Consider the following 57671-nt stretch of genomic DNA (forward strand, 5'->3'; position numbering starts at 1 on the left):
CGCAGTTCATCACCGAGATCGACGGGCAGGACATCCACTTCCTGCACGTGCGGTCGCCCCATGAGGACGCCCTTCCGCTGATCCTCACCCACGGCTGGCCGGGCTCGATCGCCGAGTACCTCAAGGTCGTCGAACCGCTGACGAACCCCGAGGACCCGGCCCGGGCGTTCCACCTGGTGATCCCGTCGCTGCCCGGCTTCGGCTTCTCCGGCCCGACGCGGGAGCGGGGCTGGAACCGGTTCCGTACGGCCCGGGCGTGGGCGGAGCTCATGCGCAGGCTCGGCTACGACCGGTACGGCGCGGTGGGCAACGACGGCGGCTCGTTCGTCTCGCCCGAGGTGGGCCGGGTGGACCCCGAGCACGTCGTCGGCGTCCACGTCACGCAGATCTACTCCTTCCCCTCCGGCGACCCGGCGGAGATGGCGAACCTCACCGACGAGGAGCGGAAGGGACTGGAGGTGCTGCAGTGGTTCTACGAGAACAAGATGTCGTTCAACATGGTCCACTCGCAGCAGCCGCAGACGTTGTCGTACGGGATCTTCGACTCGCCGGCCGGGCTGCTGGGCTGGAACGCGCAGTTGTTCGGTGAGGACGTGGACGACGACTTCATCCTGACCAACATGATGCTCTACTGGGTGACCGGCACCGCCACGTCGGCCACGCGGTTCTACTACGAGGACGCCCGCGCCGAGCACCCCAAGGAGCCGACGACGGTCCCGCTCGGCCTGGCGATGTTCGAGGGCGACTTCGTGTCGATGCGCACCTTCGCCGAGCGCGATCACAAGAACATCGTCCACTGGCGGTCGTATGACGCGGGCGGCCACTACGCCGCCCACCTGCGGCCGGACGTGCTCGCCGCCGACCTGCGCGACTTCTACGCCGCTCTGCGGTGACGGATCGCCCGCAGACCCGCTCCTGACCGATTCCGGGACGACCGGGGGCATGCCGCCCGCCGCACGCAGGGCGGGCATCGGGAATGATGGCCGCATGGGGAGCGCAACGGGGCGGACGCGGACGAGCAGGATTCCGCGGGCCGCCCTGGCTCTCCTCGCGGTCGCGGTCGCGGGTACCGTGCTTCCGACAGCGACGGCGACGGCGACGGCGACGGCGACGGCAGCGGCGGACGCGGCGGACGCGGAGACGGCGGACGCGCAGACGGCTGAGACGGCGCGGACGGCGGCGCGGGCGGACGACCGGGAGCGGCTGCTGTTCCGGATCCGGGACGAGCGCGTCGGCGAGTCGAGCGGCCTCGCCGTCTCGCCCACCCACAAGGGCATCGTCTACACGCACAACGACAGCGGCAACGGACCGCAGATCTACGCGATCGGCCAGGACGGCCGCACGCGGGCGACCTTCACGATCGGCAACGCCGAGGCCAGGGACTGGGAGGGCATCGCGGCCTCCACCGATCGCGCGACCGGGCGCGGCGTGCTGTGGATCGCCGACACCGGGGACAACCTCGCGGACGGCGGGGGAGGCGGCTGGCCGGACGTGTCCGTCTACAAGGTCGCCGAGCCCGGGACGATGAAGGACGCGACGCTGCGGGCCGTGCGGTATCGCCTCCGCTACGCCGACGGCCCCCGCAACGCCGAGGGGGTGATGGTCGACCCCCGCACGGGCCGGCTGTACATCGTCAGCAAGGAGTTCTCCGGGGGCGTCTACGCCGCCCCCGCGAAGCTGCGCACCGACAAGGTGAACGTCCTGCGCCGGGTGGGCTCCGCGCCCCTCATGGCCACCGACGCGTCGTACGCCCCCGACGGGTCGAGCTTCGTGATCCGCACGTACTTCTCGGCGTCCGTCTACCGCTCGCCCGGCAAACTGATCGCGCATGTCACGATGCCGCCCCTCCGGCAGGCCGAGTCGATCGCGTACACGCAGGACGGCGCGGCCCTGCTCACCGGGAGCGAGGGGAAGGACAGCCCGGTCTACCAGGTGCCGCTGCCCGCCGCCGCCCGGCCGGCTCCGTCGCCCCGTCCGGCGCGGACCTCCGCCCGGCCGAGGGCGGTCAGTGCGACGAGCGGAGCGGACCCGGGGGACGGCGAGCTCGGCGTGCCGATGCCGGTGTTATGGCTGGCGGTCGCTCTCGGGGCGATCGGGATCATCGGGTTCATCGCCCACCGCGCGGGCCGCTGAAGGCTCTCGGGGGACCTCGGGCGACCTCGGGCGACCTCGGGCGACCTCGGGCGACCTCGGGCGGACTCGGGGCGGACGGGGAGATCCAGGCAGGCGGAGGGCCGACCAGTGGGAGGTCCGGCCAGTGGGAGGTCCGGGCAGAGAGGGGTTCAGGCGGGCGGAGGGCCAGGCAGGCGGAGGGCCGGGCCGCCGTTCCCGGCGACACCCGGCCCGAAGATCGCCGCGAGAGTCAGCCCCGCGCGTAGACTTGGTGGACGAACTCCGCGAGCTTGCTGTCGGGCAGCTCCTTGGCCAGGTCGGCCTCGGTGATCATCCCGACGATCCGGTGGTTGTCGATCACCGGCATGCGCTTGATCTGGTGCTCCTCCATCTTCGCCAGGGCGTCCTCGACGCCGGCGTTCGCGTCGACCCAGACCAGGCCGCGGGCCAGTTCGCTCGTCGTGGTCTGGTCGAGGTCCTTGCCTTCGGCGACGCACTTGATCACGATGTCGCGGTCGGTGATGATGCCCTTGAGCCGGTCGTCCTCCCCGCAGATGGGAAGGGCGCCGACGCTCATGTCCCGCATCATCTCCGCGGCCCTGCGCAGGCTCTCGTGCTCGCCGACGCATTGCGCGCCCTCGTGCATGACCTGGCCGGCGGTCTTGTTCACTCCCTCAGTGGTCATGGCTAACCCCCGATTCCGTCTTTTGGGGTGTTATGCCCCATTTGTCCGGAAGTAAGAGCGGTTCACAGGCGAGGCAGGAAGTGCTCCCCGCGCAGGGCCCGCTCCACGAGCGCGACCGACTCGGCCAGCCGCACGAGCCGGGGGCCCTCCTGCCGGTAGGCGTCGAGGACCGCCTCGATCGCGTGCGGGGGCAGATGCTCCTTCAGGTCCACCGCTGCCCCCCGGTATCCCTCCCTGGCCGCCTGGATCGAGGCTGCCACCTGCTGGCGGGCCATCCGGGCGAGCGCGAGCGGGTGACGGCGCAGCACGCCGTACGCGCGGTAGTCCGGGGGCACCGCGTCGAGCAGCCACGACACGGCCGAGACCTTCCAGTCGGGGCTGCCGGGAGGGCGCACCTCCGCTGGCCAGCCGGGTGGGACGTACACGCCGTCATCGTACCGAACACAGGTTCGATCACCGTGGAGCGACTCCGGCTGCGACAATGTCCGACATGCTGTCGAGAGCCGTACAGACATGAGGATCGGGATCGTCGGCGCCGGAATCCTCGGTCTGGCCGTGGCCCGGCAGATGGCGCGGGCGGGCGCCGAGGTGACCGTGCTGGAGAAGGAGCCCCGGATCGCCGCCCACCAGACCGGGCACAACAGCGGGGTCGTGCACGCCGGGATCTACTACCAGCCCGGCTCGCTCAAGGCGACCCTCTGCCGGGAGGGCGCCGCCATGCTGCGCGAATACTGCGCCGAGCACGGCCTGCCGTACGACGAGGCGGGCAAGCTCGTCGTGGCCTCCACCCGGGCCGAGCTGTCCGGGCTGCGCCGCATCGCCGAGCGGGCCAGGGAGAACGGCGTGCCCGGCATCGCCGAACTCGACGCGATCGGCCTGCGGGAGGTGGAACCGCGCGCGGTCGGAGTCGCCGCCGTCCACTCGCCGCACACCGCGATCACCGACTTCCCCGCGGTCGCCCGCCGCCTCGCCGCCGACGTGACCGAGGCCGGCGGGTTCGTACGGCTCTCGCGTCCCGTACGCGCGATCAGGCAGACCACCGACGGCGTGGCGGTGGCGGCCGGGCCGGAGAGGCTCACCTTCGACCGGCTGATCTCCTGCGCCGGCCTCGGCACCGACGGCGTGGCGGACCTGGCGAGAGCGAGCGGCGACGTGCGGATCGTCCCGTTCCGGGGTGAGTACTACCGGCTCGCGGGCCCGGCGCGCGGCCTGGTGAAGGGGCTCATCTATCCCGTGCCCGACCCCCGCTACCCCTTCCTCGGCGTTCACCTGACCCGCAGGATCGACGGAGAGGTCCTCGTCGGGCCCAACGCCGTGCCCGCGCTCGCCCTGGAGGGCTACTCCTGGCGGTCGGCGTCGCTGCGCGACCTGCGGCGGATCGTCGCCTGGCCAGGGGCCCGGCGCATGGCGGCCGAGCACTGGCGCACCGGCCTGCGCGAGGTGTACGGCTCGCTGGCCAAGCGGGCCTTCGTGGCCGCCGCCCGGAGATACGTGCCCGAGCTGGCCCCGGCCGACCTCGTACGCGCCGGAGGCGGCGTGCGGGCCCAGGCCGTGGCGCGGGACGGCAGGCTGCTCGACGACTTCGTCATCGACGTGCGCGGGCGGATCGTACTGGTGCGAAACGCGCCCTCACCTGCCGCGACGAGCAGCCTGGCGATCGCGCGGCACATCGCTTTAACGGTTCCCTTAACTTTCTAGGTCTAGAGTGCTGCCGCAATGGTCGCTGAATCTTCCGAAGCCCGGCTGCTGGTCGTCGAGGACGAGCCGAACATCCTCGAACTGCTCGCGGCGAGCCTCCGGTACGCCGGATTCGAGGTCCACACCGCATCCAACGGCGGTGAGGCGGTCCTGGCGGCGCAACGACACCGGCCGGACCTGATCGTCCTCGACGTCATGCTGCCCGACATGGACGGGTTCGACATCGTGCGCCGGCTGCGCGGCGGCGGAACCCACACCGCCGTGGTCTTCCTCACCGCGCGGGACGCCACCGAGGACAAGATCCGGGGCCTGACGCTCGGCGGCGACGACTACGTGACCAAGCCCTTCAGCCTTGAGGAGGTCATCGCCCGGATCCGGGCCGTGCTGCGCCGCACCGCCGGAGACCCGATGATCACCCCGCCACGGCTGACCTTCGCCGACATCGAACTGGACGAGGAGTCCCACGAGGTCTGGCGCGGCGGCCGGGCGGTGCCCCTGTCGCCGACCGAGTTCAAGCTGCTGCGTTACTTCATGTGCAACGCCGGCCGGGTGCTGTCCAAGGCCCAGATCCTCGATCACGTGTGGGACTACGACTTCCGCGGTGACGCCGGCATCGTCGAGTCGTACGTGTCGGTGCTGCGCCGCAAGCTCGACACCGCCCATTCCCGGAGCCACCCCCGGCTCATCCACACGCTGCGCGGCGTCGGCTACGTCATGCGGACACCGCCCAGCGGCGCCTGAGCCGTGTCGGGGCGCACGCCGCTGCGGATCCGGCTCAGCGCGGCCATGCTCGCGCTGGTCGCGGTCGCCCTCGCGGTCATCGGCGTGGGCAGCGTCTCGGTGCTGCGCGACTACCTGGTCGGCCGGGTCGACCGGAAGGTCGCCCTACTGGCGCACGAGGCCGAAAAACGGCTCGACCGGGGTCCGGCGGTGTTCGCACGGCTCAGGCTGCCGCCCGAGGGCCGGGTGGAGATCCGCGACGCCGCAGGCAGGACGCTGCTCGCGCAGGCGGCCCTGGGGGCGGAGACCCTGCCGGGCCCCGGCGTCGTGACCTCCCGGAACCCCACAACGGTGCCCGCGGTGTCGGGTGACGGCCAGTGGCGGGCCCGGGTGGTGCCCGTGGAGGGCTTCGGCACGGTCGTCGTCGCGGTGGACATGGCCTCGGTCGGGCAGATCACCGGCCGGCTCGCCCTCATCGAGGCGCTGGTCGGCGGCGCCCTGATGGTCCTGCTGGCCGTCGTCGGCGTCGTGATCGTACGGCGCAGCCTGCGGCCGCTGGCGGAGATCGAGGCGACCGCCGAGGCAATCGCCCGGGGGAACCTCGGCAGCCGGATCCCCGACCGCGACCCGCGCACCGAGGTCGGGCGGCTCGCCCGCGCGCTGAACGGCATGCTCGCCCAGATCGAGGCGGCGTTCCAGGCCCGGGCGGCCTCCGAGACCGCGGCCAGGGAGTCGGAGGCGCGCATGCGCCGCTTCGTGGCCGACGCCTCGCACGAACTGCGTACGCCGCTCACCTCGATCAGGGGCTTCGCCGAGTTCCACCGGCAGGCGCCGGACGCCGACACCACGCGGCTGATGTCGCGCATCGAGAGCGAGGCCGCCCGCATGGGCCTGCTCGTGGACGACCTCCTGCTGCTCGCCCGGCTCGACCAGCAGCGCCCGCTGCGCACGCAGCCCGTGGACCTGCTGGCCCTGGCGGCGGACGCGGTCCACGACGCGAGGACCCTCAGCCCCGGCCGCGACGTGTCGCTGGTGGTCGAGGGAGACGCGGCGCTGATCGTCTCGGGGGACGAGGTGCGGCTGAGGCAGGTCGTGGGCAACCTGATGAGCAACGCCACGACCCACACGCCCGAGGGAACGCCGATCACCGTACGCGTCGGCAGCCTGGACGGCACGGCGTTCGTCGAGGTGGCCGACAAGGGGCCCGGCCTCACACCCGAGCAGGCCGGCCGGGTCTTCGAGCGCTTCTACCGCGCCGACCCCTCCCGCAGGCGGCCGTCCGGCGGCAGCGGCCTCGGGCTGGCGATCGTGGAGTCCCTCGTCCGGGCCCACGGCGGTGAGGTGGGCGTGGAGACGGCCCCCGGCGCCGGCGCCGCCTTCCGCGTCACCCTCCCCCTCGCCCCCGAGGCCCGCACCTGATCCTGCAGGAATTGGTCAGGAGCTCTACGACCTGGAGAAACGGCCACTCCGGACAAAGGTGAATTAGGATAACGATTACCTAGGACCAGCTTCGTCACCTCGCATCGCGAGAGGCTGTGTGCGAATATCGCACTATGAAAGAGCCTGAGGAGTGGGCGGATATCGGCGAGCGCGTACGCGAATGTCGTTTGGCTGCGGACATGTCGCAGGAGCAGTTGGCGGCGGCGCTGAGGCTCGACCGGACGATGATCGCCAAGATCGAACGGGGAGTGCGTCGGGTGGACGCGCTCGAACTCGCCAAGCTGTCCTCGGTGCTCAAGGTGCCCCTGACCTATTTCCTCAGCTCGTCGCCGCAAGTCGTGTCCCGTCGTACGGAACTGGCCGACGACACGGTTACCGACGCGGCGCGGCAGTCCTACCATCTGGAAGTCGCTCTTACCACCTGGCTGGCCGATATCCGGCAGCTCATCGGCATGGGGAAGTTTCACCTGCAGAGAATCGAGCGATATCCGGATGCGATTCAGGACGCACCGAGCGCTCGACGTGCGGCTCTCTGGGTCAGGGAGCACCTCGGCCTCGGGCCCGGGCCCATCGACTCGCTCATGAGCGTGTGCGAACGGTTGGGGCAGCTCGTCGCGGTGGTCGAAGTGCCCGGTGAGGGCGCTTCACTGATCGACGGCGACCTCGCCGTGGCGGTCGTGAGCAGGAGAGGCGATCCCGGGCGCCGCCGCGCGACCGCGGCCCACGAGCTGGGGCATCTCATCGTCGGCGACGAGTACTCCACCGACATAGGCGTTCACGTATCGCGCGACGACAGAGAGGCGATGATCGACGCCTTCGCCGCGGAGCTTCTTCTGCCGGCCGAAGCATTCCGCGCAACCAGTCGTCCGGGCGGAAGGATGAGGCGAGAGGACCTGGTGATTCTCGCCGCGCGTTTCCGGACCTCGTGGTCGTTGACCGTCCGGCAGGCCGTAGAGGCCGGAGCCGTCGACGGCAGCGCCGCGAAAGAGATGCGCAGGAAGAATCCGACCCGAGCGGAGCTGATGGAGGCGGTCGGCTGGGCACCGCAACCCGATCTCGAAACGATCCGGGTGCCTCCCGGCTATGCCCACGCGGTGGTGGAGTGCTACAAGAAGTCGCTCATCACGGCGTCCCGCGCCGTCGAACTCATGCGAGGTCAGATCGTGGCAGCGGATCTCCCGCAGCGAGACGATGCGGACCTCGACCTTTGAGCAGCGCTGAGTCGGCCTGCGTCTTCGTGTTCGACGCCATGTGCCTCAACCATTTCGCCCGTGCGGAACGTCTCGACGTGCTACGCGACCTTCTGGCGGACGACACCTCCGTGACCACTCATGTGGTCAGGGATGAGCTGCGCGCCGGAGTGCAGGAGCACCCCCTGCTGAGGACGGTGCTGGACACAGATTGGCTTGGCCTGGCGCGACTCGATTCGTTCGACGAGATCAGGTGCTTCGCGAAATGGACGCAGCGCATCGGCTGCTCGGAACGCGACTGGGGAGAGGCCAGTGTGTTCGCGGCGGCCGACCTGTTTCACGGGGTCGCCATCACCGACGACCGCGAAGCCGTCGCGGTGGGCAGGGCTCATGGGCTGGAGGTCCACGGCACTGTCTGGCTCCTGGCCCGTGCGTGCTTCAAAGGCAAGCTCAACGACGTGGCCGCCGGCAACATCGTGGATGCCCTGAGAGCCACGGGAATGCGCTTACCGTGTTCCGGCTCCACGTTCGGATCCTTTGTTCGTCGCAATATCGGCTCATGCCGCTGCGTACCGATGTGGAAGACAACACCGTGACCAGGGGGCCAAGCTCGAGTCTTCACTCTCAGCGGGCGGCGGGGAAGCCTTCGTCGGGGAAGGCGGTGGAGGCGCCGGGCAGGACGACCTGGTCGCCTTCCGAGAGGCCGCCCGTGATCTCCACGTAGCTGTCGCCGCGTACGCCGACCTTGACCGTGCGGGGCAAATGCGTTCCGCCGTCGGCCACGGTGACCACGGCCGTGCCGTCGCCCTGGGCGCGTACGGCCTGCGAGGGGAGGTAGAGCGCGTCGGCCGCCTCGCCGGTCGTCACCCGTACGGTGGCGCTCTGGCCCAGCAGCAGCCGGGCGGGGCGGCTGTTCAGGACGATCGTCACGCCGTAACGGACCAGGCGGTCGCTGGTGGTCGCGGTTGGGTCGATGTGGGCGACTGTTCCCGGATACTCCTGCCCCGGTCGCGTGGCCAGCGTCACGGTGGCCGCCTGACCGACCTTGAGGAAGCGGATGTCCGACTCGGTGAACATCGCCTGCACCTGCAGGTCGTCGAGGTCGCCGAGGGTGATGAAGGTCCCCGAGGCATAGCGGGAGCCGACGGTCCCCGCGACGGACATGACCGTGCCGTCCGCCGGAGCCTTGATCCTTACGCCGGCGAGCGCCTCCTTGGCCTCGGCCAGTTCGCTCGTCGCCTGGCTGACCTGTGCCTCGGCCTGTGCCTCGGTGAGCCGGGCGCCGCCGCCCTGGCCACGCTGTCCACCCTGGCCGCCCTGGCCGCCCTGCCCTGCCTGAGCGCCCTGTCCGCTCTGCCCTGCCTGAGCGCCCTGTCCGCTCTGCCCTGCCTGAGCGCCCTGTCCGCTCTGCCCTGCCTGGCCGCCGCCGAAGCCCGCGCGCCGGTGCGCGCCGCCGCCCTGCCCCTGCGAGCCCTGCCCCTGACCGCCCTGTCCTTGTCCGCCCTGGCTTTGACCACCCTGTCCCTGCGAGCCCTGTCCCTGGCCGCCCTGGCCTTGACCGCCCTGCCCGGGGGCGCAGGCGGAGGAGGAACCGCCGGAGGGGCTCGGCGTGGCGGACGGCTGCCGCGACGGCGCCGTAGGCAGGATCGAGACGCTCACCTCGGGGTTCGGCGCGCTCGCGCCGTGGGGGCGGGCCGGACGGTGCGGCCCGGACGGTTTCGGGTGCGGATGCGGGCGTGGCGTGGCCGTGGGCGCCGGACCGGGCTGGGGATCGGCGCCGCCGTGGTCACCACCCCGGTACGCCACCAGGCCGATGCTCGCCGCGCTCGCGCCCTTGTTCGCCGCGCTCGCGCCCTTGTTCGCCGCGCTCGCGCCCGTGTTCGCCGCCGCCGCCGCAGCGGCGGCGGCAGGCCGGCTCGAAGGCCGGGCGGTCGCGGAAGACCGTGACCCGAGCGGCGAGGAGGGGCGTGTGGTCACCTGCCCGGAAGGCCGGACGGAAGGGGTCGGACACGCGACCGGGCCACCACCGCCGGTGGACGTACCGGACCCGTAGCCGCCCGCGTTCCCCGCTCCCGCTCCCGCTCCGCCCGTGTTTCCCGATCCGGAGCCGCCCGCGTTCCCCGATCCGGGCCCGGAGCCGCCCGTGTTTCCCGCTCCGGCTCCGCCACCCGTTCCGCCGCCGGGGGGCCTGGCCCCGCCCGCGCCTCCCGAGCCGGTTCCGCCGCCGAACGCACCGGTCCCGGAGCCACCCGCGCCACCCGCGCCACCCGCACCCGGCGCGGCGGCTCCGCCCGTGGTGGCCGTGCCGTTCTCGACGTCGTCGAGGGTCTCCTGCGCGGCGGCGAGGGCGGCCTTGGCGGCCTCGTAGTTCTCCTTGGCGATGGTGTCGTCGATCTGGGCGAGGACCTTGCCGCGCCGGACCTTCTGGCCCACCTTGACGTAGACCTTCTCGACGGTGCCCTCCGCACCGAACGCGAGATCGCGTACGCCGGTGTCGATCGTGTTACCGGCGGCCGAGACGTACGACGCGACCGTGCCCCGCTTGACCGAGGCGAGCGCTATCCGGTCGGCCACGGAGGTGTCGCCGCCGGTGGCGGAGATCACGGCGACGCTCGCGATGACGATCCCCGCCAGCGCGAGCCCTCCGACGCTGAGTGGAGTGCTCGATCTCATGCGGACATCCTGCTGACGTCACGTGACCGGTGGCTTGGCCGTACCTGAGAGTTGTCTGTGGATGCGCCTCCTGATGCGGACTGTCAGCAAACCCTCAGCATCGGCCTAGGTTGCCCGAAGCGGGGTTTGCCATGGTTCGACGTCGTGAAGCTGTCGACGAAGCGCAGGACGCTGATCATCAACGGTGTCCTGGTGGTACTGCTGCTGGGCGGGATCGCGGCGGCCTGGGCGTCCGTGGGAGGCGACTCCTCCGGAGACGGCGCCGCGCCGCTGACGACCCGGGTGACCCGCGGGACCGTGCTCGCCTCGGTCTCGGCCTCCGGCTCCGTCGAGAGCGCCAGGACGCGCGCCCTCGACTTCAGTACGGCCGGCACCGTCGAGTCCGTCCTGGTCGAGAGCGGTGACAAGGTCAAGAAGGGTCAGGTGCTCGCGCGCATCGACGACACGGCCGCCCGGGAGAGCCTGGAGGCGGCCAAGGCGAGCCTCGACGCCGCCGAGGAGGCCGACACCTCGACCGCCTCGGGCTACTCGCAGTACATCAGCGCGAGGAACGCTTACCGATCGGCCGAACGGGCGGTGGCGGGCACGGTGATCAAGGCGCCCTTCGCCGGGGTCGTCACGGCGGTCAACGGAGCCGTGGGCGGCTCCTCGGGCGCGTCCGGCGGATCCGGAGGGTCCTCCAAGGGCGGCCAGGCGCAGTCGCAGAGCGGGTCCGGTTCGAGTGGCACCGGCGGGGCCGGCGGTTTCATCGAGATCGCGGACCCCGCCCACCTGCGGATCGTGGGGAACTTCACCGAGGCGGACGTCAGCCGGATCAAGGTCGGTCAGGCGGCGACCGTGTCCTTCGACGCGCTCACCGGAGTCACCGCCGCCGGCAAGGTGACGGTGGTCGACCCGCAGCCGCAGACGAACAACAACGTCGTCCAGTACGCCGCGACGATCTCGCTGACCGGCGTGCCGTCCACCGTACGGCTCGGCCAGACGGCCACGGTCCAGGTGACCGTGGGCAAGGCCGACGACGTGCTCACGGTGGCGTCCTCGGCGGTCACCACGGCGGGCGGCCAGACCACGGTGACGGTGCTGGAGAACGGCAGGCAGGTCGTGAAGCGGGTGGAGGTCGGCCTGAAGGGCGACATCACCACCGAGATCAAGTCGGGACTCCAGGAGGGCGACCAGGTGGTGCGGCCCCAGGCGTCGACGACCGGCGGAGGCGGCATCCAGTTCCCCGGCGGCGGAGGCGGCTTCGGCCGCGGCTTCGGCGGAGGCGGCGGCGGCCGTGGAGGCAACCGATGAGGGCCGGCCCGCCGCCGGTGCTCGGCCCCCCCGTGCTCGATCTGAGCCACGTCACCAAGGTGTACGGCGAGGGCGAGACCGCGGTGCACGCGCTGCGCGGAGTGTCGCTCAGGGTGGAGCGCGGCGACTACGTGGCGATCATGGGCGCCTCCGGCTCCGGCAAGTCCACGCTGATGAACATCGTCGGCTGCCTCGACATCCCGTCCGGGGGGACCTACCACCTCGACGGCACCGACGTCGGCGGGCTCGACGAACGGCGGCTCGCGATCGTCCGCAACCGCAAGCTCGGCTTCATCTTCCAGTCCTTCAACCTCATCCCCAGGATGAGCGCGGTCGCCAACGTCGAGCTTCCCCTGGCGTACGGCGGGGTCAAGGCCGCGGAGCGGCGCCGCAGGGCGCTGGCCGCGCTCGACCGGGTCGGGCTCGCCGACCGCGTCCACCACCAGCCCAACGAGCTGTCCGGCGGCCAGCAGCAGCGGGTGGCGGTGGCCCGCGCGCTCGTCACCGCGCCGACCCTGCTGCTCGCCGACGAGCCCACGGGCGCTCTCGACAGCAAGTCCAGCGAGGACGTCATGAACATCTTCGACCGCCTCAGCGCGAGCGGCCGCACCCTGGTCGTCATCACGCACGAGGAGGAGGTCGCCGCACACGCCAAACGGGTCGTCCGCCTCATGGACGGCCGGATCGTGGAGGACGCGCGCACCACGCCGGTCGGCGGACTGCCCCCGCGGCTCGCGGAGGTGGCCTCGTGAACGCCGCGGAGGTCCTGCGCTTCGCCCTGCGCGGCCTGGCCGCCAACAAGATGCGCAGCGCGCTCACCATGCTCGGCATCCTGATCGGCGTCGCCGCGGTGATCCTGCTGGTCGCGATCGGCGAGGGAGCCTCCCAGCAGATCCAGCAGAACATCCAGCGGCTCGGCGCCAACTCGCTGACCATCACGCCGTCCACGTCGGGCGGCGGAGGCGGGCCGGGCGGCGGGTTCGCCCGCGCCGCCGGCGGCAGGGGAGGCGGCGGCCAGGCCGGGCGGCAGAACAGCGGCCCCCGCATCCAGGCCAAGAACCTCACCGTCGACGACGCGCGGGCGCTGGCAGACCCGGCGAACGCCCCCTCGGTCAAGAGCGTCTCGCCGGTCGTGACGGCGCAGTCCCAGACCGCGACGTACGAAGGGGCCAGCTACTCGATCAGCCAGCTCGTGGGCACCTACCCCAGCTATTTCGAGGCGTCCAACAAGCCGGTGGCCAAGGGCGCCTACTTCTACAACGACGACGTGCTCGCCGCGCGCAAGGTGGTGGTGATCGGTCAGACGGTGGCCGAGAACCTGTTCGGCACGGTCGATCCCCTCGGCAAGCAGATCACCGTGTCGGGCGTGCCGTTCACCGTCGTGGGGGTGCTCAAGGAGGCCGGCTCGTCCGGGTTCCAGGACGCCGACGACGTGGCCATCGCCCCGCTGCCCGCCGTGCAGCAGAGCCTGACCGGATTCGGCCCGCTGGGACAGATCCTCGTCCAGGCCAAGAGCGCAGAGGCGGTGGACGCCGCGCAGACCGAGGTCACCGAGGTGCTCGACCAGCGGCACGGCATCACCAACGCGGCGGGCGCCGACTACCGCATCCTCAACCAGGCGACCCTGCAGGAGACGGTCAGCGCGGCGACGGGGACGTTCACGGTCCTGCTCGGCGCGGTGGCCGCGATCAGCCTGCTCGTCGGCGGCATCGGCATCACCAACATCATGCTCGTCACGGTCACCGAGCGGACCAGGGAGATCGGCATCCGCAAGGCGATCGGCGCGCCCAAGGGCGCGATCCTCGGCCAGTTCCTCGCCGAGGCGACGATGCTCAGCCTCGTCGGCGGCCTGATCGGCGTGCTGATCGCCGTGATCGGCGCCCAGTTCACGATCGCGGGCGTGCAGCCGGTGATCGTCCCCACGTCGATCGCGCTGGCGCTCGGCGTCTCGATCGCGATCGGCCTGTTCTTCGGCAGCTACCCCGCCAACCGCGCCGCCGGGCTGCGGCCGATCGAAGCCCTGCGCTTCGAGTGATGGCCGGGCCCATGGAAGGGAGACGAATGTGAGCAGGCACGACACCGAGGAGCTTCTGGAGACCTCGCCGTTCGACGACGACCTCCAGGAGGTGCTGGCGGCGCGTCCCGCTCGGCTGGGCGGGTCGAAGCTGACGCTCGCCCTGGCCGGAGGCGTCCTGCTCGTGGCCGGGCTGCTCCTCGGCATCCAGGTGCAGAAGCTCCTGGGCGGCTCCACGCCGGGCCGGTTCCCGTCCCGCGCGGCCGGTGCCGGTGCGTACGCCGGCGCCGGTCAGGCCCCCGGTGGTGGAGCGGGTGGTGCAGGAGCGGGCGGGTACGCCCGAGGCGCGGGCGGGGGCGGCGGATTCGCGGGCGCGGGCGGCGGAGCGGGAAGACGAGCGGGCGCGGGGGCGGGAGCAGGGCCCGGCGGCACGACCTTCGGCACGGTCAAGCTGGTCGACGGCGACAAGATCTATGTCCAGACCGTGAACGGCGGCGTGGTCACGGTGACGACGTCGGGCGGCACCAAGGTGCAGGTCACCAAGCAGGGGAAGATCTCCGACCTCAAGCCGGGCAGCTTCGTCACCGTCGCGGGGACCGCCGACGCCCAGGGGCAGGTGGCGGCGACGTCGGTCACCGAGGGCTCGGCGATGGGCCGGAGGGCGGGATCGTGATCAGGGAAGGCCGGCTGCTGGTCGTCGACGACGAGCCCGACATCAGGGAGTTGCTGTCGGCGAGCCTCCGATACGCCGGGTTCGAGGTGATCACCGCGTCCTCCGGCCGCGAGGCGGTCCAGATCGCCGCCAAGGTGCATCCCGATCTGATCGTGCTCGATGTCATGCTGCCGGATCTGGACGGCTTCGCCGTCTCCGACCGGCTCCACGCCTCCGGGCGGCGGATCCCCGTGTTGTTCCTCACCGCCAGGGACGCGAACGAGGACAAGATCACCGGGCTCGGCTGCGGCGACGACTACGTCACCAAGCCGTTCAGCCTGGAGGAGGTGCTCGCGCGGATCCGGGCCGTGCTGCGGCGCACGCGCGGCGGCGACGCCGTCCCCGCCCGGCTGCACGTCGCCGATCTGGAGCTCGACGAGGACTCCCGGCAGGTCTGGCGGGACGGCGTTCCCGTACGGCTGTCGCCCACCGAGTTCAAGCTGCTGCGCTACTTCATGATCAACCAGGGCCGGGTGGTGTCGAAGGCGCAGATTCTCGACCATGTCTGGCACTACGACTTCGGCGGCGACCGCAACGTGGTCGAGTCGTACGTCTCCTACCTCCGGCGCAAGATCGACACGGCCGGGCCGAAGCTGATCCACACGCTCCGCGGCGTGGGCTATGTCCTTCGTGCGCCGCGTCAGTGATCTGCTCCACGCCGGCGGGCGGGCCCGCGACGCCGGTGCGACGACCGGTGAGCACACCCGCGACCGCCGGTGGCCCCGGCTGTCGCGCGCGGTCGGTGGGCTGCGCCTGCTGAGCGTCCGCGAGCTGCGGCGCCGGGCGGCGAGGAGCCCGCTCTGGCTGCGGCTCGTGGCGGGGACGCTGCTGCTCGTGACGCTCGCGATCGCGCTGACCGGCGGCTTCGCCGTGCAGCTCCTGCGGGGTTATCTGGTGGACCGGGTCGACGGGCAGCTGATGGCCGTCGGCCGGCGCCCGGCGGAGCCGCCGCCTCCGTTGCAGGCCACGGGCAACCTGTCCCGGCCGCCGCGCCAGTTCGGCTCGTTCTACATCGTCCTGCTCGACCGCGACGGCGGTGTCGTCCGCACCGTACAGGAGCCGCCGAACGCCGATCCGCTGCCCGCGCTGCCCAGGCCGCGGCAGGACCGCAGGCTGTGGCTGTTCACGGTCGAGGGCCCCTCGGGAGCGCTGTGGCGGGCGATCGCCGTACGCGAGGAGGGCGGCACCGGCTTCCGCGTCGCGGCCATCAGCCTTGCCGACATCGACGGCACGGTCTCCCGGCTGGCGGTGATCGTTATCGGGGTCGGCCTCGCGGTGCTCGTCGCGCTCGGGATCGCCTGCTACTGGCTCGTACGGCGCAGCCTGCGCCCGCTAGGGGAGATCGAACGGACGGCGGAGGCGATCGCGGCCGGAGACCTGTCGCGGCGCGTCCCGCTCCGGCACCGGCGCACGGAGATGGGCCGTCTCGGCCGGTCCATCAACGGCATGCTCACGCAGATCGAGACGGCGTTCCGGGAGCGGGAGGCGTCGCAGGAGCGTATGCGCCGCTTCATGACCGACGCGTCCCACGAGCTGCGCACCCCGCTCACCTCGATCCGCGGCTTCGCCGAGCTGTACCGGCAGCAGAGTTCGCAGGACCCCGTCCTGTTGCTGCGCCGCATCGAGGACCAGGCGGTGCGGATGGGCCTGCTGGTGGACGACCTGCTGCTGCTCGCCCGGCTCGACCAGCAGCGCCCTCTCGAACGCCGCCCGGTCGACGTGCTCAGCCTCGCGGCCGGGGCGGTGCTCGACGCGCAGACCCTCGCGCCGGACCGGGAGATCGACCTGCTGCGGCTGGACGACTCGGACGCGCCGGTGCGGGTGCTCGGCGACGAGGCGCGGCTGCGCCAGGTCGTCGGCAACCTCGTCAGCAACGCCTTGCGGCACACTCCCGCGGGCACCGCGTTCCGCGTCGGCGTGGGGATCGTGTCCGGATCGCAGGCCCTGATCGAGGTGGCCGACGACGGGCCCGGTCTGTCCCCCGGCGACGCCGAGCGCGTCTTCGAGAGGTTCTACCGCGCCGATCCCTCGCGCAGCCGGTCGGACTCCGGCGGCACGGGGCTCGGGCTGTCCATCGCCGCCGCTCTCGTCCAGGCCCACGGCGGCACCATCACGGCCGACAGCGAGCCCGGCCGCGGCGCGGTCTTCCGCGTCCGCCTCCCCGTATGCCCTCCTCGACCGGAGGTCCCTCGACGAGGGGCTCCTCGGCAAGAGGCTCCCGACGAAAGGCTAGGGTGATCCACTTGCGATACCTGTCCATCGCGGCCGCCGCGGCGGTCCTGGCGGTCACGGTGACCGGCTGCGGCGGGGGTGACGACACCGCCGCCACGACCACGACCACGACGCAGGCCGCCGCCGGCGGCGGTTCGAGCGCCGGGCCCCAGGCCGCGTTCACCGAGTGCCTGCGCAAGAACGGCGTCACGCTGCCGAGCGGGCGGCCTTGGGGAAGGCCCGGCGGCAGGCCCACGGACAGGCCGACGGACAGGCCCACGGACAGGCCGACAGCACGACCGACGGCCAGACCGAGCGGAGGCTTCGGCGGGTTCCGGTCGATGGACCCCGCCATGAGCAAGGCGTTCGAGGCGTGCCGCTCCCTGATGCCGCAAGGCGGCAGGGGCGGGTTCGGCGGCCGGCGCGGCGCCGATCCGCAGGCCATGCAGGCGTTCCGCACCTGCATGAAGGACAACGGCGCCGAGCTGCCCGCGGACGGGCGGGTGCGCCGCGATCCGGCGACGGCGGACCCGAAGGCGGCCAAGGCGTACGACAAGTGCAAGGTGCTGCTGCCCGCGCCGAACTCCGCGCCCACTCCCGCCGCCTGAGGGCGGGGCGGCGGATTCGTCGGCCTTCCTCAGGGAAGGTCGGAAGCATGGCGGGGAGCGACAGGTTGCGGTCCGCTCTGGAGAGCCTGCGGCGTCACCTCGATCAGGACCTGTTCCCCCTGGAGGTCGGGGACGCCGCGGCCGACCGGCGCGTCCTGGCGGAGCTGCGCGGGCAGCTCGACGACTACCTGCTGCCCCGCCTGTCGGCCATCGACGCGCCGCTGCTCGCCGTGGTCGGCGGGTCCACCGGGGCCGGCAAGTCCACCCTGGTCAACTCGCTGGCCGGCATGCTCGTGACCGAGCCCGGGGTGCTGCGGCCCACCACGCTCGCGCCGACCCTGGTGTGCAGCCCGGACGACACCGCCTGGTTCACCTCCACCACGATCCTGCCCGGGCTGGCAAGGGTGACCGGCGGGGCGGCCGGCGGGGGACGCGGCGAGCCCGGCACCCTGCGGATCGCCCCCGTGGACGCCCTGCCGCCCGGGCTGGCGCTGCTCGACGCCCCCGACATCGACTCAATCGTCACGGCCAACCGCGAGCTGGCCGCGCAGCTGCTCGCCGCGGCCGACCTGTGGCTGTTCGTCACGACCGCCGCGCGGTACGCCGACGAGGTGCCGTGGAGTTTCCTGCGCCTGGCCCGGGAGCGGAGCACGGCGCTCGCGGTGATCCTGCAGAGGGTCCCGGACGAGGCACGCGAACCCGTGGCCGCCGACCTGACCCGCCTCCTGAGGGAGAACGGCCTGGGCGGCACACCGCTGTTCGCCGTCCCCGAGCTGGAGCTGCCGTCGGAGCGTGCCCGGCTGCCCGGCCACGTCGTGCAGCCGATCGCGACCTGGCTCGCCGACCTGTCCGTGGACGCCAAGGCGCGGGCCGAGGTCGTACGGCGCACCCTGTCCGGCGCCCTGGACAGCCTCGGCACCCGGGTGCCCGACCTGGCCGACCGGGTGGAGCGCCAGCGGGCGGGGATCGACGAGCTGCGCGACATCGCGGGCAGGGCGTACGACGTGGCGATGTCGGCGTTCGACGAGGGGATGCGCGACGGCAGGCTGCTGCGCGGCGAGGTGCTGGCCCGCTGGCAGGACTTCGTCGGCACCGGCGACCTCATGCGGGCCCTGGAGTCCCGCATCGGCTGGCTGCGCGACCGCCTCGCCGCCGCCCTCCGCGGCCGCCCGGCGCCCGACAGGGAGCTGCGGGTCGCGCTGGAGAGCGGGGTGGAGTCGCTGATCCGCGCCACCGCCGACGCCGCCGCGGAGCGTGCCGTCGAGGCGTGGCTGGCCCTGCCCGCCGGGCGCGACCTGCTGGAGAAGTCCGGCGTCGCCGTCTCCGGGCGGCTCGGCCGCGCGTCCGCCGATCTGCCCGCCCGGGCAGGCGTGGCCGTACGCGCCTGGCAGGGGCACGTGCTCGACCTCGTCCGCTCCGAGGGCGCCGACCGGCGCACGCTCGCGCGGGCGGCGTCGTTCGGCGTGAACAGCCTCGGCGTGCTGATCATGTTGGCGGTGTTCTCCACGACCGGCGGGATCACCGGCATCGAGCTGGGCATCGCCGGCGGCACCGGCGTGCTCAGCCAGAAGCTGCTCGAAGCCGTCTTCGGCGACCAGGCCGTACGCACGCTGACCCAGGACGCGCGTGAGGACCTGCGGCGGCGCGTCCGCGCGCTGCTCGACGAGGAACGCGCCCGCTTCACCTCCCTGCTGGAGGGGCTGGGCCCGGCTCCGGAGACGGCGGCCCGGCTGCGGGAGGCCGACAAGGCCGTACGGGAGAGGGGCGTCCTGTGAAGCTCCCGCGCAGGAAGGCGGAGGTGCCGCTGGACGACCGGCTGGAGGCGCTCGCGGAGGCCGCGGACCTGGCGGAGGGCCGGCTCGGCCAGGAGGCCGTGGACCACGCCCGCGCCGTGGTCGCCCGGGCCGGCGCACGGCGCGGCCTGTCGGTGGAGCACACCGCGGTCGCCCTCGCCGGGGCGACGGGGAGCGGCAAGTCGTCGCTGTTCAACGCCCTGTCCGGGACCGAGCTGGCGGCAGTGGGGGTGACCCGGCCGACGACCGCCAAGGCGCAGGCGGCCCTGTGGGGCGCCGGCGGCTCTGGACCGCTGCTCGACTGGCTCGACGTCCCGTTGCGGCACACGGTCGAGGGCGACGCGTCCGGGCTGATCCTGCTGGACCTGCCCGACCACGACTCCATCGAGCTGCCCCACCGCAGGGAGGTCGACCGCCTGGTCGCCGCGGTCGACCTGCTGGTCTGGGTGCTCGATCCGCAGAAGTACGCCGACGCGGCCGTGCACGAGCGCTACCTGCGCCCGCTCGCCCGGCACCGGGACGTCATGGTCGTCGTGCTCAACCAGGTGGACCGGCTGCCGGAGCGGTCCGTCAAGCGCTGCCTCGACGACCTGCGCGGCCTGCTGGCGGCCGGCGGGCTCGAAGGGGTGCCGGTGCTCGGGATCTCCGCCCGCACCGGCGAGGGCGTCCCCGAACTGCGGGCGCTGCTCGACCGTCAGGTCTCCCGCCGCCGCGCGTGGTCGTCGCGGCTCGCCGCCGACGTGGCCTCGGCCGCCGCCGCGCTCTGGGCCGACACCCGCCCCCCGGACGCCCTGCCCCCCGCCACCCGGCCCCGTGAGAGCCTGCCCCCGGACGCCCGCCCCGCCGACACCCTGCTCCCGGACGCTCGCCCTCCGGACGCTCGGACCCGGGAGAGCCTGCCGGTCGCCGCACCGCCCCCGCCGGGGCAGGTGGCGGTGCCGGAGGTCGCCGCGAACAGGGCGCTGACGCGGGCGCTGGCACAGGCGGCCGGGGTGCCTGCCGCGGTCGAGGCGGTCGCGAAGTCGCACCGGCACCGCTCGATCGCCGCGACGGGCTGGCCGGTGACGCGCTGGCTGCGCAGGCTGCGGCCCGATCCGCTGCGCCGTCTCCACCTGGCCAAGGGCGCCCGTTCCTCGCTGCCCGCGGCCACCGCCGTGCAGGTCTCGGCCGTCGACACCGCCCTGCGCGACGTCGGAGCCGCCGCCTCGGCCTCGGTGCCCGAGCCGTGGGCGACCGCCGTACGGCACGCGGCACGGTCGCGGTCGGGGGAGCTGACCGACGCCCTGGACCGCACTGTCGCCGCGGCCACCTCCGGCGGCGTCTCCAGAGCCCCTCGGTGGTGGCGCGTGGCGGGGACCGCGCAGTGGCTGACCGTCGCGGCGATGGCCGCGGGCGCGATCTGGCTGCTCGTGCGCTTCGCGCTGAACTACCTCATGCTGCCCGAGTTGCCCACCCCCACGGTCGGCCGGGCGCCGTGGCCGACCGTGCTCCTGCTGGGCGGCGCGCTGGCGGGAGTGCTGATCGCCGCGCTGTGCCGGGTGTTCGCCTGGATCGGCGGGCGGCGCAGGGCGCGCAGAGCCGCCAAGGCGTCGCGCGCCGGCATCGAAGAGGTGGCCGGGGAGCTGATCATCGCGCCCACCAGGGACGAACTCGCCCGCTACGCCAGGTTCGCCGACCGCGTCACCCGCGCCCTGGGGAGTGCCTGACACGACCCGGTGTGATCAAGCTCGGCAGCGTCATGCGGGCGTCATCACGACCTGTGTTCCACGGCCTTCGCCCTGCGGCCCTGCCACAGGTTGTCGGCGGCGAGGGCGCCTCCTCCGCTGAAGGCGATGGCGAGGCTGGCCGCCGCGAGGCTCAGGACGAACTCGACGCCGTCGTCGGCGATGAAGAAGCCCTTGCTGCCGTGGACGAAGACGATCGCTCCCAGCATGTCGAGCGTGAGCAGCGTACCGACCACCGGCAGCAGCAGCCCGAGCACCAGTGCCACGCCTCCGGCCAGCTCCAAGGTCGCGATCACCACGGCCGACACCCAGGGAACAGGCACGCCCTGCGATGCGAAAAACGCGGCCGTGCCGCCGATGCCCGACATCGCGAACTTCTCCCATCCGTTCGCGATGAAGACGGTGCCCAGGCCGATGCGGGCGAGCAGCAGCGCGATCCGCCGTGCCCTCTCGATCAGAGTCGGCTGTTCATCCAACGCCTGGCTACCCATCATGGACGTCCACCGCGGACCGTCGAGCGACGAGACGACATATTCACGACGCTATGGACCGGTCGGATAGGCGGACAATCCCTGTCCGGTCAACGGTCCGTTCGGTAATTCACGTCCTCGGCCGCCCGGCCCACATGCTTCATCCGGGCCGCCGGACGGCGCGACGCTCGACGAACACGTCGGCGACCCCGGCGGCCAGGGCGGCCAGCACGAACATGATGTTGACCAGCAGCGCTTGCTGAAACGACGCCGCATAGATGCCATGAGCCGAGCCCACCGCCGCGATACCGACGGAGGCACCGATGCGCTGTCCCATCTGCAACATGCCGCCGGCGACCCCGGCCTCGGCGACGGGCACCGCCGACAGGGTCAGCGTCTGGTTGGGCGAGACGATCAGGCCGTTGCCCACCCCGGCGACGAACAACGGCGCCGCGATCGCCCAGGCCGCGTTCTGGCCGGAGACCAGCCGCGTGGCGGGTTCGGTGGCGCCCAGCCCGAGTGTGACCAGCACCAGCCCGAACACGACCAGCGGGCGGCCGAACCGGACGACGACCCGGCCGCCCAGGGCGGCGCTGAGCGCCGATCCCAGCGCGAATGCCGCGCTCACCCAGCCCGCCCGCAGAGCGGAATAGTGCAAGCCCTCCTGGAGGTACTGGGTGATGATGAAGAAGATCGCGGTGAATCCGCCGAAGTAGAGCAGCGCGAGCAAGGTTCCGAGGGCGTACGAGCCCCGGCGGAACAAGGAAAGATCGACGATCGGGTCGCGGCGCTTGCCGTACCAGTGCTCCCAGCCCACGAAACCGGTGAGCACGACGGCCCCGGCCAGTATCAGCAGCCACTTGCCCTGTCCCGGCCATGCGCGCCCCTCCACGAGCGGAAGGATCAGCAGCAGGACGCCGGCGGCCAGGAGCAGCACTCCCACAGGATCCATGCTTTCCCGCTGCCGCTGCCGCTGCCGCTGGCGCTTCCCGGCCGGCCGGCCGGGGATGTACCGGTACGCCAAGATCATGGCGATCAGGCTGATCGGAATGCTGACGTGCAGGACGTGGCGCCACCCCTCACGCTGACCGCTGAACTGGATGAGCAGGCCGCCGAGCAACGGGCCGACCGCGGTGGAGATGCTCATCGTGGCACCCAGCAGGCCGAACGCCCGGCCGCGCTCCGCCCCCTGGAACAGCTGCTGGATCAGGCCGGTGACCTGCGGAGCGATCACCCCCGCTGCCGCCCCCTGCACGACCCGCGCCGTGATCAGCCAACTCGACTCGGGGGCTGCTCCGGCGGCGGCGCTGGCCAGGGCGAACAGGGCCGCGCCGAAGAGAAACACGTTGCGCCGGCCGTGCGTGTCGCCGAATCGCCCGGCGGGCACCAGCAGCAGCCCGAAGGCGAACGCGTATCCCGACACCACCCACTGCAGGGCGCTCGGCGGGGCGTCCAGCGCGACGCGGATGGAGGGCAGCGCCACGTTGACGATGCTGATGTCCAACCATGTGACGAAACCGGCGATCAGGCAGACGGTCAGCGCCTTCCAGCGGCGGGGGTCGGCACCCATCTGCCCGTGCCTGCCGGGCGTCCCGTCCGCGGGGACCCCGCCGCTCGACCGGTCAGGCACCGGTGCGCGCACCTCGCCCCGGCGAAGCGGCGGGGAGCCGCCCACCCTTCACGCAGATGCCCACACACCAGGTCACAGCCTTCCCCTCACGTGTCCAGCAGCAGTGGTCCCCCTGATCGGGTACCCGTCAGCTCACCGCTCACTTATCGCGATGACAGTCGTCACGGGATTTGGCCGGCGATCGCCGCGGCGGGGCATGACAGGCGCCTGACAGAGGTTTGGCAGAGCGGCCTGTCACGGTCGGGGCATGCATGAGAACACGGATGTACTGATCGCCGGGGCCGGGCCGACCGGGCTCACCCTCGCCGTGGACCTGGCCCGCCGGGGCGTCGCCTTCCGCATCGTCGACCAGGCGCCCGAGCCCGCGGCCGGCTCCAAGGGCAAGGGCCTGCAACCGCGTTCGCAGGAGGTCTTCGACGACCTCGGGGTGATCGGCCCGATCCTGGCGGCGGCGACGCCCTACCCGCCGCTGCGGGTCAGGATCGGCGCCGTGCCGATCTGGCAGGCCCGCATGCACAGGACCGCCGCGGCCACGGACGCGGTGCCGTACCCGACGGTGCTGATGCACCCGCAGTGGCGCACGGAGGCGGTGCTGCGCGAGCGCCTGGCCGGGCTGGGCGGGAAGGTGGAGCAGAGCAGCGCGCTGACCGGCTTCGAGCAGGACGCGGACGGGGTGACCGCCAGGCTCGGCACGGGACAGAGCCTGCGGGCGCGTTACCTGGTCGCGGCGGACGGCGGCAGGAGCCAGGTGCGCAAGGCCCTCGGCATCGGCTTCGCCGGCGAGACCCGCGAGGAGGAGCGGATGGCCCTCGGCGACGTACGGGCCGAGGGGCTCGACCGGGACCACATCCACGTCTGGGTGCGGCCGGGCAGGGGAATGGTGGCGCTCTATCCGATGGCCGGCACCGACACCTTCCAGATGCTCGCCTCGCTGAAGCCGGGGGTCACACCGGAGCAGACGTTGTCCGGATATCAGCGGATTCTCGCTGAGAGGTCCATGCTGCGCCGGGTGCGCCTGACCGAGCTGCTCTGGTCCTCCCTCTACCGGGTGAACATCCGCCTCGCCGACCGCTACCGGTCCGGCCGGGTCTTCCTGGCCGGGGACGCCGCCCACGTGCACCCGCCGGCGGGCGGGCAGGGGCTCAACACCGGCGTCCAGGACGCCTACAACCTGGGCTGGAAGCTCGCCCGGGTGCTCGCGGGGGCGCCGGAGGCGCTGCTCGACACCTACGAGGAGGAGCGCAGGCCCGTCGCCGCCGGGGTGCTCGGCCTCAGCGTGGATCTCGCCGACAGGAAGTCCTACAAACGTGGCGAGGACACCTACCAGCTCTCGCTGAGCTACCGGGGCGGCTCGCTCGCCCGGCGCGGCGGCGACCGGGTGCCGGACGGCCCGCTGCCGCTGGCGGACGGGACGCGGGCCCGCATGTTCGACCTGCTGCGGGGCCCGCACTTCACCCTGCTGTCCCCCGGCCCCGCTCCGCGCGTCCCCGGCGGTCCCGAGGTGCGGGCGTACGCGCCGGCCGGGCCGTACGGCGGCGAGCGGCACACCCTCGTACGGCCGGACGGCCACGTCGGGATCTCCACCTCCTCGGTGGAGGAGCTCGCCGCCTACCTGGCCATGGTCTGAACGCCGGGGTCTGAACGCCGGGGTCTGACGCCGGGCTACGGCCGCTCGTCCGGGCGTACGGCGTGGGCCGGGTCGGGGTTGGGGACGTCCGCACCGAGGACGGGGCGGGAGGCTTCGATCTGGCGCGGTCCCAGCTCGCTGTCCTCGGCCGCCGCCTTGGCCTCGGCGGCGGCGCGCTCGGCCTCGGCGACCGCCTCGTCGCGCGCCGTCCTCCGCTCGTGCTCCCTGCCGTCCGTCACGGTGGCCCGGCTCGCGGGCAGCGACTCGGTGAACGCCTTCGACAGCGTGCCGAGCGCCGAGGTGACCTCGCTCGGGATCACCCACATCGTGTTGCCCTGACCCTGGGCGAGCTGGGGCAGCACCTGGAGGTACTGGTAGGCGAGCAGCTTGGGGTCGGGGTCGTTGCGGTGCACGGCCTGGAACACCTCGTCGATCGCCTGCGACTGACCCTGGGCCTTGAGGATCTGGGAGGTCCGCTCGCCCTCGGCACGCAGGATCGCGCTCTGCTTGTCACCTTCGGCCGTGAGGATCTGCGACTGCCGCTGGCCCTCGGCCGTGAGGATCGCCGCGCGCTTGTCCCGCTCGGCGCGCATCTGCTTCTCCATGGCGTCCTTGATGGTCTTCGGCGGGTCGATCGCCTTGATCTCGACCCGGTTGACCCGGATGCCCCACTTGCCGGTCGCCTCGTCCAGCACGCCGCGCAGCTGGCTGTTGATCATGTCACGAGAGGTGAGCGTCTTCTCCAGGTCCATGCCGCCGACCACGTTGCGCAGCGTCGTCACGGTGAGCTGCTCGACACCCTGGATGAAGTTGGCGATCTCGTACTCCGCCGCCCGGGGATCGGTGACCTGGAAATACAGCACCGTGTCGATGTCCACGACGAGGTTGTCCTCGGTGATGACCGGCTGCGGTTTGAACGACACCACCTGCTCGCGCAGGTCCAGTAGCGGGCGGACCCGGTCGATGTAGGGGATGACGAAGTTCAGGCCGGGGCCAAGCGTGCGGTAGTACCTGCCCAGGCGCTCGACGTTGCCGGCTCTCGCCTGGGGCACGATCCGGACCGCTCGCAGCACCGTCAGGATCGCGACGAACGCGATGACGATTCCGGCGATCAGTGCAGCGTCCATTGCTCACTCCCGGGGATATACGAGGGCGGTGGCGCCCTCGATCTCTATGACATCGACCGTGGCCCCCGGCGGGATCACGAGCGTCTCGTCGTAGGCACGTGCCGACCACTCCTCGCTGCCGATCTGCACCCGGCCTTCCCTGCCGGTGACCTCCCTGGTCACGTAGGCGGACTTGCCGACGAGGGCGGACACGCCGAAGCGTTTCGGCGGCGGCTGCTTGATGTGCCGGAGCGCGATCGGGCGCACCCCGGCGAGGCCGGCGGCGGAGGCGATGACGAACACGGCGAGCTGGAGCGCGGGCGGCAGCCCGACGGCCGCGACGGCGGTCGTGAGCAGGGCCGCGATGGACAGCAGCCCCAATGAAGCGGTCAGCGTGAAGATCTCTGCCACGCCCAGTGCCGCCGCCAGGATGAGCCAAATGATCCAGGGGTCCATTGCCGCCTCCATAGGAGGAACGAACACCGCTCGGGTGGGGTTCCTCCTCAAACCTAACGCGTTAGGTCGCGTTGTCCCAGAGGCGGGCCTTACTCAGGGAACCCGGGGCCTCACCCAGGGGAAGCGGTGACGCGGAACTCGTTGCCCTCGGGGTCGGCCATCAGGATGTGGTCGTCGAACGCCTCCAGGATCGTGCCGCCGGCCCGCACCAGCCGGGCGGCCTCCGTCCTGATCCGCTCCCACCGGTCGGCGGCCGTGCCGTCTCCCGGCACGCGCACGTCGATGTGGAGCCGGTTTTCCGCCGTCTTCCGCTCGGGGACCCGGACGATGGAGAACCGGGGGCCGGCCCCCTCGGGGTCGCAGAGGCAGGCTCCGTCGTCCTCGGCGCCGCCGGCCGGCAGGCCGAACCGCGCGAGCGACTCCTCACTGGTCGCGTGCCGGGCCGCCGGGATCTCGTCGACGTAGCCGAGCGCCGTCTTCCAGAACTCGGCGAGGAGCCGCGCGTTCTCGCAGTAAAGGGTCAGATCGATTGCTACTGCCATGCCTCGACCGTAATGCAGGATGCTGACTCGAACGCCACCGTCTCTGTCAAGAGGCGGTGGAAGGGGTCTCGGCGCCGTCCTGCCGGAGGGCGCTGCCGGCCAGCCAGCGGGGCCAGGAGAGCTGCCAGTAGCCCCAGCCGTTGTTCCACTCCAGGTCACGCGTGGTGCCGGTGACGATGACGGGATCGCCGCGCAGCGCATGCTCGTAGAACCACCGCGCCTGGTCGGGGCCGACGTTCACGCAGCCGTGGCTGACGTTGACGCGGCCCTGCGCCCACACGTTGTCCAGCGCGTGGACGTACTCGCCGCTGTTGGAGATCCGCACGGCGTAGTCGATGAGTTTGTCGTAGTAGCCGGGGTCGCCCTTGTCGCGGCCGGGCGAGACCATGCGGACCGGGTTGCCCCTGTCCATCGTCAGGTGGATTCCGCTCGTGGTCGTGTATTCCCTGGTGGTCGCCATGCCGGCGCTGATCGGCATGCGCTGGACCACCCTGCCGTCCTGCCGCACCACCATCTGGTGGGTGCGGGCGTCGACCGAGCTGATCATGGCCCGTCCCACGGTGAAGGCCACGCTCCGGTCGGCGGCGCCGTACGTGCCGGGGGCGGCGCGGACGCCGGCGAGATGGGCGGTGACGCGCACCTCGCCGCCGGTCGGCCACCACTTCCGCGGCCGGTAGACGACCTGGGTGGAGCTCGCCCAGTGCCACGCGCCCTCGGCCGGGCCCCGGACCTCCAGCGCGCGCTCGACCGCCGCGCGGTCCTCGACCGGTCTGGTGAACGTCACGACGATCGGCATGCCGATCCCGACGGTCTCCCCGTCGGACGGGACGACCGAGACGACGGCGAGCTCATGGCGCGGGGTGAGCGTGTGGAACCGGGCCGCGACCTGGGCGGTGACGCTCTGGGACCCGGTCGCGACCGCGTTGACGACATACTGCGTGCCGGGGCGCAGCGTCCACGACGACCGCCACACGGTGTGCGCCGGATCGAAGGCGCCGGGCACCGGGTCGCGTCCTGCGAACGCCAGCACACTGGTCAGCCTGCCGCCCTCCGCCCTGACGACCAACCCCGCCTCGGGCGCGACCGCCACCGCGCCGGAGGCCGGGGTGATCGTGATGCGCGGCGCGGGCGGCACGCGTACGGCGCAGCCCGCGACGAGCGCGGAACAGGCCACGAGAAGCACCGCGAGCGGCCCGGCGAGCAGCCCGGCGAGCAGGGTGCGGGCGGCGGGAGGCGGGGTGCGTGGCGTCACGGGCACCAAAGATAGCGATGGGTGACGACAGAAATACGCTAAGTCGCCGGAAGGATCTTCCCCGACACCTCGCCGAGGCTGACGCCGTGCGAGGTCCACGCGCTGATCGTGACGGTGTCGCCGTCCTCCAGGAAGGTCCGGGTCTCGCCGGGCAGTTTGACCGGATATGCGCCGTTCCAGGTCAGCTCGATGAGCGAGCCCGGCTGCCCGACCGACGACACCGTCCCGCTCGCGAACAGGTCGCCCGTGCGCAGCGAGGCGCCGTTCACGGTCAGGTGGGCGAGCATCTGGTCGGGCGTCCAGTACATGTCGCGGAACGACGGCGTCGAGACCGTCTCGCCGTTCAGCTCGACGTGCAGGGTGAGGTCGAGACCCCAGGGCGCCTGCCGGCGGAGGTAGGCGAGCGGCTCCGGCTCCTGCGACCGGCCCTCGACCCTGGCCTCCTCCAGGGCGTCGAGCGGCGTGATCCACGCCGACATCGAGGTGGCGAACGACTTGCCCAGGAACGGACCGAGCGGGACGTACTCCCACGCCTGGATGTCGCGGGCGCTCCAGTCGTTGACGAGCGCCACCCCGAAGACGTGGTCCTCGAACGCGCCGGCGCGCTCGCCGAGCCGGGTTGGCACTCCGACGACGAAGCCGACCTCCGCCTCGATGTCGAGCTTGCGCGACGGGCCGAACGACGGCCGCTGCCCGCACGGCCGCCTGATCGGCGTTCCCGAGACGACGACGGTGCCCGCCCGCCCGTGGTAGCCGACGGGCAGGTGCCGCCAGTTGGGCTTCAGCGGCTCGTCGTCCGGCCGGAACATCCGCCCGAGGTTCGACGCGTGCTCGAACGAGGCGTAGAAGTCGACGTAGTCGGCCACCTCGATCGGCAGGTGCGGGGTCACCTCCGCCAGCGGGATCAGGTGGTCGCCCGTGGCCGCCGCCTCCCGCGCCCGCGCCCGCGTCTCCTGCCAGGCCGCACGGCCCAGGGCCAGCAGCGGGTTGAGGCTGGGCGCCGCGTAGACGTCCCCGCCGAGGGCGGCGGCCAGGTCGAGGACCTGGTCCCCGACCCGGACGCCGACCCTGCGGGGCTCTCCGGGCCGGGAGAACACGCCGTACGGCAGGTTGCCGAGCCCGAAGCTCATCGCGCCCACGTCCACGCGTAGCCGGTGTCCTCGCAGGCCAGGGCGGCCTGGCCGAGGTCGAGCGGGCGGAACGTGTCGATCATGACGGCCATCTCGGTCGTCTCGGTGTGCCCCTGGCGCACGGCCTCGACGGCGGCCTCCACCGCGCCCGGCTGCGGGCCGTGCGTGAAGCCGGCCGGGTGGAGCGAGATCGAGCCGACGTCGATGCCCGACCCCTTCCTGGCGGTGTAGTCGCCGCCCACGTAGAACATGAACTCGTCGGAGTCCACGTTGTGGTGGTTGTACGGGATCGGCACGGCCTCCGGGTGGAAGTCCAGCGGCCGGGGGCAGAACGAGCAGACGACGAAGCCCGGCCCCTCGAAGGTCTGGTGGACCGGCGGCGGCGCGTGGGTCCGCTTCACGATCGGCTCGAAGTCCTGGATGTTGAACGCGTACGGGTAGAGGCAGCCGTCCCAGCCCACCACGTCGAAGGGATGGTGGGCGTAGGTCAGCCGGGTCAGCCCGCCCCGCGTCCTGACCAGGACCGGGACCTCCTCGCCGTCCACGAGCAGCGGCTCGGCCGGCGCGCGCAGGTCGCGCTCGCAGTACGGCGCGTGCTCCAGGAACTGGCCGAACCGGGACAGGTAGCGCTTGGGCGGCCTGATGTGCCCGGCCGCCTCGATCACCAGCGCGGTCACCGGGCCCTCGGGCACCCACCGGTGGATCGTCCCGGTCGGGATGACGACGTAGTCGCCCTCGGCCACGTCCAGCGCGCCGTACGCCGACTCGAACCTGGCCCGGCCGCGCGCGATGTAGACGCACTGGTCGCCCATCGAGTCGCGGTACAGCTCGCTGGGCGCGTCCGTCGCGGCGTACGAGATGCGGACGTCGGAGTTGCCCGCGAGCGGCATCCGACCGGAGACCAGGTCGCCGTCGGGCGTCAGGTCCCGGGTGCGGAAATGGCGCGGGGACAGCGGCAGGTTGGGCGTGAGGCCGGGCGCTCCCGCGTCCACGGCCTCGGCCTTGACGATGGCGGTCGGCGCGTGACGGTGGTAGAGCAGCGAGGAGTCGGAGGAGAAGCCCTCCTCTCCCATGAGCTCCTCCTTGTACAGCCCGCCGTCGGGCGCGCGGAACTGCACGTGGCGCTTGCGCGGCACCTGCCCGACCACCCGGTAGTACGGCATGACGCCTCCTCTGCCGGTCCCTTGGGAGCGCTTGTCCGTTAATCGGACGTATGCGTCCTATATATGTACGACGATTCGTCATGCCGCCCGGAATGTCAAGACGGCGGCCACGAGCGCGCCGAGCCCCGGCTGCTGGAACGGCGACCGTCAGCGCGGGGGCTCGGACAGGGCGGACGTGAGTCGGCAGGCGGCCTCCAAGACCAGTGGGCCCACCTTGTCCGCGTCGAGATCGGTGAAGCTGACCACCCCGACGGACGCCTCCAGCCACGGCAGGCCCGGAATCGGCGCCGCGATGCCCTGCGCGCCCTCCTGGAGGTGCCCGCTGCTCGTGTGCAGCGGCGGCTCGGTGCGGCCCTCGCGCCGCGCGAGCAGCGCCAGCCCGGCCGCGCCGCGCGTCAGCGGATGGCGCGAGCCCTCCCGGTAGGCGACGTGGAAGTCGGTCCACGACGGCTCGACCACCGCGACCGCCAGGCCCTCGTCGCCCTCGGCCATGGTCAGGTGCGCGGTCGCTCCCGCCTGCTCGGCGAGCGCGCGCAGCGTCGGCAGCGCCGCCGCCCGCAGCAGGGGGTGCACGGCCTGGGCCAGCACGAGCACCCCGAAGCCCAGGTGCACGCGGCCGTGCGCGTCCCGCCGGGCGAAGCCCTCGGCCTGCAGGGTCGTCAGGAGGCGGTAGACGATCGGCCGGCTCAGGCCCAGCTCCTGGGCGAGCTCGGTCGGCGTGCGGCCCCTGTTCGCGTCGGCGAGCAGTCGCAACAGCCGCAAGCCCCGTTCGAGCGTCTGCGCCGATTCGGCCGCCATCATGCTCCGATTATCGCGGCACCGGTGCGCCTGTAGGCGAAAACCACATTCGACGTAGCCTACGTCGGACGTAGGTCCGTCCGCGATCAAGGAGTGGTGGATGAAGTCGGCGATCGTCGTGGGGGCGGGGATCTGGGGGGCGTCGCTGGCGTTACGGCTGGCCGACGAGGGCTGGCGGGTGACGCTCGTCGAGCAGTACGCGCCGGGCCACGTGCGTCAGGCCAGCGCCGGGGAGACCCGCCTGCTGCGCTGCGCGCACGGCTCGGACGACTGGTATCCCCGACTGGCCTGGCAGGCCCGCGACGACTGGCGCCGGCTGGAACGGCGGAGCGGCGAGGAGCTGTACGTCGAGTCGGGGCTGATGTGGTTCGCCCGCGACCCGGACGGCTGGGAGACGCGCAGCGCCCGGGTGCTCGAGCGGCTGGACATCCCCTGCGAGATGCTCGACCCGGCCGAGGCGGCGCGGCGGTTTCCCGGCCTGCGGGGCGACGACCTCGCCTTCGTGCTGTGGGAGCCGAACGCCGGAGTGCTGCGGGCCCGGCGGGCGACGCAGGTGACCGCGCGCCTGGCCGGCGCGGCCGGCGTCCGGCAGGTCCGCGCCCGTGCCGTGCCGTACGGACGCGGCGCCGGGGTCGTGGCGGACGGCGAGGTGCTGACGGCGGACCGCGTGGTGTGGGCGTGCGGCGCGTGGCTGCCGCGGCTGTTCCCGCACGAGGCGGGACACGTCGAGGTGACGCGGCAGGACACCTTCCACTTCGGGGTGCCCAGGGACTGGACCACGCCGCCGCTGCCCGCGTTCTGCGACTACGACCTGTCGGCGTACGGGCACGGCGACCTGGACGGCATGGGGATGAAGGTCACCGGCGACGCCGAGGGCGAGCCGTACGACGCGGAGAGCGGCGGCAGGCGGGTGCTGCGGCACACCGAGGAGCAGGCGCGCGCCTACCTGGCCAGGCGGTTCCCTTCGCTGGTGGGCGCGCCGGTGGTGTTCAGCCAGGTCTGCCAGTACGCGCTGACCAGGGACGCCGAGTGGATCATCGCCGAGATCGATGACGGCGTCTGGCTGCTCGGCGGCGAGTCCGGGCACGGCTTCAAGCACGCCCCGGCCCTGGCCGGATACGTGGCGGAGATCCTCGACGGCGCGCGGGAGCCGGAGGCGCGGTTCGGCCTGCACAGGCGGCCGGTGGCGCGGGGCCTGCGCACCAGCGGCGGCACCATGCCGTAGGGAGGGCGGCCGGCGGGCGCCTAGGTCGTGCCCTGGCGGGCCTGGCGGGCCTGGCGGGCCTGGCGGGCGCGCAGGACGATCTCCAACTCGAACCGGACGTCGGGGTCGGAGAGCGCGTCGCCGTACAGCTGCTCAATCTGGCGCAGGCGATACCGCACGGTCTGCGGGTGGACGTGGAGCGCCGCGGCGACCTCCGCGACGCCCCGGCCGTGACACAGCCAGGCGAGCAGGGTCTCGGCCAGGCGGTCCTGCCGGCTCTGGGGCAGGTGGGCGAGGGGCGCGAGGCGCACCTCCGCCAGGGCGGCCACCAGGTCCTCGTCCTTGAAGACGACCAGCGTGGCCATGTGGTCGGCGCAGCGCAGCAGTCCCCGCCGGGGCAGGATGCCGCGGGTGCCGAGGTCGAGGGCCTCCCTGGCCCAGCCGAGCGAGTCCGCGGCGGCGGCGAGCGGCACGGCGGGGCCGATCGCGGCCCGCCATCCGCGCAGGACGCTCTCCAGTGCCTGCACCCGCCCGGGGCCGCCCGGGTCCGGCACCACGAGACACGGGGCGTTGCGGTCGAGCCCGGTCAGCACGTCCGGCGGCAGCACCGGCAGGGGAGAGCCGCCGTCGCGTTCCTCCAGCGCCACCCCGGCGACCGTGCGGGGGAGCCGCCAGCCGACCGCCCTGGCCAGGTCGGCGACGGCCTCCGGCGAGGCCGCCGGACGGGTGAGCAGCAGGTCGAGCAGCCGCCGGCGGCGGCGCTCCATCTCGCCCGCCGCGTGCGCCCGCGCCTCGGCGAAGCCCTGCGCCGCCGCGTCGGCGAGCTGGTCGAGGTAGACGAAGATGGCCTCGCCCAGGTCGTACAGCGTCCTCGGGTCGAGGTCGAGCTGCTCGGACTGCTCGGTGAGCCGCCGCCACGCCACCCGCGCGCCCAGCCGCATCGCGGTCTGGAAGGGTTCGAGGCCGCGCCCCTCGGAGGCCTCGCCCCTGCCGATCGTCCGGAAGACCTCGGGGTCCCATGGAGCGCGCGGATTCTCGATGCGTTCCAGGAACCCCTGCAGCGCCTGGTTGACCGACAGCCGCAGGACCTTGATGTAGATCTCGTCGTCCGGGCGGGCGTATTCGGGCACCCGCCGCTGGATCTCCGTGATCATCTGATCGGCGACGTCGCCGATGCGGGGACGCAGCAGCCTCGCGACGCCTGCCGGCACCGCGCCCCAGAACTCGTCGTCGCCTTTCAGCGCCGGCTCAACGCCCGCTGAGCGCTGCTCAACCCTGATCCGCGCTGCTCAGCCAGGCGCCGAACTCCTCCAGATCGATCAGGCCGTCGCGGTCGGCGTCGACCCTGTCGATCGCACCCTGCGCCCCCTGAAGTGTCAGCGGCCGGCCGAGCACCTCCATCAGGCGTACGAGCTCCTCGGCGGAGATCCGCCCGTCCCTGTCGGCGTCGATAAGTTGAAAAGTCGCCGCATATTCGCTCATGCCGTCCTCCTCCGGGATCGCGATCAGCACCCTAGCTGAAAGCACGCTCTGCCCCCAGGGATCGCGGTCAAGCGGCGGGCCCGGTGTTCTGTCGCGGTCCCCGTGTTCTGTCGGTGGCGTGTGCCACCATGCCGTCTCATGACGGGCAGCCTGGTGGGGAAGGTCGCACTGGTCGCCGGGGCGACCCGGGGTGCGGGACGCGGCATCGCGATCGAGCTGGGCGCGGCGGGGGCGACGGTCTACGTGACCGGCCGCAGCACCCGTGAGCGGCGCTCGGAGATGAACCGGCCGGAGACGATCGAGGAGACGGCCGAGCTGGTGACCGCCGCGGGCGGGCGGGGGATCGCCGTGCCGGTGGACCACCTCGACCGGGAGCAGGTGCGGGCCCTCGTGGCGCGGATCGACGCCGAGCAGGGCGCGCTCGACGTGCTGGTCAACGACATCTGGGGCGGCGAGCTGCTGTTCAGCTGGACCGACCGGCTCTGGGAGCACTCGCTCGACGACGGCCTGCGCATCCTGCGGCTGGCGGTCGACACGCACATCATCACCAGCCATTACGCGCTGCCGCTGCTGATCCGCAAGCCCGGCGGCCTGGTGGTGGAGGTCACCGACGGCACGGCGGACTACAACGTGGCCAACTACCGCGTCTCGTTCTTCTACGACCTCGCGAAGACGTCCGTGAACCGCATGGCGTTCGCCCAGGCCAAGGAACTGGCGCCGCACGGGGCGACCGCGGTGTCGCTCACGCCGGGCTGGCTGCGTTCGGAGCTCATGCTGGAGCACTTCGGCGTGACGGAGGCCGACTGGCGTGATGCGCTGGCCAAAGTGCCGCACTTCGCCATCTCCGAGAGCCCGGCCTTCGTCGGACGCGCGGTGGCGGCCCTGGCCGCCGACCCGGAGGCGAGCCGCTGGAACGGGCAGTCGCTGTCCAGCGGCCAACTGGCCCAGGTGTACGGCTTCACCGACGTGGACGGCAGCCGCCCCGACTGCTGGCGATATCTCGTGGAGGTCCAGGACGCCGGCCGGCCCGCCGACGTCACCGGCTACCGCTGACAGAGCCGGTCTGGGCACCTGGGGACATCGGGCACCTGGGGACATCGGCCACTTAGGGACATCGGGCCTGGGGACATCGGGCCCAGGGACATCGGGCACCTGGGGCGCGTGCCTGCCGGCCGGGCCGCCGCGCGGCGGGCGGCGCGGCCCGGTCGAGGTCAGGCGGCCGCGCAGGTGGGCACGGGGGCGGAATTGGACGCGTTCCAGGAGGCGATGAAGCCCAGCGTGGTGCTCGCGCCGGCGCCGAGGGAGCCGTTCCAGCTCTCGTTCCGCACGGTGACGCTCGCCCCGGTCTGCGTGGCCTTGCCGCCCCACGCCTGGGTCACCCGCTGCCCGTCGGCGAAGGTCCAGGTGACGGTCCAGCCGCTGATGGACGCGGCGCCCGTGTTCCTGACCGTGACCTCGCCCTGGAAGCCGCCGCCCCACTGATTGGTGATCGTGTAGGTCGCGCCGCAGCCGGAGGGGCCGGAGGAGGGCGAGGGAGACGGCGAGGGCGAGGGGGACGGCGACCGGGTCGGCGAGGGCGAGGGGGACGGCGACCTGGACGGCGACGGAGACGGAAAAGGCGACCGGGTCGGCGAGGGACTGGGACTGTGACTCGGGCTGGGGCTGTGACTCGGACTCGGGCTGGGGGACGGCTGCGCGCCGCCGAGCAGGGCCGACAGGGCGGGATACCACTTGTCCGCCATCTTCTGGTTGCCGCTGTCGTCGGGGTGCACGCCGTCGTAGGTGTCCGCGCTCGTGCTGAAGCCGGTCCACTGGTCGACGACCACGATCGGGGAGGCCGTCGTGGTCTTCGCGGCGGCCCAGCCCGGAATCGCGCTGTTCAGGGCGACGGCCCGCTGCGCGCACTCGGGGCAGGTGCTCGGGTTCATCGGGATGATCTGTGCGACGAGGATCTTCATGTTCGGGTTGCTCGCCCGCATCTGGTCGACGAGCGTGCCGTACGCCGCGAGGATCGTGCCGGTCGGCTTGTTGCTCCACACGTCGTTGGTGCCGAAGTGCATCATCACGATGTCGGGACGGGTCGCAGAGAGCCAGCCCGGGAGCTGGTTCTGGTCGGCGACGTTCGTGACGAGGTAGCCGCCGTGGCCCTCGTTGTCGCCGTCGTACGGCACCCCGCACCCCTGGGCGGGCAGTGTCCCCACCATGTCGACGTCGGTGAAGCCGCCGTTCTGCAGCTTGTTCCACAGCAGGGCCCGCCAGCAGCCGGGCGATCCGGTGATCGAGTCGCCCAGGGGCATGATCCGCACCGTGGCCGCCTCGGCAGGCCGGACGACGAGCAGCCCGAGCACCACGAGCAGGGCCGCCATCGCCGCACTCATCCTCGACATCGTGTCCCTCTCCCGTGCCGTCCGGCGCGATGCTAGAGAGCGGCCCGCCACCGGCCCAGGGACGAGGCGCGGCAAAAGCCCTGACCAGGGGTGATGCATGTACGTTTCATCCGGTGAATGGCGGCGCACACGCGGGCGTCGCTTCCGGCTCGTCCGGTCTCCCCGGGCACAGTGGCCTCTGCCGTCCGCGGCCGGGGGACGGTGCCGTGTTCCACCGCCGGGCACGAGCGAATATGCTGCGTGGGATCAACTTTTCGCACGTCACCGAGAGGATCGGCCCCATGTACAAGGAGTTCCTCGGCGAGGTCGTGGTGTGGCTGATTCCCATCGTCATCCTCGTGGGCATCGCGCTGCTGGTGACCAGCCACGCCTGACGACGCACTGTGAGAGGCCGGGCCGCCGTGGAGGCCCGGCCTTTCCCTTTTCTCCAGGGCGTCAAACCTGTCTCTAACGACAAATCTGGCTTTAACCCGCATCTAGGACCACACGGGCATAAAAGCATCACTGACCTGCAAAGTTGATCAATACGAGTGGATCATGTGATACTGCCCGAAGTGACGCCAGAGAGGCCGAGAGGGCTCACGTGGCGAGGAACGCCGTAAGAGAGAGCGAGGGGAGATTGCCGGCTCTGCCGGCCGACTGTCCGGACCGCGACGAGTAAGTGATCCACGCCCGCGCCCTCACGAGCACGACCAGCGCGAGCTTGCGGGCGCCGCCAGCAGGTGGGAGACAAACCGCGATGTCTACCGATACCGGCTTTCGCTCAAGTGACGCCCCTCGATCCCTTCCCCTCTATCGCGCTCTGCCCCCTCTACTCCGCGATCCCGTGAACGCGCTTGCCGATTTCGGCAGGCAGGTCCGCGGTGACGTGGTGCGGATCAACCTGGGGCCGTTCCGTCCGTACCTCGTGAGCCATCCCGACCACGTGCAGCACGTTCTGCGCGGCAATTGGACGAACTACGTCCGCGACGGCATGTTCTGGAAACCCCTGGAGCGGGTGGCCGGGAACAGCATCATCAGCGACGGCCCCGGCTGGGAGTCCAGCAGGAAGATCCTGCAGCCGCTGTTCACCGCGAGGTACGTGAACTCGCTGGCCCAGGGCATGGTGCAGGCGATCGAGGAATGCCTTGACGAGCTGACGCCCCATGCCCTCGACGGGCGGCCGGTGGACATCGGCGAGGAACTGGCCCGTATGGCGAACCGCGCGGTCATCCATGTCCTGTTCGGTGACAAGATCCCGCTGAAGGACGCCGAGAAGCTCGCTCCCGCGTACGCGACCGCCGCGTCGTCCTTCACCTTCCGGCTGTTCATGCCCTTCATCCCCTACTCGGTGCCCGTTCCGGGCGACCGGGCCTTCGCGGGCGCGGTGAAGACGATCGACAGCGTGCTGCTGCCGCTGGTCCGGGAGGCACTGCGCAACCCGGGCGAGGGCGGCGACATCGTCTCCGCGCTCGCCCGTGCCCGCGGACCAGAGGGGGACGGATCGGGTGAGCGGCAGATGCGCGACGATCTCGCCAGCATCTACGGCGCGGCCGCGGAGACCACGGCGACGGCGCTGACCTGGCTCTGGCCGCTTCTCCACGCCCATCCGGACGTGACCGCGCGCCTGTACGACGAGGTGGACGAGGTCGTCGGGACGGGCCCCGTCGATCCGGAGCAGTTGCCGCGGCTGCGGTACATGAAAGCCGTGCTGCAGGAACTCCTGCGCCTGTACCCCTCGGGGTGGATGTTCCCGCGCATGGTGGTCGCTCCCGACGAGATCGGCGGCACCCGGGTCGAGGCCGGTTCGCAGATCCTGATCAGTCCGTACGTCACGCACCGGCTCGACGAGTTCTGGGATCGGCCGCTGGACTTCGATCCGGAGAGGTTCACCCAGGACACGGGGGAGCGCCGGCACCGCTACGCCTACTTCCCCTTCGGCGGTGGTCCGCACGTGTGTCTCGGGCTCCACCTGTTCTACGTGGAGGCGCCGCTCCTCCTCGCCTGCCTGCTGCGCAGGTTCAGGCCGGTCCTGCTGAACCCGGGGCCGTATACCGCCGTCCCGGCGGGCTCCGTCCGGCCGAAGGAGACGGTGGAGTTGCGCCTGCTCCCCCACGCCTAGACGTGCACGCCCGTGTGGGGCGGGACGCAGGAGAAGGGTTGTTCGCCGGAAAGGGTGTCATGTCGCCTATACAGATCGACGAGATCGAGACGACCGCGGATCAGGGCAGGACGGTCGGTCTCGCTCTGGCCTGTCAACGAGACCTGACGAATCAGGCGGCACGATATCCCGGGCTCTTTCCCGCCGACAGGTTCGGCCCGAGCCTGTTCGCCGGGCTCTGCCTGGCCAACGCCTTCGGCGCGCCGTGGTCCACGGCCGATCAGTTGCGTTTTCTGACCAGGGTGGCACTGTGGGTGTTCGCCGCCGACTGGCAGGTGGACGATGTCACGAGATCCCGCGCCGACCTGGACGATCTCCTGTCGAGCTGCCTGCGGACCGCGTCCGGCGACGACGGCATTCCGGCCACGCAGCTCGCCGAATTTCTCGCCGACATCGCGCGCGATCTGAATTCCGTACCCGAATTCTCCGGAATGCGCGCGATTTGGAGCGAAAGCCTTGCGCGTTTTCTCGTCGCGATGACGCGGGAATGGGAATGGCGCGCGTCGGCGTCCGAGGGGGGCCCTCTGCCCGGTGTTCCGGAATATCTCGGAAACGCCGACAGCACGGCCGCGTCTTTCGTCAACGTCTCCTACTGGATTTACAGCCGCGACATGCAGGCGATCGAGCACATCGGCGCGCTGACCACGGCCGGCGCGCTCGTGCAGCAGGTGCTCCGGCTGCTCAACGATCTCGCGTCGTATGAACGGGACCTGGTCTCGGGAGACCTCAACGTGCTGACCCTCGGCATCGGCCACGCGGAGGTGACCGAGTTGATCACCGGACTCGTCGCCCGATGCCGGGAACAGATCGAGCCTCTGAAGGGGCCCTGCCCGCGGGCCGCCGCCTATCTGGAGCGCCAGATCGGCTTCAGTGCGGGTTTCTACCGCCTTACCGACTACTGGAGCGGGCAGTGAGCGTGAACGACCTCGCCCTCGGCGCGCCGCCGCTGGACACCGGCGTCCTGGCCGGCGAACTCGTGTCCGGCCTCATGCTCCGCCCCTGGGGCGAGGTGTCCGCCTCGGTGTACGAGACGGGCCGGGTGGTCGCGCTCGCACCCTGGCTGACGGGACACGCGGAGCGGATCGACTACCTGCTCGCGCGGCAGCGGCCGGACGGCGCCTGGGGCGCCCCGGACGGCTACGCGCTCGTGCCGACCCTCAGCGCGGCCGAGGCCCTGCTCTCCCGGCTCCGGCACACCGGCGACACGTCGCTGGTGGAACCGGTGAAACGGGCGCTCCTCGCGCTGCCGCACGTCCTGGCGACGTCCGGCGGCCCCTCGCTGCCGGACACCCCCGCGGTCGAGCTCATCGTCCCCTCGCTGATCGCTCTCATCGAGGACCATCTGCGCGAGGCGCCGGACCTCGGGCTGCCCTCCGTACGCCTGACCGTGCCGCCGGGCATGGAGGCCGCCACACTCGCCCGGCTCAGGGGCGCGCTCAGGTCGGGCGCCGACGTACCGCAGAAGCTGCTGCACGCGCTCGAGGTCGCGGGGGAGGCGGCCTCGGACGCGCCGGGCCTGGTTCCCACGGCGATCGGCACGGTCGGGGCCTCTCCCGCGGCGGCCGCCGCCTGGCTGGGGGACAGGGCCGGGTGGAGCGACCGTTCCGCGCACCCCCGTCGTCCCCTGGTGCGCCGCCATCTGGAGGCGGTCGCACGTCGTTACGGCGGCCCGGTCCCGGTAGGCCTGCCCATCACGTTCTTCGAACGGAGCTGGGTCCTGAGCTGGCTGGCGCGCGCCGGTGTCCCCTTCGACGCGCCCCCGGAGATGGTCGCCGACCTCTTCGTGACGGTGGGGCAGGAAGGAACGGCGGCCGGGGCGGGGCTCCCGCCGGACGCGGACACCACCTCGGTCGTCCTGTACGCGCTGGCACTCCTGGGCGTGCGCCTGGAGCCGGAGAGCCTGCTGGCGTACGAGGCGGAGACGTGCTTCCACACCTGGCCGGGCGAGCAGGGCCTGTCGACCAGCGTCAACGCGCACGTGCTCGACGCGTTCGGGGCGTACGTCGAGCGCCACCCCGAGGCGGCCGGCCGCTACGAGGGACGCATGGTCAAGCTGGCCCGCCTGCTGCGCGACCACCAGAAGGCGGACGGAAGCTGGTCGGACCGCTGGCACGCCTCCCCCTACTACGCGACGGTGAGCTGCGCCCTCGCGCTGCACGAGTTCGGCGGCGCGGACTCGGCCGCCGCCGTGCGCCGGGCGGTGCGCTGGGTCCTCGGCACGCAGCGCGAGGACGGCTCCTGGGGGCGGTGGAGCGGCACGCGCGAGGAGACGGCGTACGCCCTGCAGATCCTCCTCATGACGGGCGCGGGCGACGACGAGCGGCGGGCGGACGCGGCGGCGCGCGGATACCTGTTCCTGACCCGATCGGCCGGCACGGAGGACCCGGCGCTGTGGCATGACAAGGACCTCTACCTCCCGGGGGCCGTCGTGCGTGCGGCGGTGGTGGCCTCCTGCCATATCGCGCAGCGCGACCCGGCGGTCATGGCGGCTATCCAGCGCAGTCACAATCCTGTGAGGAAGCAGTAAATAGGCCATTGTTCCATAAAATGGGACATGTAGCCCCGTATGGGCGCAGTGTCGCCTTGAATGCTTTTGACCCTATTGCTAAGGTTCCAGAGCGTCGCAGCGGAAAGACGCTCTCGCCCTTGAGGGGCGACCGGCACCAATCATCCTGAAGCTTCTTCAGGTTTTGCGCACTTCACAGGATGGACGGCCCATGCGCTTCCGCAATTCCAGAGTACGGACCAAGGTGACAGCTCTGCTGCTGTCGCTCGCGGCGCTGTGGGCGTTTGCGGCATGGGTGACCCTGCGGGAAGGCGTCAACCTCCTGTGGGTGAGCACGCTGGACAACGCCGTCGTCCAGCCCAGTGAGCCGTTGCTCGTGGAACTGCAGAAGGAGCGCCGGCTCACGCTCGTGCGCCTCGGCAATCCCGCACAGGTGCCGCGGGCCGACCTGCAGGCGCAGCGCGGCCGCAGCGACGCGGCCGTCAAGAACTTCAAGGAGATGTCGTCGGGCGACAACGTCCGCCTGGCGGCGACGCCCGTCCTCGAGACGCGCCTCGACGAGACCAGGCGGCGCCTGGCCGCGCTCGAAGGCGCGCGCAAGCAGATCGACGCCGGTCAGATCGACCGCGACCGGGCGGCGCGGGCGTTCACCGACGTGACCGACGCCATCTACGGCCTGTACGTCTCCCTCGCCACGCTGGACGACGAGGCGGTCGCGAAGGACGCCCGCACCCTGGTCGAGCTGACCCGCGCCCGGGAGATATTCGCGCAGGAGGACGCGCTCCTGGCGGGGGCCCTCGCGGCAGGACGGCTGACCGACGCGGACCGGGCTCGTTTCGCCCAGCTTGTCGGCGCCCAGCGCTACCTCACGGACCAGGCGGCGGGCGAACTGCCCTCGGCGGATCGAAGCGCCTTCCAGCGGATGGCCGACGGGCCGGCCTTCGTCCGCCTGCGCGTGATGGAAGAGCAGGTCATGCGCGCCGGGCGCCTGAGCCCCACACTCCCGGTGTCCCAGGACCAGTGGCGCAGCGCCGTGGACACCGTTCTCTCCCAGCGGCAGGACGCCGTGGAGAAGGCCGGCGTCGGCCTGGTCGACCGGGCCGCGTCGGTGGCCGTCGGAGCCATCGTCCGTCTGGCGCTGGCCGGCGGCCTCGGCCTGGTGGCGGTCATCGCGTCGATCGTCCTGTCGGTCACCACGGCCCGGGCCCTGGTGCGTCAGCTGGAGAAGCTGCGCGAGGCCGCGCTCGAACTGGCCAACGAGCGGCTGCCCGGAGTGGTCGCCCGCCTCGCCCAGGGCGAGAAGGTCGACGTCAAGGCCGAGGCGCCGCCGCTCGACTTCGGCCCCGACGTCATCGGACAGGTGGGCGCGGCGTTCAACACCGTGCAGGAGACCGCCATCCGCACCGCCGTCGAGGAGGCCCAGCTCCGGCAGAGCATCCGCGACATCCTGCTCAGCCTCGCCCGGCGTACGCAGTCGCTGGTGCACCGCCAGCTCACGCTGCTCGACGTGATGGAGCGGCGCGAGTCGGACCCGGCGGAGCTGAAGGACCTGTTCCGCATCGACCACCTCGCGACCCGCATGCGGCGCAACGCCGAGAACCTCATCGTCCTGTCGGGGGCGTCCCCCGCCCGCGCCTGGCGGCGCTCGGTGCCGATGGTCGACGTCGTACGCGGCGCGCTGGCCGAGGTCGAGGACTACACCCGCGTCACCGTGATGCCGATGGGGGAGACCGCGCTCATCGGACGCGCGGTGGGCGACCTCATCCACCTGCTCGCCGAGCTGATCGAGAACGCGGTGTCGTTCTCCCCGCCGTACACGATGGTGCAGGTGGGCGGCCAGGTGGTGGCCAGCGGCTACGCGATCGAGATCGAGGACCGCGGCCTCGGGATGAGCGCCGAGGACCTGGAGGCGACCAACCAGCGGATCGCCGACCCGCCCGAGTTCAACCTGTCGAGCACCGCCCGGCTGGGCCTGTACGTCGTCAGCCGTCTGGCCGAGCGCCACGGGATCAGGGTGTCGCTCAAGGCGTCGCCGTACGGCGGCACGACCGCGGTCGTGCTGCTGCCGCGCGACCTCGTCATCGAGGGCGGGGAGGCCCTGCCCGAGGAGGAGACCGGTTCCGGGCTCCCGCGGCGGGAGCCCGGGTCCCGGAGGATCGCGCTGGTCGGTGCGCCCGATGCGGCCCCCGAACCAGCTCAGGAGGTGGTTCCTGTGCCGAGGGCTCCCGAGCCGCCCAGGCCTGTGCAGAGCGCCCCACCGCCCGGCGGCGCCGATCCGGACGGTTCCGCGTCGTCGGCCGGGTTCACCCCGTCGGGCCTGCCCTTCCGGGTGCCGCAGGCCAATCTCGCCCCCGCGCTCGCCGAGGAGTCGACGAACGGGGACGAGGCGGAGGACCAGGAGGATCGCTCGCCGGACGACATCCGCAAGATCATGGGCTCGTTCCAGTCGGGGACGAGGCGTGGCAGATCCGAGGCGGCGAAGCTGCTGAGTGACGAGGAGGACAACCTGTGACGCAGAAGACCGGTGCCTCCGCGGACCTCGCATGGCTGCTCGACGACCTCGTCGCACGGATTCGTGAGGTCGAGCACGGCATCGTGCTGTCCACCGACGGCCTGCTGCTGGCCGGCTCGCAGGGACTTCTCGTGGAGGACGCCGAGCACCTGTCCGCCGTCGCCTCCGGCCTGCAGAGCCTGGCGCGCGGAGTCGGCGAACGCTTCCAGGGCGGGTCCGTACGGCAGACCATCGTGGAGATGAAGTCGGCCTACCTGCTCGTGACCGTGGCGGGCCAGGGCGCCTGCCTGGCCGTCCTCTGCTCGGGAGACGCCGACGTCGGCCTGGTGGCCTACGAGATGGCCATGCTCGTCGTGCGCGTCGGGCAGTACCTGACCTCGCCCGCCCGGACCACGATCGACCGGGCCACCGGGAGAGAGGTCCGCCTGTGAACACCGAGTGGAACCCGGACGAGGAGCGCTTACTCGACGCGCCGACCATCCGGCCGTACGTGATCGCGCGCGGCCGTACGGAGGCGCAGGATCGCTTCGACCTCATCTCGCTCGCGGTGACCGTCCGGCCCACCACGGGAGCCGAGATCGGGCTGGACCCCGAGCATCAGGCGATCGTGCGGCTGTGCCGCAGGCCGCTGTCGGTCGCGGAGATCGCGGCCCATCTGGAGCTGCCGGCCGGGATCGTCCGGGTCCTCCTGGGCGACCTGTTCGACCGGGGTTTCGTGGCCGTGCAGCAGCCCCAACCGGAGATGAACGTGCTCGACGAGCGGATGTACAAGGCGGTGCTCGATGGCCTTCGCGCGCTCTGACTCCGGGAAGAACCCGCCGAAGATGCCCACGGCGATCAAGTTGCTGATCGCCGGAGGCTTCGGAGTGGGCAAGACCACGATGGTCGGCGCGGTGTCGGAGATCCGGCCGCTGCGCACGGAGGAGACGCTGACCGACCGCAGCGTCGGCGTCGACGATCTGTCCGGCGTCGAGGCGAAGGCGACCACCACGGTCGCCATGGACTTCGGCCGCATCAGCATCGGGCAGGACTTCGTCCTCTACCTCTTCGGCACCCCCGGCCAGGAGCGGTTCTGGTTCGTCTGGGACGAGCTCGCCCGGGGCGCGCTCGGCGCGGTCGTGCTGGCCGACACCCGCAGGCTCGCCGACTGCTTCCCCTCCGTCGACTACTTCGAGCGGCGGGGCACGCCCTTCGTCGTCGCGGTCAACTGCTTCGAGGGCGCCCCGGTCTTCGACCTGGACGAGGTCAAGCTCGCGCTCAACCTCGGCCCGGACGTCCCGATCATGCTGTGCGACGCGCGCAGGCGGGAGTCGGGCAAGGAAGTCCTGATCGAGCTCGTCAAGCACGCGTACGGCAAGCGCCCGACCGCCGCCGCCCACTGACGCTTTCACTGGCTCCTCACCCGGGAGTGTCCGGGTTTCTTGGCGTATGCGCGTTTTATGGCGCTATGCGCGATTTACGTTTCGCGGCAGGGTGGGCTTTGCGTACCTCGCTCCTCGCGCAGCCCGCGCCCGAGTAGGCGCCCCTTTTATTTTCGGATGACCGTTAATGCCGCCTGATTACTCCTGATCAATCCTTTTTGGGCGTAGTGGACCGGCCGCACTTTCCTTTGCCGCCGAGCGCGCGTAACAGGTGCACAACAGCCGTTGATATGAACCTAACCCCCCTGTAACGTCTGCCCCATCGCGAAACTATCGGACAAGTTCCGAAAGTTTCGGTCGGAATCCAGAAGGGAAACCACCGTGAAGTTGAGTCGGCGAGGTGCGGCGCTCTTAGCGGCGTCGGCACTGGTCCTCGGGGGATGTGGTAGTACCGGGAACGACGCCGGCGAGAGCAAGAGCTCAGCCGGCGGCAAGGTGACCGTCGAGTTCTGGAATATCTGGACCACCGACCCCCTGAAGAGCTACGGCGTTCAGGCGATCAAGGATTTCCAGGCGGCGCACCCGAATATCACGATCAAGAGCGTTCCCTACGAGAATGAGGCGTTCAAGGCGAAGCTGACGACGCTCACCCAGTCCGGCAAGGCGCCCGACATCTTCCAGACCTGGGGTGGTGGCGTGCTCGCCCAGCAGGTGGACGCGGGCCTGGTCAAGGACCTCACCGCCGACGCCGGCCCCTGGCTCGGCACCTTTACGGACGCCGCGCTGTCGGCGTACAAGGTCGGTGACAAGCAGTACGCCATTCCGGACGACATCGGCATGGTGGGCTTCTGGTACAACAAGGCGCTGTTCAAGAAGGCCGGAATCACCGAGGCCCCGGGCACCTGGTCGCAGCTCATCGACGACGTCAAGAAGCTCAAGGCGGCCGGCGTCACCCCGATAGCCCTCGGCGGAAAGGACAAGTGGCCGGGCCACTACTACTGGGCCTACCTCGCCATGCGGATCGGCGGCCTCGACGCCCTCAAGCAGGCCGGTGACAGCAAGGACTTCACGGGTCCGGCCTTCGTCCAGGCGGGGCAGAAGCTCAAGGAACTGGCCGATCTCCAGCCGTTCCAGAAGGGCTACCTCGGCGCGACGTACGGCGACCCGGGCGGCCAGGCCGCGACGATGGGCGACGGCAAGGCGGCCATGGAACTGATGGGCCAGTGGGCGCCCGCGGTCCAGAACGACGCCGGCAAGGGCCTCGGCGACGACCTCGGCTTCTTCCCCTTCCCGGCAGTCGACGGCGGCCAGGGCGCGGTCACCGACGCCTTCGGCGGCGGCGGCGGCTACGCGATCGGGGCCGACGCCCCCGCGGAGGCTCTCGAGTTCCTGAAGTTCCTCACCGACAGCGCCGAGCACCGCAAGGCCGTCGCGACCGGTGGCCTGCTTCCGGTGCTGAAGGGCGAGGAGGACGCGGTCACCGACCCGAACCTGAGCGTGGTCGCCAAGAACCTCGCCGGGGCCTCCGGGTTCCAGCTCTACCTCGACCAGGCGTTCCCGCCGGCCGTCGGCCAGGAGGTCAACGACTCCGTGGCCGAGCTGATCGGGGGGACCAAGACGCCCGAGCAGGTGGCGCAGGCCATCACGGAAACCGCGAAGTCGGAGTAACTGTCGCGTGAAGACGACGAGACCCCGGAGCCTCAGGCTCCGGGGGTTCACCACGATCCTTCTGTTCCTGCTTCCCGCGCTCGTGCTCTTCTTCGGGCTCGTCGTGGCGCCGATCCTGCTCGCCTTCTACGCGAGCGTGTTCAAGTGGAACGGCATGCGCGGGCTGCCGACCGACTTCATCGGCATGGCGAACTTCACCCGCCTGCTGGCGGACGAGGTCTTCCTGGGCGACCTGTGGCACGGCGCGCTGCTGATCATCTTGTCGGTGGTGATACAGCTGCCCCTCTCGCTGGGCATCGCCATGCTGCTCAACCAGAGGATCTACGGCCGGGCGTTCTTCCGCCTGCTGTTCTTCGCCCCGTACATGCTGTCCGAGGCGATCACCGCGGTCCTGTTCATGATGATCCTTTCGCCCACGGACGGCCTGGCCAACTACATTCTCGGCTGGTTCGGGATCGACCAGCTCGACTGGTTCGCCGACCCGTCGACGGTCATGATGTCGGTGTTCATCGTCATGACGTGGAAGTACTTCGGCTTCCACATGATCTTGTACATCGCCGGGCGCCAGGGAATCCCGAAGGAGCTCACCGAGGCCGCCCAGATCGACGGCGCGACAGGGTGGAACGTCTTCCGCTACGTCACGCTGCCGCTGCTCGGACCCACGATCCGCATCAGTGTGTTCCTGTCGGTCATCGGTGCGATCCAGCTGTTCGATCTGATCTGGATCATCACCGGCGGAGGCCCCTCGCACTCCTCCGAGACCATGGCCGTCACGATGTTCCAGTTCGGCTTCAAACGTTTCCAGGTCGGCTACGCGAGCGCGATCAGCGTGGTGATGTTCCTCATCAGCCTCGTGTTCGCGGTCCTCTACCAGCGATACGTCATGCGCCGTGATCTCGAAGGAGCCTCCACCGTGCTGCGAGACCAGCGATGAGCGCCAACCGCCACAAGCAGTCCCCGACGTCCGGCGGTCCGCTGCGCAGCCTGTCCCTGCACGCGATCGTCGTGGTCACGGCGTTGTTCGTCGGTGTCCCGCTGCTCTACGGTGTGCTGGGCGGTTTCAAGACCACCCGGCAGCTCTCGAGCAACCCGATCGGCCTGCCCTCCCCCTGGGTGCCGGAGAACTACGCGAGCATCCTCGCCTCGGGGTCGTTCTGGCGCATGCTCTGGAACAGCACCTACATCGCGGTGCTGACCACCGTCGTCGTCGTCGCGGTGTCCGCGCTGGCGGCCTACGTGTTCGCGCGCTTCGCCTTCCGGGGGCGTGAGGCGCTGTTCACGATGTTCGCCGCCGGGCTCATGTTCCCGTTCGCGGTGGCGATCCTGCCGCTGTTCGTGCTGCTGCGGATGTTCGGGCTGCTCGACAACCCGCTCGGCGTGATCCTCCCGCAGGCGGCCTTCGGCATGCCGATGACGATCATCATCCTGCGCGGCTTCTTCCGGGCCATCCCGGGGGAGATCGAGGAGGCGGCGATCCTCGACGGGTGCTCGTCGTTCGGCTTCTTCTGGCGGATCCTGCTGCCGATGGCCCGGCCCGCGGTCGCCACGGTCTCCGTTCTGGCCGTCGTGAACAGCTGGAACCAGTTCATGCTGCCGCTCGTGGTGTTCAGCGACGACAGTCTCTTCACCATCCCGCTGGGCGTCCAGCAGTTCCAGGGGCAGTATGCGACGGACGTCGCACGGGTCATGGCCTACATCGTGGTCGCGATGCTGCCCGCCCTCGGCTTCTACGCCGTGGCCGAGCGTCAGCTCGTCAGCGGCCTGACCGCGGGGGCCATCAAGGGCTGATCGGCCTGCACCGCCGTACGGCCCCCCGGCAACGGCAGGACGGGCGCGCCCCAAGGTGATCGGAACGAAAGGCCGGCGGCCTCCGTCCCCGGCCAGGGGGACACCGGGGACGGGGGCAGCACGGATTCGCCGCGTCCGGCGAGGGCCGGCCGGCGCGTCCGGGGCCTTCCGGCCCGGGACGTCACACCCTGCGGAGGTAGCGGGCGGAGGCCCATCCGGGAATGCCGCCGGCGCTGTCCACGGCCACCCAGCCGTGGGTGGCGTCGCAGGCTCCGGCGATGTTCCCGCCGGCCGGTCGCAGCGTGCCGACGCGAGCATGGCGGATGCCGGCGCCCTCGCGGACGTTGAGGAAGCTGCCCTTGCGCACGTGCCGGAGGCGGTAGGCGCACGAGAGCGAGGGCCGTCCGCTCAGGTCGATCCTGTGGAGGTAGCGGGCGGCGGCGAAACCCGAGGTCCCGGCGGCGGTCTTCACCGCGATCCATCCGTTGGCGGCGGTGCAGGCGCCGGAGAAGCCTCCGTCGGCCGGTCGCAGCGTGGCGACGCGGGCGTGGCGGACGCCCGCGCTCTCCCGCACGTTGAGGAAGCCCCCCTTGTGCACGCCCCGGAGCCGGTAGGAGCACACGAGACCGGGCCCCTGCCTGGCCTCGTGCACGACCTGCCCGTAAGGTCCCGACGCGATGGGGTCACCGGGGCCGGGTGGCCGGACCGTCGCGACTCCGGAGGCGGGATGCCCCCGGAGTCCCGAGGCCGGCTCGGCCGCGACCCCCGGGGTGAGGCGCCCCCCGGTGCCGGATCCGGCCTGCCCGGCGAGGGCCGGCGCGGGATGGCCTGCGACGATCCACCCCGTGACGGCCCACGCCGCCAGCGCGGGAACCATCCTCTTCGCCGTGCTCTTCGCCGCGCTCTTCGCCCCGCTCTTCGCCACTGTCACGATCTCTCCCCTCGGTCGGCATCGCCACGCCCGGCCGGGGGGATCCGGGCCAGTGGTGCTCACCCGAAGTTCTGATCTGATTACCGAGCGTTTACACCTCGGTTGAATTCCCGCCTGGTTTTTTTACTCGACACACCGGGGGAAAAGGGTGATTCCCTCACCCGCTGTGCGCGCCGTGGAAGGGCGTGGTCACTCCCTCGTACGCCAGGTGCAGCATCATTCCCAGGTCGGCGTGGCTGAGGTTGTGGCAGTGGTTCATCCACAGCCCCGGGTTGGCGGCGCGGAAGGCCACCTCCCACACCTGGCCGGGCTGTACGTCGAAGGTGTCGAGCCACAGCGGGCTGCCCGTGACGGAGCGGCCGTCACGCGAGAGCACGAGCACCCGATGACCGTGAAGGTGCCAGGGGTGGGTCTCCCGGCCGCGGTTGACCACGGTGAGCCGGACCAGGTCGCCCTCCCTGACCACTTCGGTGGGGATGTCGGGGAAGGCGGCGCCGTTCACTGTGTGCGCGTACGCCGGCCGGCCGTTCGTCAGCGCGAACCCCCTGTCGAGGACGAGCGTGAAGTTCCGGTCGAAGCGGCTTCGCGAGGTGAACGGCGTGGGGGCGGGAGCGCCGTACCGCGTCAGGTCGAGCTCCGGCCAGCCCGCCGTCTGGCCGCCGGCGGCGGGAACGGCGCCGGAATCGACAGCGGAATCGGCGGTCGCGCTCGCGGTCGCGCCCTTTGCGGCGGCGGCGGCGTCGCCGGGCGGTCCACTCTCCGGGGTGATGCGTACGGAGTCGGTGCGGTCGTCGACGCGCAGGAGCACGGGATCCGACGGCATCGTGAACGCCAGGTCGTACCGGCCGCCCGCCGCGAGTCGCAGACCGACGCGGCCGAGCGTGCCCGGCCCGTTCAGGTCCGTCCCGTCCACCGCCACCAGCCGGTAGGGCGTGCCCGCCAGCGTGAACCGATGCGGCGTGTTGTCGGTGTTGATCAGGCGCAGCCGTACGGGCGTGCCGGGCGCGGCCTGCCGGACCAGGGGTTGGTCGCGGTCGCCCGTCACCGTCACGCCGCCGAGAGTGTGCACGGGCAGCGTGAGGTCCAGGCCCTCGGCCGCGGTCCCCTTCGGCGTCACGACGAGCGTTCCGTAGAGCCCCATGCGGACGCCGAGGTCGGACACCTCGTGGGTGTGATACCAGTACGTTCCGACCTGGGCGGCCACGAACCGGTAGACGAACTCCCCGCCGGGCGGCACGGCCTCCTGGGTGAGGCCGGGCACGCCGTCCTCTCCCGAGGGCACGTCGTAGCCGTGCCAGTGCAGCGTCACCCCGGACGTGATGTCCGCGTTGCGCAGCCGGACCTCGACGAGGTCGCCCTGAACGGCGGTGAGCGGCGGCCCGGGGACCTGGCCGTTGAAGGTCCACGCCGGCACCTTCCGCCCCGAGGACAGCGTGACGGTCGCCGTACGGGCCGTCAGCTCGAACCGGCGCACGGCGCCGCCCGGCGGCGGCGCGGTCGGGCCGCGCAGGTCGGTCACCGGCCGGGTCTCCGCTCCCATGAGGGAGGCGGATCCTTCCGAGGCGGAGTGATGCTCGTGGGAGCCGGAGCCGGAGCCGGAGCCGGAGCCGGAGCCGGAGCCGGTGGCGGCCATCGCGGCGGTCCCTCCGGTGGCGGAGCCCTCCGCCGTGGTCTCCCCGCTGGGAACGAAGACGAGGGTGCCTCCGAGCACGGCCGCCACGGCGGTGACCGCCGTCGCCGTCCGCAGCCCGGGGACGTGCGTGCTCATCGCTCTCCAGGTCCCCAGGACGGCCCCCGCGGCCACGGCCAGGAGAAGGAGAGCGGTGCCCGGATCCGCCGGGTATCCGATCAGGAAGGTCTGCACGATCCCGGCCGTCGCGGCGTACCCGGCGCCGAGCAGCGGGACCGCGACCGCGGGAGCCTTGACGGCTTCCCGCGAAGCCGCGTCCGCTCGCCGGGCGGCGCGAAGCAGGCGCGGTCCGGCGAGTGCGGTGGCCGCGGCGCCCGCCGCGACGAGAAGCGGCAGGGCGACGGTGATCTTCTCCTGCACGAACCACCAGCCGGCCCCGGCCAGCGCGAGGACGGACCAGACCCGGGCCAGCGACGCGACCAGGGCCACCGCGAACAGGGCCGCGGCCGTTCTCGGACGGCGGGCCGCGGCGGCCACGCCCGCGCTCATCCACGCCGCCGCGGTCAGGACCGAGACGAGCAGGTCGAGCGCCATGAGCCGGTCGGTCGTCATGACGCGGGAACCGGACGGCCCTCCGCGGCGTCCTCCGACGGTGCGGGACCGGCCGACACGAGCCGCCGCGCATTGCGGAACACCATGCCGCAGACGCCCATGATCGCCATGCCGTTGATGGCGTGCAGGCCGAGGATCACCAGGGACAGCGGCGTCGTGTTGCCGGTGCTGTCGTCGAACAGGCCGCCGAGCGCGACGATCAGCGCCTGCACGATGATCAGCCCGAGGGGCAGGACGGTCAGCCCGATCTGGCGTCCCGGCGCCCTGGCGGCCGCCGCGGCGGCGGTGGCCACCAGCGACAGCACCGGGATGATCATCATGCCGTTCATGCTGTGCAGGGCGAACGAGGAGTCGTCCTGGGGTTTGTCGAACGCGCCGACGGCCGCGAGGTACATCTGCACCACGGTGGCGGCGAGCAGCAGTCCCGCTAAAGCGGCGTATACCTTGCGCACGCTCTTGTTCCCTTCGGTCAGCGGATTGGGGTTCACGGGGATCGTGTCCCACGTGGCCGGCGGTGTCGTCCCTCGTCGAGAGACCCGTCGGCTACCGCTGGGGGAGTACGCGGGGCCGGTTCCGTCCGCCCCCTGGCGGTATCTCGATGGTGCCGCGGGGCGCCGCCGGCGTCGTCGCACGCGGGAAGGCTCCCGGTCCTACCGCCGCGGGATCAGCGTCGTACGCCGCTACGACCGGGGGAGTACGGTCACCGCGGCCGGTTCGCGACGACGGCCGGGCGGTGGCCGCCAAGCAGCTGTTCGGCCTGCTCGACCACGTCGTCGACCGGAACCTCGGCCACCCACGACTCGTCATGCGGGCACCGCCCCACCCGGAGATCGTGTCCGCTGACGCCGCAGACCGGGCACCGGGCGGTCCAGGAGACCAGCGGCCGGTGGAGAGCGCGGGTGAGGGGCCCGGCATTGATGAGGTTGCCACACCAGAAGATGCCGACGGTGGCCGTGCCGATCGCCGCGGCGAGGTGCCGGGGGCCGGTGTCGTTGGAGATGACCAGGTCGCACCGCTCGTACAGCGCGGCGAGGCCGCCGATGCCGAGCGTGCCGATCGCCGTGGCGGCGGGCCGCCGCATCGCCGCCGCGACCTCTTCGACCACCTCCCGCTCCTTCTCGACGCCGGTGATCACGATCGGGCGGCCGAGCCGGTCGGCCGCCTCCGCGAAGGCGCGCGCCGGCCAGCGCCGCCGGGGGTCGCTCGCCCCCGGATGCAGCGCGACCAGGCCGGGCGGCGGCTCGCCGTACACGCGGGCGAGCTCGGCGCGGTCGGCGTCGGTCACGGCGATGCTCGGTTCGTACGCCTCGGCCGTCCCGCCGACCAGCGCGGCGACCTCCAGGTAGCGCAGCGTCTCGTGCTGGTAGTAGACGTACGGCACCCACCGGTCGAGCCGTTCGGCGTCCGGTGTGCACAGACCGGCCGTCACCCGGGCGCCGATCGCCCTGACGAAGGGATTGGAGTTGCGCCCGCCGCCGTGGATCTGCACCGCGAGGTCGAACCGGTGCTCGCGCAGCTCCTCGAACAGGCTCTCCGGAGCCCGGTGGCCGCCGTCCGCCGACGACACCCCGGAGATCGGCGGCAGGGCGACGACGTCGTCGACCGGTCCCGGCCTGCCGTCCAGGAACCGGGCGTGCCAGGGGGTGCCGAGGAGGGTCAGCCGGGCCCGCGGATAGGCCCGGCGGAGCGCCTCCAGGGCGGGCATCGCGAGGACCAGGTCGCCCAGGGCGTTGGCCCGCAGCACCGCGATGCGGCGCACGCCCTCGATCAGCGCGCCCATGCCGTCTCGAACACGTAGTCGTAGCACTCGGCCCTGCGGTCGGTGACTGTCGTGGGCAGCTCCAGGTGGTAGGCCCGGCTCGGCAGCAGTCCCGCCCCGCCGTACCTCTCCATGACGCGCAGCTGCGCCACGACGTCCTCACCGGCGTGCCCGGGCGGCACCGACCGCCAGAAGCCGAAGCCACCGCACTCCAGCAGCCGTTCCCGGTCGTACAGCACGCAGCCGCCGATCCAGGCCACCTTGTACGGCCGCCACTCCCGGGGACCCGGCGAGCCGAGGTGCTCGCGGGCGAGATGCAGCGGGTTGGAGGCGTTGTGGAGGGTGTGGCGCCGCCAGGCCGGCGACTCCCGGCGCACCCGCTCGGGCCGCACGCCGTCCGGCCACTCCTCGTACGGCGCGAGCTCGGCGGGGCGTACGTCGTCGCGGTAGGACAGGCCGTGCAGGGCGTAGCCGGCGAAGCCGCAGCGCAGCTCGCCGATCGCGGACAGCAGGACCTCGATCGCCTCCGGCTCCAGCCACACGTCGTCGTCCAGGTAGAGCGCCAGCCGCCGCGCGGCATGGCCGAGCAGGAACGCGCGTTGCTCGGCCATGCCGCGCGGGGGCAGGTGGCGGTGGACGGCCGCCGGCCTGTCGCGGTGGTCGAGAATCCGCAGTTGCGCCGCCACCAGCGGGTCGTCGGCGACCGGTTCGTGCGACTGGTCCGAGATCACGACGCGGAACCCGGACACGGTCTGCGCCGCGAGGCCCGCCAACGTGACGGCCAGCGCGCCCGTGCGGTCCTTGGTGGGCACGAGAACGTCCAGGTCAGACGGGGCGAACATGCGCGCCTGATACCCCTGAGGTGGCACGGCAAACGGAGCCCGTCCGCCGCTCACGCCCGCCGTGTCCTTCCCCTCCGCCCGCGTCTCGGGTCGTGCTTCTCCGCGCGCGTCTCGGGTCGTGCCCGGCCACGGCCGGCGCCAGGGTGAAGACGTCGGGGACGAGAGGAGAGGGGAGGCGAGGTCAGGAGAGGCGTCTGGCGCCGGGGAATCTGATGCGCCGGCGGCCGGCGCAGCCCTGTGATCGGCGGTCGTCCGCGGCCTCTGTCCGCCCGTTGACGTGCGCGGGGCCGTGCGCGTCCGCGCAGTGGGGCTCTGCCGCCCCGGCCGCCGCCGCGCCGATCGCGAGAAGCTCGGGTGGGGCGTGGTCGACCTGCAGCGTGGTGTGGGCGATGCCGTACTCGTCGTGGACCATCCGCTGCGCCGCCTGCCGTACGGCGTGGCAGTCCGCGCCCGGGGCGACCAGGATGTGCGCCGACATGGCGGGATAGCCGCTGGTGACCTCCCAGATGTGCAGGTCGTGCACCTCGACCACGTGTTCCAGAGCGGCGGCCTTCCGGCCGATCTCGGCGGGGTTCATCCCGGCGGGGGCCGCCTCCATGAAGACCCGGCCGGACTCGCGCACCAGGTCCCATCCGGCCTTGAGCATCAGGGCGGCCACGACCAGCGCGGCCAGGGCGTCGGCCCGGCCCCAGCCGGTCAGCCAGATCACCGCGCCGGCGACCGTGGTGGCGATGAAGGCGAACAGGTCGTTGAGGATGTGCTGGAAGGCGCCCTCGATGTTCAGGCTGCCGCGGTTGGCCCTGCTCAGCAGCCAGGTCGCGGCCAGGTTCACCGCGATTCCGGCGATGCCGGTCGCGACGACGTACGCGCCTTCGACCTCGGGGGGCTCGATCAGCCGGCGTATGCCCTCGTAGACGAAGTAGACGCTGAGCAGCAGCAGCGTGATGCCGTTGATCTGGGCGCTGATGATCTCGGCGCGTTTCAGGCCGTAGGTGAAGCCGCCCTGCGGCGGACGGGCGGCGATCCGCATGGCGATGATCGCGAAGGCGATGGCGATGGCGTCGGTGAGCATGTGCCCGGCGTCGGAGACCAGGGCGAGGGAGTGCGCGATGACGCCGATGACGACCTCGACCGCCATGAAGCCGAGGATGAGCGCCAGCGCGCCGGTCAGCAGACGCCGATCGGCCTCGGCGCTGACCGCATGCCCGTGCCCATGTCCATGTCCGCGTCCGTGCCCGTGACCGCGCGCGCCCCCATGCCCGCCCCCACGCCCGCGCTCGCGGTCGTTATCCGTCCCTGTGCGATGCCCGTGCCCGTGCTCGCGGTCGTCACCCGTCCCGGTGCGGTGCCCGTGCTCCTTGCCGGTCTCACCCATCGCTCCGGTCCTTCTCCTCATGTCCGATGTGTGTGATCGCCAGGTCGAACAGCAGTCGCACGTGCGAGTCCGCGAGGCGGTAGTAGGCCATCCTTCCCGCGCGCCGCACCTTCACCACGTTGTGGGCGCGGAGCAGGCGCAGGGCGTGGGACGCGGCCGACATGCGGTGACCGGTCGCCGCCGCGAGATCGCACACGCACATCTCGCCGCCCTCCAGCAGCGCCGCGATCAGCCGCAGCCGCCCGGGGTCGGCCAGGAGGCCGAAGACCTGCGCCAGGTCCTCCACCGTCTCCTGGGCCGGCATGGCCCCCCTGACGGTCTCCACCCGGTGCGCGTCCACCACGGGGAGCGTGCAGGAGTCGGCCGTCACGAGATCCACAACACTTGAACGATCGTTCACGTGTGTGAGTGTAGGTCGCGGGCGGCTCATGTCAACGCGTTCCCGCTCCCTTTTGCCGAACCCGCCTCAGGGATCGGAGTCTCAGGGGTGCGGGCCGACCCGCCTCGGATCCTCTGACCGCAGCAGTCATTGGGTCTTTACTGTTAGGAAACTTTCTTTTACATTTGCGCCACCCCCCCAGCAGTGAGGAGCACACATGCGAAGAACGCTGACCTTCCTCGCGACGGCGATCATCGGCATCGGCGCCACCCTCTTCATCGCCTCACCGGCTCAGGCGCACGGGTACATCTCGTCGCCCGCGAGTCGCCAGGCGATGTGCGCCCAGGGCCGCGTCCCCAATTGCGGCGACATCGTCTACGAGCCGCAGAGCGTGGAAGGACCGAAAGGTCTGCGCAGTTGTAGCGGGGGCAACGCCCGCTTCGCCCAGCTCGACGACGAGAGCAAGCCCTGGCCGGCCACCAGCGTCGGCAACACCGTCACCTTCACGTGGTCGCTGACCGCCCGCCACTCGACCAGCACGTGGGAGTACTACATCGGAGGCACCCGGATAGCCGTCTTCGACGATCACGGGGCGCAGCCGCCCGCCACCGTCAGCCACAGCGTGAGCCTGGGTGGACGGACGGGCCGGCAGAAGGTGCTGGCGATCTGGAATGTGGCCGACACCGCCAACGCGTTCTATGCCTGCGTCGACCTCCAGGTCGGCGGGGGCGGGACGCCCAGCCCGACGCCCACTCCCAGCCCCAGGCCCACTCCCAGCCCGACGCCGACGCGAACCCCGAGCCCGTCTCCCACGCCGACGCGAACCCCCACGCCCACTCCGACCGTCCCCGGTGGCACCTGGGCCGCCGGCACGGCGTACAAGGCGGGCGACCGGGTCACCTACGGCGGGGCGACGTATCGGTGCATCCAGGCCCACACGGCGCTAGTGGGCTGGGAGCCGCCGAACGTCCCCGCGCTGTGGCAGAAGGTCTGAGTCAGACCGGTCCGGGAGGGTCCGGGGTGCCGGCGGTCAGGCGAGGTGGACGTGCACCTCGGCGCCCTCCATGAAGGCCCGCGAATACGGGCACTCCCCGTGGGCCTGCTCAACCAGCCTGCGAGCCGCCGCGGGCTCGACCCCCGGCAGACGTACGGTCAGGTCGGTGGCGATCGTGTAGTCATCGGCGGTGCCGCGTTTGCGCAGCGTGACGGCCGTCTCCACGGTGGCGTCGCAGGTGCGGACGCCCTGCCGCCCGGCGACCAGCGTGAGCGAGTTGTGGAAGCAGGAGGCGTACGCCGCGGCGAGCAGTTGTTCGGGGTTGGTCGCCCCGCCGGGGCCGCCGAGTTCCCCCGGCGCCTTGACACGGACGTCGAGCATGCCGTCGTCCGACGCCACCTTGCCGAGCGCGGACGAGGCCCGGGCCGTATAGAGGTCGTCATACGGTCCGCCGCCGCGCTCAAGCCGTGCGGGCCGTGCGGGCCGCTCGTGTCGTTCGGGTCGCTCGTGTCGTTCGGGCCGCTCAAGCCGTTCGGGCCGCTCGGGCCGTTCGGCGGGGCGGCCCTCGGGCATCCGCCCGGTGAGCTCCGCTTCGACGCCCGGCCCCGAGTAGTCGGGCCCGGGCGCCCGGTCGCTCGGGAGGTGGGTGAATCGCCGTCTTTCCTCGCCCATCGCGCGTCCTCGTCCGCTCATGTCGAGCCTCGGTCGGGATCGCGGGGTCACGTACCCCCTTGGGCTCTCCGATATCGGACTCTGGGGGCAAAAGTTCCCGTCAGCGCGCTGTGCTACGGTCCCGGCAGGTATTCCCGGTGAATCGTTAAATGTCGGCAACGGTGGCGAGGAGTGGGTGCGGGATGAGTGGGGCTGTCCGGTGGGGGGTCCTCGGCACGGCCGGCATCGCCGCGCGGGCGTTCCTGCCCGCGTTGCGCGAGGCCGGCGGGGGTACGGCCGCCGTGGTCGCCGGCCGCGACCTGTCCCGCGCCGAGGAGTACGCCGCGCGGAACGGCGTCACCCGGGCCGTGCGCGGTTACGAGGCCGTCATCGAGGACCCGTC

At 71.8% G+C, this 57671-nt stretch carries 54 protein-coding genes (2 of these 54 running past the window's edge); 31 read left to right on the forward strand and 23 right to left on the reverse strand.

The features are described from left to right. Positions 1-893: the 3' portion of an epoxide hydrolase family protein gene (locus ACGFIB_RS32010; RefSeq protein ID WP_393376811.1), read on the forward strand. Its footprint begins 217 nt before the window's first position; 893 of the gene's 1110 nt are visible here — the last part of the coding sequence; its start codon lies beyond the left edge, outside the window; its stop codon occupies positions 891-893. Between the two features lie 94 nt (positions 894-987). Beyond that, positions 988-2133 carry a hypothetical protein gene (locus ACGFIB_RS32015; protein WP_393376813.1) on the forward strand — a complete coding sequence of 382 codons (1146 nt, stop codon included), beginning with the start codon at positions 988-990 and terminating at the stop codon, positions 2131-2133. A gap of 229 nt (positions 2134-2362) precedes the next feature. Here the strand turns inward: ACGFIB_RS32015 and ACGFIB_RS32020 are convergent, their stop codons facing one another. Continuing rightward, positions 2363-2797, reverse strand: a complete 435-nt coding sequence (locus ACGFIB_RS32020; RefSeq protein ID WP_393376815.1) for a CBS domain-containing protein — start codon at positions 2795-2797, stop codon at positions 2363-2365. Positions 2798-2859: 62 nt separating this feature from the next. Next, positions 2860-3222 (reverse strand): hypothetical protein, encoded by a 363-nt coding sequence (locus tag ACGFIB_RS32025; protein ID WP_142574975.1) that lies wholly within the window; start codon positions 3220-3222, stop codon positions 2860-2862. An 88-nt stretch (positions 3223-3310) separates the two neighbouring features. Between ACGFIB_RS32025 and lhgO the strand changes: the two genes are divergently transcribed. From lhgO to ACGFIB_RS32050, 5 genes are all read left to right on the forward strand, one after another. Further along, positions 3311-4495: an L-2-hydroxyglutarate oxidase gene (lhgO, locus tag ACGFIB_RS32030; protein ID WP_393376817.1), complete on the forward strand. Its 1185-nt coding sequence runs from the start codon at positions 3311-3313 to the stop codon at positions 4493-4495. A gap of 18 nt (positions 4496-4513) precedes the next feature. Then, on the forward strand, positions 4514-5236 hold the full coding sequence (locus tag ACGFIB_RS32035; protein WP_142574973.1) for a response regulator transcription factor: 723 nt from the start codon (positions 4514-4516) through the stop codon (positions 5234-5236). 3 nt (positions 5237-5239) lie between these two features. Beyond that, the gene (locus ACGFIB_RS32040) at positions 5240-6634 is read left to right on the forward strand and encodes a sensor histidine kinase (RefSeq protein ID WP_393376819.1); all 1395 of its coding nucleotides are present in this window, start codon (positions 5240-5242) and stop codon (positions 6632-6634) included. A gap of 134 nt (positions 6635-6768) precedes the next feature. Continuing rightward, positions 6769-7866 (forward strand): helix-turn-helix domain-containing protein, encoded by a 1098-nt coding sequence (locus ACGFIB_RS32045; protein ID WP_393376821.1) that lies wholly within the window; start codon positions 6769-6771, stop codon positions 7864-7866. Next, positions 7863-8441, forward strand: a complete 579-nt coding sequence (locus ACGFIB_RS32050) for a hypothetical protein (protein ID WP_393376822.1) — start codon at positions 7863-7865, stop codon at positions 8439-8441. Before ACGFIB_RS32045 ends, ACGFIB_RS32050 begins: the two co-directional genes overlap by 4 nt. A 28-nt stretch (positions 8442-8469) precedes the next feature. Here ACGFIB_RS32050 and ACGFIB_RS32055 read toward each other — a convergent pair whose 3' ends face one another. After that, positions 8470-10518, reverse strand: a complete 2049-nt coding sequence (locus tag ACGFIB_RS32055) for an efflux RND transporter periplasmic adaptor subunit (protein ID WP_393376824.1) — start codon at positions 10516-10518, stop codon at positions 8470-8472. A 144-nt stretch (positions 10519-10662) separates the two neighbouring features. Here ACGFIB_RS32055 and ACGFIB_RS32060 point away from each other — a divergent pair, with 144 nt between their 5' ends. The 9 genes from ACGFIB_RS32060 to ACGFIB_RS32100 are packed head-to-tail and all read left to right on the forward strand — an operon-like array spanning position 10663 to position 20855. After that, complete coding sequence (locus tag ACGFIB_RS32060; RefSeq protein ID WP_393376826.1) at positions 10663-11811, forward strand: efflux RND transporter periplasmic adaptor subunit; 1149 nt, start codon at positions 10663-10665, stop codon at positions 11809-11811. Then, entirely contained in the window at positions 11808-12563 is a 756-nt protein-coding gene (locus ACGFIB_RS32065; RefSeq protein WP_393376828.1) for an ABC transporter ATP-binding protein, read from the forward strand. The genes ACGFIB_RS32060 and ACGFIB_RS32065 overlap by 4 nt, the downstream gene beginning before the upstream one ends. Continuing rightward, positions 12560-13846 (forward strand): ABC transporter permease, encoded by a 1287-nt coding sequence (locus tag ACGFIB_RS32070; RefSeq protein WP_393376830.1) that lies wholly within the window; start codon positions 12560-12562, stop codon positions 13844-13846. The genes ACGFIB_RS32065 and ACGFIB_RS32070 overlap by 4 nt, the downstream gene beginning before the upstream one ends. 28 nt (positions 13847-13874) lie before the next feature. Next, positions 13875-14498: a hypothetical protein gene (locus ACGFIB_RS32075; RefSeq protein ID WP_393376831.1), complete on the forward strand. Its 624-nt coding sequence runs from the start codon at positions 13875-13877 to the stop codon at positions 14496-14498. Next, on the forward strand, positions 14498-15184 hold the full coding sequence (locus tag ACGFIB_RS32080; RefSeq protein WP_208762455.1) for a response regulator transcription factor: 687 nt from the start codon (positions 14498-14500) through the stop codon (positions 15182-15184). The genes ACGFIB_RS32075 and ACGFIB_RS32080 overlap by 1 nt, the downstream gene beginning before the upstream one ends. Further along, entirely contained in the window at positions 15159-16775 is a 1617-nt protein-coding gene (locus ACGFIB_RS32085) for an ATP-binding protein (RefSeq protein WP_393376833.1), read from the forward strand. Before ACGFIB_RS32080 ends, ACGFIB_RS32085 begins: the two co-directional genes overlap by 26 nt. 5 nt (positions 16776-16780) lie before the next feature. Beyond that, complete coding sequence (locus ACGFIB_RS32090; protein WP_393376835.1) at positions 16781-17356, forward strand: PT domain-containing protein; 576 nt, start codon at positions 16781-16783, stop codon at positions 17354-17356. Positions 17357-17403: 47 nt separating this feature from the next. Continuing rightward, entirely contained in the window at positions 17404-19131 is a 1728-nt protein-coding gene (locus ACGFIB_RS32095; protein ID WP_393376837.1) for an ABC transporter, read from the forward strand. Beyond that, the gene (locus ACGFIB_RS32100) at positions 19128-20855 is read left to right on the forward strand and encodes a GTPase (RefSeq protein WP_393376838.1); all 1728 of its coding nucleotides are present in this window, start codon (positions 19128-19130) and stop codon (positions 20853-20855) included. The genes ACGFIB_RS32095 and ACGFIB_RS32100 overlap by 4 nt, the downstream gene beginning before the upstream one ends. Before the next feature lie 44 nt (positions 20856-20899). Here the strand turns inward: ACGFIB_RS32100 and ACGFIB_RS32105 are convergent, their stop codons facing one another. Beyond that, positions 20900-21367: a DoxX family protein gene (locus ACGFIB_RS32105; RefSeq protein ID WP_223854278.1), complete on the reverse strand. Its 468-nt coding sequence runs from the start codon at positions 21365-21367 to the stop codon at positions 20900-20902. A gap of 136 nt (positions 21368-21503) precedes the next feature. After that, entirely contained in the window at positions 21504-22973 is a 1470-nt protein-coding gene (locus ACGFIB_RS32110; RefSeq protein ID WP_393376840.1) for an MFS transporter, read from the reverse strand. A 247-nt stretch (positions 22974-23220) separates the two neighbouring features. On the opposite strand from ACGFIB_RS32110, the gene ACGFIB_RS32115 reads away from it, so the two are divergent. Then, on the forward strand, positions 23221-24600 hold the full coding sequence (locus tag ACGFIB_RS32115; RefSeq protein WP_357263322.1) for an FAD-dependent monooxygenase: 1380 nt from the start codon (positions 23221-23223) through the stop codon (positions 24598-24600). Between the two features lie 35 nt (positions 24601-24635). Here ACGFIB_RS32115 and ACGFIB_RS32120 read toward each other — a convergent pair whose 3' ends face one another. From ACGFIB_RS32120 to ACGFIB_RS32150, 7 genes are all read right to left on the reverse strand, one after another. After that, a complete protein-coding gene (locus tag ACGFIB_RS32120) occupies positions 24636-25727 on the reverse strand; it encodes an SPFH domain-containing protein (RefSeq protein WP_142574959.1) in 1092 nt (363 codons plus the stop codon). 3 nt (positions 25728-25730) lie between these two features. Then, on the reverse strand, positions 25731-26162 hold the full coding sequence (locus ACGFIB_RS32125) for an NfeD family protein (RefSeq protein WP_142574958.1): 432 nt from the start codon (positions 26160-26162) through the stop codon (positions 25731-25733). Positions 26163-26272: 110 nt separating this feature from the next. Next, complete coding sequence (locus ACGFIB_RS32130; protein WP_142574957.1) at positions 26273-26704, reverse strand: VOC family protein; 432 nt, start codon at positions 26702-26704, stop codon at positions 26273-26275. Positions 26705-26750: 46 nt separating this feature from the next. Continuing rightward, on the reverse strand, positions 26751-27956 hold the full coding sequence (locus ACGFIB_RS32135) for a L,D-transpeptidase (RefSeq protein ID WP_393376843.1): 1206 nt from the start codon (positions 27954-27956) through the stop codon (positions 26751-26753). A 38-nt stretch (positions 27957-27994) separates the two neighbouring features. Further along, positions 27995-29086 carry a fumarylacetoacetase gene (fahA, locus tag ACGFIB_RS32140; protein ID WP_393376845.1) on the reverse strand — a complete coding sequence of 364 codons (1092 nt, stop codon included), beginning with the start codon at positions 29084-29086 and terminating at the stop codon, positions 27995-27997. Beyond that, complete coding sequence (locus ACGFIB_RS32145; RefSeq protein WP_393376847.1) at positions 29083-30249, reverse strand: homogentisate 1,2-dioxygenase; 1167 nt, start codon at positions 30247-30249, stop codon at positions 29083-29085. The genes fahA and ACGFIB_RS32145 overlap by 4 nt, the downstream gene beginning before the upstream one ends. Before the next feature lie 147 nt (positions 30250-30396). Next, a complete protein-coding gene (locus tag ACGFIB_RS32150) occupies positions 30397-31050 on the reverse strand; it encodes an IclR family transcriptional regulator (RefSeq protein WP_223854277.1) in 654 nt (217 codons plus the stop codon). A 97-nt stretch (positions 31051-31147) separates the two neighbouring features. Here ACGFIB_RS32150 and ACGFIB_RS32155 point away from each other — a divergent pair, with 97 nt between their 5' ends. After that, positions 31148-32272: an NAD(P)/FAD-dependent oxidoreductase gene (locus tag ACGFIB_RS32155; RefSeq protein WP_393376848.1), complete on the forward strand. Its 1125-nt coding sequence runs from the start codon at positions 31148-31150 to the stop codon at positions 32270-32272. 20 nt (positions 32273-32292) lie between these two features. Here the strand turns inward: ACGFIB_RS32155 and ACGFIB_RS32160 are convergent, their stop codons facing one another. Then, entirely contained in the window at positions 32293-33462 is a 1170-nt protein-coding gene (locus tag ACGFIB_RS32160; protein ID WP_393376849.1) for a PucR family transcriptional regulator, read from the reverse strand. Positions 33463-33520: 58 nt separating this feature from the next. After that, the gene (locus tag ACGFIB_RS32165; RefSeq protein ID WP_357025629.1) at positions 33521-33763 is read right to left on the reverse strand and encodes an EF-hand domain-containing protein; all 243 of its coding nucleotides are present in this window, start codon (positions 33761-33763) and stop codon (positions 33521-33523) included. A 108-nt stretch (positions 33764-33871) separates the two neighbouring features. On the opposite strand from ACGFIB_RS32165, the gene ACGFIB_RS32170 reads away from it, so the two are divergent. Next, positions 33872-34786 (forward strand): SDR family oxidoreductase, encoded by a 915-nt coding sequence (locus ACGFIB_RS32170; protein ID WP_393376851.1) that lies wholly within the window; start codon positions 33872-33874, stop codon positions 34784-34786. Positions 34787-34944: 158 nt separating this feature from the next. Here the strand turns inward: ACGFIB_RS32170 and ACGFIB_RS32175 are convergent, their stop codons facing one another. Then, positions 34945-36111: a cellulose binding domain-containing protein gene (locus ACGFIB_RS32175; protein WP_393376853.1), complete on the reverse strand. Its 1167-nt coding sequence runs from the start codon at positions 36109-36111 to the stop codon at positions 34945-34947. 835 nt (positions 36112-36946) lie between these two features. Here ACGFIB_RS32175 and ACGFIB_RS32180 point away from each other — a divergent pair. The 10 genes from ACGFIB_RS32180 (at position 36947) to ACGFIB_RS32225 (ending at position 48095) form a co-directional block, all read left to right on the forward strand. After that, the gene (locus ACGFIB_RS32180; protein WP_393376855.1) at positions 36947-38221 is read left to right on the forward strand and encodes a cytochrome P450; all 1275 of its coding nucleotides are present in this window, start codon (positions 36947-36949) and stop codon (positions 38219-38221) included. Between the two features lie 38 nt (positions 38222-38259). Then, entirely contained in the window at positions 38260-39174 is a 915-nt protein-coding gene (locus ACGFIB_RS32185; RefSeq protein WP_393376856.1) for a terpene synthase family protein, read from the forward strand. Continuing rightward, complete coding sequence (locus tag ACGFIB_RS32190) at positions 39171-40787, forward strand: prenyltransferase/squalene oxidase repeat-containing protein (RefSeq protein ID WP_357241034.1); 1617 nt, start codon at positions 39171-39173, stop codon at positions 40785-40787. The genes ACGFIB_RS32185 and ACGFIB_RS32190 overlap by 4 nt, the downstream gene beginning before the upstream one ends. Positions 40788-41010: 223 nt before the next feature. Beyond that, a complete protein-coding gene (locus tag ACGFIB_RS32195) occupies positions 41011-43278 on the forward strand; it encodes a sensor histidine kinase (protein WP_393376858.1) in 2268 nt (755 codons plus the stop codon). Beyond that, entirely contained in the window at positions 43275-43709 is a 435-nt protein-coding gene (locus ACGFIB_RS32200; protein ID WP_142574947.1) for a roadblock/LC7 domain-containing protein, read from the forward strand. Before ACGFIB_RS32195 ends, ACGFIB_RS32200 begins: the two co-directional genes overlap by 4 nt. Continuing rightward, a complete protein-coding gene (locus tag ACGFIB_RS32205) occupies positions 43706-44080 on the forward strand; it encodes a DUF742 domain-containing protein (RefSeq protein WP_393376860.1) in 375 nt (124 codons plus the stop codon). Before ACGFIB_RS32200 ends, ACGFIB_RS32205 begins: the two co-directional genes overlap by 4 nt. Then, entirely contained in the window at positions 44061-44660 is a 600-nt protein-coding gene (locus ACGFIB_RS32210; RefSeq protein WP_142574945.1) for a GTP-binding protein, read from the forward strand. Before ACGFIB_RS32205 ends, ACGFIB_RS32210 begins: the two co-directional genes overlap by 20 nt. Before the next feature lie 360 nt (positions 44661-45020). After that, positions 45021-46307 carry an extracellular solute-binding protein gene (locus ACGFIB_RS32215; RefSeq protein WP_191053837.1) on the forward strand — a complete coding sequence of 429 codons (1287 nt, stop codon included), beginning with the start codon at positions 45021-45023 and terminating at the stop codon, positions 46305-46307. A 7-nt stretch (positions 46308-46314) separates the two neighbouring features. Further along, a complete protein-coding gene (locus tag ACGFIB_RS32220; protein WP_142574943.1) occupies positions 46315-47241 on the forward strand; it encodes a carbohydrate ABC transporter permease in 927 nt (308 codons plus the stop codon). After that, a complete protein-coding gene (locus ACGFIB_RS32225; protein ID WP_393376862.1) occupies positions 47238-48095 on the forward strand; it encodes a carbohydrate ABC transporter permease in 858 nt (285 codons plus the stop codon). The genes ACGFIB_RS32220 and ACGFIB_RS32225 overlap by 4 nt, the downstream gene beginning before the upstream one ends. 181 nt (positions 48096-48276) lie before the next feature. Here the strand turns inward: ACGFIB_RS32225 and ACGFIB_RS32230 are convergent, their stop codons facing one another. From ACGFIB_RS32230 to ACGFIB_RS32260, 7 genes are all read right to left on the reverse strand, one after another. Further along, positions 48277-49026 (reverse strand): SH3 domain-containing protein, encoded by a 750-nt coding sequence (locus ACGFIB_RS32230; protein WP_357241025.1) that lies wholly within the window; start codon positions 49024-49026, stop codon positions 48277-48279. A gap of 157 nt (positions 49027-49183) precedes the next feature. Further along, positions 49184-51268, reverse strand: coding sequence for a multicopper oxidase family protein (locus ACGFIB_RS32235; RefSeq protein WP_357241022.1), 2085 nt, complete (start codon positions 51266-51268; stop codon positions 49184-49186). Beyond that, positions 51265-51756 carry a DUF6220 domain-containing protein gene (locus ACGFIB_RS32240; protein ID WP_357241019.1) on the reverse strand — a complete coding sequence of 164 codons (492 nt, stop codon included), beginning with the start codon at positions 51754-51756 and terminating at the stop codon, positions 51265-51267. Before ACGFIB_RS32240 ends, ACGFIB_RS32235 begins: the two co-directional genes overlap by 4 nt. 212 nt (positions 51757-51968) lie before the next feature. Beyond that, positions 51969-53048 carry a glycosyltransferase family 9 protein gene (locus tag ACGFIB_RS32245; RefSeq protein WP_357241016.1) on the reverse strand — a complete coding sequence of 360 codons (1080 nt, stop codon included), beginning with the start codon at positions 53046-53048 and terminating at the stop codon, positions 51969-51971. Next, positions 53036-53869: a glycosyltransferase gene (locus tag ACGFIB_RS32250; protein ID WP_142574938.1), complete on the reverse strand. Its 834-nt coding sequence runs from the start codon at positions 53867-53869 to the stop codon at positions 53036-53038. Before ACGFIB_RS32250 ends, ACGFIB_RS32245 begins: the two co-directional genes overlap by 13 nt. A gap of 181 nt (positions 53870-54050) precedes the next feature. Continuing rightward, positions 54051-55244, reverse strand: coding sequence for a cation diffusion facilitator family transporter (locus ACGFIB_RS32255; protein ID WP_393376865.1), 1194 nt, complete (start codon positions 55242-55244; stop codon positions 54051-54053). Further along, on the reverse strand, positions 55237-55644 hold the full coding sequence (locus ACGFIB_RS32260) for an ArsR/SmtB family transcription factor (protein WP_229689938.1): 408 nt from the start codon (positions 55642-55644) through the stop codon (positions 55237-55239). The genes ACGFIB_RS32255 and ACGFIB_RS32260 overlap by 8 nt, the downstream gene beginning before the upstream one ends. Before the next feature lie 196 nt (positions 55645-55840). Between ACGFIB_RS32260 and ACGFIB_RS32265 the strand changes: the two genes are divergently transcribed. After that, a complete protein-coding gene (locus tag ACGFIB_RS32265) occupies positions 55841-56617 on the forward strand; it encodes a lytic polysaccharide monooxygenase (protein WP_393376867.1) in 777 nt (258 codons plus the stop codon). A gap of 36 nt (positions 56618-56653) precedes the next feature. Here the strand turns inward: ACGFIB_RS32265 and ACGFIB_RS32270 are convergent, their stop codons facing one another. Continuing rightward, on the reverse strand, positions 56654-57289 hold the full coding sequence (locus ACGFIB_RS32270; protein WP_393376869.1) for an Ohr family peroxiredoxin: 636 nt from the start codon (positions 57287-57289) through the stop codon (positions 56654-56656). Positions 57290-57471: 182 nt separating this feature from the next. Between ACGFIB_RS32270 and ACGFIB_RS32275 the strand changes: the two genes are divergently transcribed. Continuing rightward, positions 57472-57671 carry the 5' end (the start) of a Gfo/Idh/MocA family protein gene (locus tag ACGFIB_RS32275; protein WP_357241004.1) on the forward strand. Its footprint extends 754 nt past the window's final position, so the window shows 200 of its 954 coding nt (coding positions 1-200); the start codon lies at positions 57472-57474; its stop codon lies beyond the right edge, outside the window.

Origin of the sequence: Microbispora bryophytorum (genome assembly GCF_043197435.1) — a bacterium.
In the GTDB taxonomy this organism is placed as follows: Bacteria; Actinomycetota; Actinomycetes; order Streptosporangiales; family Streptosporangiaceae; genus Microbispora; species Microbispora bryophytorum.

Excerpts from the sequence above, each read along its gene's own strand:
- ACGFIB_RS32015 (WP_393376813.1), top strand. The coding sequence starts at position 988 with ATGGGGAGCGCAACGGGGCGGACGCGGACGAGCAGGATTCCGCGGGCC.
- ACGFIB_RS32020 (WP_393376815.1), bottom strand. The coding sequence starts at position 2,797 with ATGACCACTGAGGGAGTGAACAAGACCGCCGGCCAGGTCATGCACGAG.
- lhgO (WP_393376817.1), top strand. The coding sequence starts at position 3,311 with ATGAGGATCGGGATCGTCGGCGCCGGAATCCTCGGTCTGGCCGTGGCC.
- ACGFIB_RS32035 (WP_142574973.1), top strand. The coding sequence starts at position 4,514 with ATGGTCGCTGAATCTTCCGAAGCCCGGCTGCTGGTCGTCGAGGACGAG.
- ACGFIB_RS32045 (WP_393376821.1), top strand. The coding sequence starts at position 6,769 with ATGAAAGAGCCTGAGGAGTGGGCGGATATCGGCGAGCGCGTACGCGAA.
- ACGFIB_RS32055 (WP_393376824.1), bottom strand. The coding sequence starts at position 10,518 with ATGAGATCGAGCACTCCACTCAGCGTCGGAGGGCTCGCGCTGGCGGGG.
- ACGFIB_RS32065 (WP_393376828.1), top strand. The coding sequence starts at position 11,808 with ATGAGGGCCGGCCCGCCGCCGGTGCTCGGCCCCCCCGTGCTCGATCTG.
- ACGFIB_RS32085 (WP_393376833.1), top strand. The coding sequence starts at position 15,159 with ATGTCCTTCGTGCGCCGCGTCAGTGATCTGCTCCACGCCGGCGGGCGG.
- ACGFIB_RS32095 (WP_393376837.1), top strand. The coding sequence starts at position 17,404 with ATGGCGGGGAGCGACAGGTTGCGGTCCGCTCTGGAGAGCCTGCGGCGT.
- ACGFIB_RS32105 (WP_223854278.1), bottom strand. The coding sequence starts at position 21,367 with ATGATGGGTAGCCAGGCGTTGGATGAACAGCCGACTCTGATCGAGAGG.
- ACGFIB_RS32115 (WP_357263322.1), top strand. The coding sequence starts at position 23,221 with ATGCATGAGAACACGGATGTACTGATCGCCGGGGCCGGGCCGACCGGG.
- ACGFIB_RS32120 (WP_142574959.1), bottom strand. The coding sequence starts at position 25,727 with ATGGACGCTGCACTGATCGCCGGAATCGTCATCGCGTTCGTCGCGATC.
- ACGFIB_RS32125 (WP_142574958.1), bottom strand. The coding sequence starts at position 26,162 with ATGGACCCCTGGATCATTTGGCTCATCCTGGCGGCGGCACTGGGCGTG.
- ACGFIB_RS32130 (WP_142574957.1), bottom strand. The coding sequence starts at position 26,704 with ATGGCAGTAGCAATCGATCTGACCCTTTACTGCGAGAACGCGCGGCTC.
- fahA (WP_393376845.1), bottom strand. The coding sequence starts at position 29,086 with ATGAGCTTCGGGCTCGGCAACCTGCCGTACGGCGTGTTCTCCCGGCCC.
- ACGFIB_RS32145 (WP_393376847.1), bottom strand. The coding sequence starts at position 30,249 with ATGCCGTACTACCGGGTGGTCGGGCAGGTGCCGCGCAAGCGCCACGTG.
- ACGFIB_RS32150 (WP_223854277.1), bottom strand. The coding sequence starts at position 31,050 with ATGATGGCGGCCGAATCGGCGCAGACGCTCGAACGGGGCTTGCGGCTG.
- ACGFIB_RS32155 (WP_393376848.1), top strand. The coding sequence starts at position 31,148 with ATGAAGTCGGCGATCGTCGTGGGGGCGGGGATCTGGGGGGCGTCGCTG.
- ACGFIB_RS32170 (WP_393376851.1), top strand. The coding sequence starts at position 33,872 with ATGACGGGCAGCCTGGTGGGGAAGGTCGCACTGGTCGCCGGGGCGACC.
- ACGFIB_RS32175 (WP_393376853.1), bottom strand. The coding sequence starts at position 36,111 with ATGAGTGCGGCGATGGCGGCCCTGCTCGTGGTGCTCGGGCTGCTCGTC.
- ACGFIB_RS32210 (WP_142574945.1), top strand. The coding sequence starts at position 44,061 with ATGGCCTTCGCGCGCTCTGACTCCGGGAAGAACCCGCCGAAGATGCCC.
- ACGFIB_RS32225 (WP_393376862.1), top strand. The coding sequence starts at position 47,238 with ATGAGCGCCAACCGCCACAAGCAGTCCCCGACGTCCGGCGGTCCGCTG.
- ACGFIB_RS32235 (WP_357241022.1), bottom strand. The coding sequence starts at position 51,268 with ATGACGACCGACCGGCTCATGGCGCTCGACCTGCTCGTCTCGGTCCTG.
- ACGFIB_RS32245 (WP_357241016.1), bottom strand. The coding sequence starts at position 53,048 with ATGGGCGCGCTGATCGAGGGCGTGCGCCGCATCGCGGTGCTGCGGGCC.
- ACGFIB_RS32250 (WP_142574938.1), bottom strand. The coding sequence starts at position 53,869 with ATGTTCGCCCCGTCTGACCTGGACGTTCTCGTGCCCACCAAGGACCGC.
- ACGFIB_RS32255 (WP_393376865.1), bottom strand. The coding sequence starts at position 55,244 with ATGGGTGAGACCGGCAAGGAGCACGGGCACCGCACCGGGACGGGTGAC.
- ACGFIB_RS32265 (WP_393376867.1), top strand. The coding sequence starts at position 55,841 with ATGCGAAGAACGCTGACCTTCCTCGCGACGGCGATCATCGGCATCGGC.
- ACGFIB_RS32270 (WP_393376869.1), bottom strand. The coding sequence starts at position 57,289 with ATGGGCGAGGAAAGACGGCGATTCACCCACCTCCCGAGCGACCGGGCG.